The sequence below is a fragment of the Rhizobacter sp. P2_G4 genome (assembly GCF_056403575.1).
In genome coordinates, this window is sequence record NZ_JBFUFG010000004.1 from 508,523 (window position 1) to 566,017 (window position 57,495).

Here is a 57,495-nt window from a genome sequence, read left to right on the forward strand (position 1 = left end):
AAGAGCCGTCTCCACCTGCAGTACGAAACCGATCGCCGGAACCGTTTTGCACCGATGGTGCTGGCTCTCGCGGGCATGGGGCAGAACGCATTGCACGATCGCCTGCAGCCGAAAGACGGCGGCGTCAACGACGAAAGCCTGGCCTTCTTTGCAGGCGCCCTGCAGCAGCGGGCCTTATCGGCCCAGCAGTTGCGGCAGCTGTTGTCCCGCTATCTGCGGGTGCCGGTGCGAATCGAGCAATTCTGTGGCCGCTGGTACACCTTGCCCCCCGGTGCCCGCACTTCGCTTGGCATGGGCAACGGCATGCTTGGCCGCAACGCCTTGTCGGGCGAAAGGGTGTGGCAGCGCGATCTGCGTGTGAAGGTCACTCTGGGGCCGTTGACTCACAAGCTGTTCCAGCGCTTTTTGCCAGGCGCACCGGGTGCCACGGCGTTGCGCGAGCTGCTCACGCTGCTGAGCGGCGTCAGCCTCGAATACGAAATCAATCTCGTGCTGCGTGCAGAGGCCGTGCAGAGCAGTGCGCTCGACTCCACGCGCGCGCCCTTCGCGGGACGCCTCGGTTGGGACACCTATGTTCAAACGCTCCCGCAGCAGCAAGACCGCACCGATGTGCGCTACGACATCCATGCCGCCACGGCTGCTTAGATTCAACCAATAACTCATCGCTGTCATCACCGTCACGCTCATGTCCAACAACCTCAAGACACTCATCTCCAAGCTCAACGACACGACGCGCCGTGCCGCCGAGCGTGCGGCCAGCCTCTGCATGGCGCGAGGCAACTACGAAGTGGACCTGGAGCACGTTTTCCTGGCGCTGCTGGAGAGTGCGCAAAGCGACTTTGCGTTGCTGTGCAAGAAGTCAGGCATCTCTACCACCGAGCTGCAACGCGATCTCGAGAACGAGATTGGTCGCTTCAAGACGGGCAACACGCGCACACCGGTGTTCTCGCAGCATCTGCCGGTGCTGCTTGAACACGCGTGGCTGATTGCGTCGCTTGAGTCGCACACTACGCGCATCCGCAGCGCCCATCTGCTTCTGGCCCTGCTGACCGAACCGAGCCTGAGCCAGCTGGCCTACCGAGGCTCTAAGCTCTTCGTCAAGTTCAAGCTCGATGAGTTGAAGCACAAGCTGCCCGAACTCACGCAAGGGTCGCAGGAAGCTGCAGAAACCGTCAGCGCAGCGGATGCTCCCGCGCCGGGTACCGATGAAGAGGCCGCCGAACAAGCTGCCGCACCCGGCAAGACCCCGGCACTCGACCAGTTCACGACCAACCTCACCCAGCGTGCGCGTGACGGCAAGGTCGACCCGGTCATCGGCCGCGACCCGGAGATCCGGCAGTGCATCGACATCCTGATGCGCCGTCGCCAGAACAATCCCATCCTGACCGGTGAGGCCGGTGTGGGGAAGACGGCGGTTGTCGAAGGGCTGGCATTGCGCATCGCCCAGGGTGATGTGCCATCGCCGCTGCAAGGCGTGGAGTTGCACACGCTCGACATGGGCTTGCTGCAGGCGGGTGCTTCGGTGAAAGGCGAGTTCGAGAATCGCTTGAAGAACGTGATCGATGAGGTGAAGAAGAGCCCCCATCCGATCATCCTGTTCATCGACGAAGCGCACACGATGATTGGTGCCGGCGGGCAGGCCGGCCAGAACGACGCGGCCAACCTGCTCAAACCAGCCCTTGCGCGCGGTGAACTGCGCACCGTGGCGGCCACCACGTGGAGCGAGTACAAGAAGTACTTCGAGAAAGACGCGGCGCTGGCTCGCCGCTTCCAGGTGGTGAAGGTCGAAGAGCCGAGCGAGCCGCTGGCGGCGGCCATGCTGCGTGGCATGGCGCCGCTGATGGAAAAGCACTTCAACGTGCGCCTCTTCGATGAGGCGATCACTGAAGCCGTTCGTCTCTCGGCCCGCTACATCAGCGGCCGCCAACTGCCCGACAAGGCAATCAGCGTGCTCGACACTGCCTGCGCCAAGGTCGCGCTCGGTCAGAACGCCACGCCTTCGGCCATCGAAGACACGCAGCGCCATCTCGACCGCTTGGCGGCCGAGCGAAGTGCACTCGAGCGCGAAACCGCAGCCGGTGCGGACCACGCGGCACGACTTTCCGAACTGGCCGAGCAGCAGCAGCAACTGACCGGCAAGGCCACCGCACTGAAGACGCGCTGGGAGCAGGAGAAGGCGCTGGTCGGCGAGATCCGCGAGCTGCGTGCCGAACTGGAAGGCAAGCCTGCGTCACTCGCCGAACCAGATGCCAAACCCAAGGCAAGCAAGAACGGTAAGGCGAAGACTCTGCCTGCGTCACCCGAGCATGCGGCGCTTCAGGCCAAGCTGGCTGAACTCGCCGCCTTGCAAGGTGAAAGTCCGATGGTGCCGATGCAGGTCGATGGCACCGTGGTGGCCGAGATCGTTGCAGCGTGGACGGGCATTCCGCTCGGCAAGATGGTCAAGGACGAGATCAAGACCGTGCTCGGCCTCTTGCCCACGCTGCAGGAACGCATCATCGGCCAGGACCATGCGCTCGAAGCCGTGGCGCAGCGTGTGCGCACCGCGCGTGCCAACCTTGAAGATCCGAACAAGCCCAAGGGCGTGTTTATGTTCGTCGGCCCCTCGGGTGTAGGCAAGACCGAGACGGCACTGGCGCTGGCCGACGTGCTCTACGGCGGCGAACGCAACATGATCACCATCAACATGAGCGAGTACCAGGAGGCCCACACCGTAAGCGGCCTCAAGGGTTCGCCGCCCGGCTATGTGGGGTACGGCGAAGGCGGTGTGTTGACGGAGGCGGTGCGCCGCCGACCCTATAGCGTGGTGCTGCTCGACGAAGTAGAGAAGGCCCACCCTGATGTTCTGGAAATGTTCTTTCAGGTCTTCGACAAGGGCGTGATGGACGACGCTGAGGGCCGCGAGATCGATTTCCGCAACGCGCTCATCATCCTGACGAGCAACGTAGGCTCGCAGGCCATCATGCAGCTTTGCCTCAACAAGCCGGCGGAAGAACTGCCTGACGCTGACGCGCTCACCGAGCAGTTGAGACCGCAGCTCTACAAGGCCTTCAAGCCGGCCTTCCTCGGCCGCATGAAAGTCGTCCCTTACTACCCGATCTCTGATGACGTTCTCGAGCAGATCATTCGCCTGAAGCTTGGCCGCATTGCTGCGCGCGTGGCCACCAACCACAAAGCAGTTTTCGACTACGACGACGGCTTGGTCGATGCCGTGCTGGCGCGGTGTACTGAAGTCGATACCGGCGCGCGGGCGGTTGACCACATCCTCAACGGCACGCTTTTGCCCGAGATTGCCGAGAGCGTGTTGGCGCGCATGGCTGAAGGGCAGGCCATTGCACGCATCAAGGTCAGCGCAGGCAAGGACGGCAAGTTCAAGTACAGCGTCAAGTGAGGGTCATGGTTACCGAAGTTTCATCTGTAACTGTGGTGCTTCGTCCCAACGAGGGATTGAGGTGAACCCCTCTGACAGGGATGATTCAGTGTCGGCATCTCGCACGTCCATGCCTGCACTTTCCTCCTCCCCACCATGACTGTCTTGTCTGCCGCCCAGTCCCTTGTTCAAGCCGTTTTGGCCGCGCTCGGGCCCAGCCAGAACCAGCGCTTGCTGCGCCTTCATACGCCGCTTGGGTCCAACGTCTTGCTGGCCGAACGCATGCACGGAGTCGAAGGCATTGGCCCGCGGGGGCCAGGCAGCTCGGCTGCTGCGGGCTTCAAGTTCGAGGTGCTGGCGCTCAGCACCAACGCGCATCTGCAGCTCAAAGACCTGATCGGCCAGCCGGTGCGGCTCGACCTGCTCACCCAGCAAAGTGTTTCCGACCTGCGGCCCTTCCATGGCCACGTGACGGCCTTTACCCTCCTCGGCAGCGACGGAGGCCTGGCGCGCTACAAGCTCACCATCGAGCCGTGGTTGAGTTTCCTGGGCCACCGGCAAGACGCCTGGGTCTTCCAAGACAAGACCGTGATGCAGATCGTCGACGAGGTCTTCACCGACTATCAGGCACAAGGCAAGCTGGCTCCGGCATGGCGCTGGGAGCTGGCCGATGCGAGCGTCTACCCGCGGCGCAGCTTGTGCATCCAATACCACGAGAGCGATCTCGCATTCGTCCAGCGCCTGCTCGCTGAAGAAGGCTTGTTCTGCTGGTTCGAACACAGCGCGGCCGATGGCGAGAGCATGGGCCAGCACACCCTCGTGATCGCAGATCACAACGGCTGCTTCCAAGCCAATGTGCAGCCGCGCGTGCGTTACACGCAAAGTGCGTCGGCCAGCTTCAAGGAAGACAGCCTCAACCAGTTCCATGAGCACCGCCGCATCGCGTCCACTGCGCTGGCCGCTGCCAGCTGGGACCACCGCAGCGTGCAGCAAGTCAATGCGCAGGCGTTGGGTGATGCACGGCTCAGCCCCGCAGAGATGCAACTCGATCTGCGCGACCAGCCTGGTGTCTATGCGTATGAAGACGACGGTCAGGCCCAGCGCATCGTCCGACGTCAGCTCGAAGCCATTCAGGCTGCGGCATATCAATACCAAGGCCAGGGCTCGCTGCGCCAGGCCGCTTGCGCGACCACCTTCACGCTCAGCGAACATGCAAGCGTGAGCGCGGCTACACGCTGGGTGACGCTGGCCGTGCAGCACCGTGGCCGCAACAACATCACCGCCGATCTCGGCACCAGTCTCAAGTCCTTGCTGGGCAAAGTGCCGCAGACCTTTGCCACCCAAACTGACGAAGCTCCAGCCCAGCGCGCCCCCAAGCCCAGCCTCTTCAAAGGCACGGCCAACCAAACCGATGAACCCCTGTACCAGGTGCAACTGCTGGCCCAGGATGCGAACGTCCCGGTGCGCGCTGCCGGAGGCGTCAACGAGCAAGGCGACCTTCTCTTCTCCCGCCCTCAAGTGCCCGGCGCGCAGACCGCCATCGTTGTCGGCGTGGGTGAGCCCGTGCACACCGACCGCGACGGCCGCATCAAGGTGCAGTTTCACTGGCAACGCGGTGCGAGCAGCGCCCATCGTCTCGACCACACCGCCGGCAGCAATGCCCCCGGTGACGACAGCACTGGCACCTGGGTTCGTGTGAGCCAGGCATGGGCGGGTGCCAACTGGGGCGGGCACCATACGCCGCGCCTCGGCCAAGAGGTGCTCGTCAGCTTCATCGAGGGAGACATCGATCGTCCCGTCGTTGTCGGCAGCGTCTACAACGGCCAGGGCCAGCACGATGCGCAAGGCAACCAGGTGGCAGCGGGTGTCGCCACTGCCACAGGCAACGCGGGCGCCTGGTTCCCCGGCAACCAGAAGGCGGGGGAGCAAGAAGGCCACCAGCACGCGCAGGTGCTGGCCGGCTTCAAGAGCCAGAGCCTGGAAGGCAGCCAGAGCGGGAGCAGCGGCTACAACCAGTTAGTGCTCGATGACAGCCCCGCGCAAGCCCGTGCCACGCTGGGTAGCACGCAGGCACAAACCTGGTTGCAGCTCGGTCACCTGATCCAGCAGAACGACAACCAGCGCCTCGCCAAGCGCGGGCATGGGCTGGACCTCAGCACCACGGCGCATGGTGCTGTGCGCGCGGGCTCCGGCCTGCACCTGAGCGCCTACACCCGCATGCAAGGCACGCAGGCCAGTGCGCAACCCGTTGAAGCTCGCGCGGCCATTGCCCAACTCGAGCAGGCCGGCGAGCTGATGCAAACCCTGAGCGACACCGCGCAGAAGCACAACGCCAAGCTGAGCGCTGAGGTGCAGCCCAAGGACCTGCCTGCACGCACAGCGCAACAGGCCAGCGTCGACGGCCTCAGTGCCACCGACGGCCAAGGTGACGTTCAAGCGAGCAGCAGCGAAGACGTCATCGCCATCCAGGGCGGCACCGGTACGGTCAGCGCTTGGAGCCGCCCCGACCTGCTTGTCAGTGCCCCTGGAGGCGTGGGCGCCGCCACCCCGGCGCACAACGTGATGAGCGCGGGTAACACGGCCAGCCTGGCAGCCGGCCAAGACATCAACCTCGAGAGCCAGCGCCACACCGCCGTGGCAGTGAAGGCCGGCCTGAGCCTCTTCACCTACGGCAAGGCACAGAACGCGAACAAGCCCAACGCCGAAGTCGGCATGCAGCTCCACGCCGCCAGCGGCAACGTCTCATTGCAGGCCCAAGCCAACACGCTGAGTCTGACGGCCGACAAGGCCATCAGCGTGGCCAGCGTCACCGATGCCATCACGGTGGGCTCGCCTAAGCATGTGCTGCTGACTGCTGGAGGCAGCTCGCTTCGCATCACGACCGGGGACATCACGCTCACCACCAGTGGGCCGGCCAGCTTCAAGGCGGCGATGAAGGAGTTGGCGGGGCCGGGGAGTGCGAACACGAGCTTGGTGCTTGAGCGACCGGGAGAGCTGAAGCCCTGCCAGTTCAAAGTTGCTGCCGCTGCGCAGTCGCACGCTGCGGCAGTTCCGCTTTGAGCTTCGTGAACTTAGATATCCGATTCTTTCAAGATCATCGGTTCGCGGCTTTCGACCCGAGTTCCGGCTTGGAGACTCCTCTCGCGGGGATCAGTGCCGTATTGATTCGGCACCCGTCGTTGGCGCTTTCGGAAAACCTGTTGCCTAGACTCGTTGATGTCGGTTCACTAGGTTCTGAAAGCGTTGGAGCTGTCTTCGATGCGATCGATGGTTGCCTAGCCGCAAAGCGACCCGCGGGAGTAGACGCGGCTTTCAAGGCCGACGCCTCGTTGCAGCGGGTGGCGGAACACCTGGGCCATCAGTCTGTGCGTTCACTTGGGCGATTCGGCAAGTACTGGGTAAGAGTCTGGGACCCACACGTGCTCATGCATCTGCTGTGGATATGGCCCGCGGAAGAGTTGCGAAGGCTGTTCGGACCCATCTCAACGTGGTGCCTGTTCTTGCCGGGTGAAATCGTTCCGATTGAGCGCCACGCCTTGGCTGGCTGTGGCGTGGAAGGCGTTGAGCGGCGTCACCAGGCGGTGCTTGACATTTCGATCCTGAACACTGCTCTGGCGGGTCTGGTGTGGACCCACGACGAAATGGCGTGCCTTGGGCCTAGTCTATGGGCTCATGTTGCGCTCGCCAGGCTAGATCACCAACTTCATGACGAAGCCGATCTCGCACTTTTCGCCAGGCAAGCCCATCGCTGGAGCATCGACTTCGTGAAGCACCCGGAAATCAAGAACGCTTTGTCCATGTCGCAGGACGGTGAAACCTTGTATCGCGATGCGTTAGCTCAGATTGACGAGCAACGCATGCGGCGTATTGAGATTGAGCTGTCGGCCTAAGCCAGGAGAAACAATCAATGCCCACGACCTGTCCGTTTTGCGAGCGCGGAGGCATACCTTTGATGCCAGCGCGCTTAGCACTGTCCATGTCGGACAACCCGATGCCTGTTGTGACTGAGCCTTTTGTTTTTCACGCCCCGAAGGCTGGCATGGACAACGGCCGCTTCAAATACGTGTTGCGTACCCTTCGAACCGGATATCTCTACGTATACGACGAGGTTCGGCGGGAGTGGTCGGGGTATGTTGTTACTGCAGACGGCTATTACTACTACTTCAACCCTGAGAACGAGCCTCCCAAGAGCGAGACGGTGGCGTTCTCTTGTTCGCAGAGCCCGGTCGACAAGGCTCTGGCGTCGTGCATCACCATCAAGCACACGACGGCTTTGCCGGCTGGGAAGGTATTCCTCGGCTTCAGTGATGTGGCCTGGACGCCTGCGGTATTCGCACGCCACAAGGAAGCGTCCTTCCGTCAAAGGGCTATGCGATGGGTCGACATGGCTGCTTGGGTCGGGAATCACGCGCAGAATTTCTGCGCGCCCCTTGATCAGGCTGAAACAGTCCTGTCTGAGTTTCGCCTTGCGCAAACGCACGGCGCCGCTCAGTTCACATGGAGCCCGTTCGCCTTTTCGGCTAAAGGCATTGTCGGCACGGATGGAAAACCCGTTGCCTTCATGAAGGCTGTCAGCGACGCAGCGAAAGCCAAGAGTGCTGAGCGAGTCAAAGCAGGGCTCTCACCGATCGGCTTACAGGCGCACCACGGACTGATCGTGCGCATCAAAGATCCGACCGCTGTGACTCGTGAAACTACACGCCTGTTGCAACACCAGACAGCTCAGTTCATGAGTCATCCCAGCCGCATTCGCCAGGTGGCTCTTTCCAACGCCATCGCGGCAGTGAAGAGTGCGGTGGCTGACCAGTCGGTCAAGGATGAAATTGCCGCAGCAGAGAAGTTGGCAAACGACCAGATCTCGGGGAATCCGCTGGGCCATGCGCTGTTTGAATCAACGCGCAGAAGGACGGAAGAACTTCGGCACGTCTCTGCGCAAGAGGCGGCAAGGGCACGGAGTCAGAGCTGGGACAAGTACGCAGAGAAGCTAAAGCCTGGGCAGCTCGAGGCATTTGAAGCCAAGTTCAAGGAGGACTTGGCTGAGTTCGACCGTACCTGGGTTTTCACGCTGTCAGATTTCCATTCGAAATGGCTGCAAGACAGCTCTACGCAAGACTATTTTGATTTCAACTTTGACGCAGCCAACATTGCCAATGGCTTTGCGTATCAGGCTCTGGTGACTTTGTGCATCGAAGACATGGCCGACAAGAAGTCCTTCATGGATTTGGCTGCCAAGCTCTTGCCGGGTGACATGTTGGATCCGAAGAATCTCTTGCTGCGCGCGCTGGTTCTGAACAATGATGAATTGGCCCGCAAGGTCGTCAGCGCTGCGAACCCATCGCTGGATTGGCGAACGCCGGGCTGGGAGAATGTGGGCGGGTGGTTCAAAGAAGCCTTTGCGGCAGTGGACAAGGCTGCGTACGAGACCTGGATGTCTGGCAAAGGACCGGCGGATGCCACTGCGCGGTTCTTCGTGCACATGGCAGGCCCTTTGATCCGGTTCATTGCGCCGCAGCTCGACAACCCGAGCCTGAGTGCAAAGGCGGCTCTGTTGGCGATGGGCATTACCAGCAATGCGCACATCGTGCCAGTGGACGTGTTGGGCTCAAAAGACGCCTTCCGAAAGGCGCTGGTCAGGCAACTGATCAAGAGCACAGGGCAGACATTCACGGGTCGGCAACTCGATAAAGCTGTGGCCGATGAGATGAGGCGATTGGAAGTTGAAGGGGTCAAGATGGAAGGCCAAGCGAGGCAGCGTTGGCTGCTGGCCGTCAATGAGAAGAGTGCCAAGCAGCTGGTGAGCGACATGCCTGCGGGGCTGAGTCCGAGCGAGCGAGCGCGTCGCATTGTGGGTGCCATACAGACACCGGAGGCGCTTGAAGCCGCCACGTCGAAAGGTGTGCTGAACACAGTGCTGAACATGGAAGTTCGGCTGGGGGTCTTGACGGCCATCCTTCAGGGCATATCACTGTCCAAGGCCATGGCCGATGAGGACACTGCCATGGCTCATGAAAGTGAAGAGGTGCGCTGGAAGCTGCGTGCTGCTTGGATGGGCTTGGCGGGAACGATTACCGAGACAACGATGATTGCAGTCGGCAAGATGCCGGCTCTAAGTTTGAGGGCAGCTCAGGGCATGACCGCGGCGCGACTTGCTTTGTACGGGGCGAATGTCTTGAAGTGGGCAGGCAAACTCGCTGGAGCTGCGGCGGGCATTATTGTGGCGGTGACTGACTACATGCATGCCAAAGAAGAAGTCTCTCAAGGCAATTGGGGGTTAGCGGTCCTGTACGGTGCGTCGGCTTTGACCGGTGGTCTGCTTGCTATCGGACTATTGCTTGGCTTTATAACGGGGGGAGTTGCGATCGCTTTGTTGGTGGTCCTCGTGGCCCTTGCGATCGTCATCGAACTGTTCAAGGACAACAAAATTCAGGATTGGTTGGAAAGAACGCTGTGGGGCATTGAAGGGGATGAGTACCGTTCCATGGAAAACGAAATGAAGCAACTAGAAGTCGCCTTGGCCGGCTGAGAACTCATGGAATACGACGGTCTAGCTGTCAAGTACCCTGTAAATCGCTTACTGACCAACGAGGAACAACAGAGGCACGTCGAAACTGGATATCCAACATCCTTTTCGCCAAGGGAGTCTCTTACCTCCATTGATCAAAACGGGTGCTGCGTCGAATTTGTCGACAAATACTACGCTTGGAAAGGGATTGCGACAGGGCTGTGTCTCGGCCCTTTGTTGGCCTTCGTTTGGTTGACTGCCAGCTTTCCCGCAGCAGTAACCACAGGCCTCGCAAAAACAGCTGAGGCTGAGAAGTGGCAGGGTTGGCTAGCGGGCGGATTTGGTGTTGTCGTCGGATTGATGCTCATTGGGGTGCTTCTATGGGCCGTGCTGCGCGAAGCCTTCACCTTGACGCACTTCCCAATTCGATTCAATCGAAAGACCCGCATGGTTTATGCGTTTCGTCCAAAGCGCCGTCCCGACATCTTGCGCGTGAGGTGGGACGAAGTGTTCTGGCACATCCGCCACAACAAGAACAAGCAGTTCGGCAGCTACAACTGGTTTGTCGCCGGGCACGTGATGGCCAAAGACCGTAAAACCGTGCTGGAGACGTTTGCGTTTGGCCATGTCGGCAGCTCGCCAGAAGCGGTTTATCCCCAATGGGAATATGTGCGTCGTTTCATGGAAGATGGGCCCGACGCGGTGCCTAGGCCGGAGATCTACTTGCCGATCAACGGCAGGCGCGAGGGCTTCTGGTGGGGCGCGCAGACCTTGCTGTTCAACACGCCGACCGCCATAGTGGCTTCCATCGTGCTGTTGCCGTTTACCGCGCTTGGTGCGTTTGCCCGCTGGCTTTGCATGCTCACCAACCGTGTGCCTGTTTGGCCGGCAGATATTGACGCTGACTGCGGCGTTGCTAACGAGCAGCAGCGTCCGGCGAAAGTGCTGGCCACCCCTGAGTACAGCAAGATTGTCTTGTTCCTGCTGATTGGACTCTTGGCTGATGCCGCGCTTCTTGGGTGGATATTCAGCATCCCACCGTTTGCCAAGTAGGTTTTGCCGAGAAGTTCCATTTGGGCTGTTAATACGCTGGGAGCCGGGAGCGGATTCGGCGTTACGGACGAGCGGTTCGGACAGGGTGTTCGAGGCTGGGACGCGACATGGCTGCGGCTTCGAGTCAATGGGTCCGAAGAGGCAGAAGGGTTCCCCTTGCGCGTGATCGCCGACCTGCTTCGCACCACCGATCGGAAGGGGTCGGAAGCAAGGAAGTCATGACATGTACGCCGCGACCTCTCGAATCGTGTTGAACTTGCAGGCTCTTACCGTCCCTGCAGAGCCCGCCCGAGAGCCCACCATGATCCCCCGCATCGACATCGATCAAACCGATAACGAAACCTTTGACTACCGCGTCAGTTACGAATCCGAGCCGCTGTTCGACGACAGCGGATTCAGTTCGGTGATGCATTGCCTGGTCGCGGCGATCGAAGGGTTGTCGCCAGACGTGGTGGCGGTGGAGGTGGCCTATGGTGGCTTCGTGTCGGGCACTTATCCGCTCGCCGTGGTGGCGATGAACCACGAGCAGGTTGCTGCCCATGCGGTGAACACGGCGGCTGCGATTCGCGAGGCGATGAATGGTGGTTGATCAATCCGTCAGCGACGCCGTCGGCTTGCGTGCGCTGGTTCAGCAGTTTCCTCGGCCGGGACGTCTGGATCGAATCTGCCTGCGGTCAACGCGCCGCTTGCCTCTGGTCGAAGTGAAAGCCGCCATGGCGCTGACGCAGCGGGGGCTGGAAGGCGATCACACGGCAGAGCGTCTACCTCGCGCTGGCGTCGGCAGCAAACGCCAGGTGACCTTGATTCAGGCGGAGCACTTACCGGCCATCGCCGCGCTCGCCGGCCTGGCACAGATCGATCCGCTTCTACTGCGCCGCAATCTTGTGGTCTCGGGTCTGAACCTGCTGGCCACCAAGGCCCTGTTCAAGGACCAACCCCTGGTGCTGCGCATCGGCACCTCGGTGGTGTTGCGAATCACCGGCCCCTGCGAACCCTGCTCACGCATGGAGGAGGTGCTGGGCCACGGTGGCTACAACGCGATGCGGGGCCATGGCGGCGTGACGGCGCAGGTGCTGGTGGGCGGTGCGCTGGCGGTCGGTGATGAGGTCCGCTGCGAGCTGGCTCCCCATGATGCATAGCCGGCGAGCGCGCAGCAAGTCACAGCACTGAGCAAGGGCAGAAGCAGCAAATGCTCCATGCGGATCAGTGCCGCTGAGGGATCAGCCGAGTCATCGCTTCGTGGCGCTCCGAGGCTTGCCAATTTTGCAGCCGGCGTTTGAGGTCGGCGTGATCGACGGCTTGTTCGAGATAGCGGTCTAGCCGCCCGCCGGTGTTGCCGGACAAGAGGCGGCTCACGCCGCGCACGGAACGGCGCAGCAGTTTCACGATGAGAAGAAGCTTGTTGTTCATGAGAATGGCGAGTCGAGTCACGTCAGCATGGCGCCGAGGGCCGTCACGATGCGTGTGGTTGGCGGTTCGCTGATCGGGGTGCTCAGCAAATTCGAGGGGCGTGGGTGTTCGAGGCCTGACAAGATGTCGCGGTCGATGTCCCAGCAGACGCGTTTCGACACCTCAACGCAGCGCGCGTAGCGTCGCGGGTCGATGCGGTGCGCGGGGGCGGTCAGGCCCGCCGCTGCGTGCACCATCGCCACCCGCCCATCCAAAGCATGCCGCAGTGCGCTGAGTGACGGCGAGGCGTGCAGGGACGACACCTGGCTCGGCACGATGCCGGTCCAGTCGAAGATCTCGCGCGTCATGTGGGCCTGGTCGGCATAGCCCTGGTTGGCCGCGATGGATGCCAGCGGGATGCCCTGCGCGATGTGGCCCAGGCTGCGCTGCAGACGCACCACGCGGCGGTACCCGACTGGCGACACGCCGAGCCAGTGCGCGAAGTCTCGTCGCAGCTGGCGCGGCGTCACGCCCGAGGTGGTGGCCAGTCCGGCAAGGCCTTGCGCGTGGCTTGGCTGTTCAAGCAGGCGCATGGCCGCATCGGCGCTGCGCAGTGCGGCGGGCAGCGCGGCAGCGCCTTGCGCCATGCACTGTTCGAGCCAGAGCGCAAGCGCATTCAAGCGCATGGCCGGTGTCGCGTTGCGCACGCGCAGCAGGCGCCGGGCGAGTGCTGCGGATGACTTGCCCACGACAAGCGAGAGCGCTCCATGCTCCGCCTGCAGTTCGCTCAGCGGCGTGCCGAACGCGCGCATCGCGCCCAGTGGCGTGAGCAGCGCGATGGCGAGTTGCGCGCGGCCCCGAGTGCGGCACGTGATGGGCGCGTGCCGCAGCGGCGCCACCAGCGAGAGGTGGCGAGATCCGCCGGTCGACGGCGCGAACTCGATGCCGCTGTCGCACGAGATGCACACCGCCACCAGGTCCAGCGGCAGCAGGGCCAGCTCAACCCACTGGTGGTGGGTGTCGATCTCCAGCAAGGCCATCGCGGGATTCAGGCGTTGGTGCCCACGCAGGCTGTGCAGCACGCGGATTGGCGCGTGCGGGTGATGGAGATTGAAGGTCATGTGAGCGCGAGAGGTTCGAGATGAATTCTCGAAACTCGCGCGCCTTAGCGCATGAGGCGAAAGTCCCGCGCAGATGCTGTTTCAGCTCGCCGAGGCGGGACGCCTGTCCCGCGCCGAGCCGCTAGGCGCCGCGGCCGAACCCGGCCTGGCGCGCCATCACGATCATCTGGCCGCGGTTCTCGACTTCGAGCTTCGCGTAGATGTTCGTGATGTGGTTACGCACCGTCTTTTCGCTCAGGCCGGTGAAGGCAGCGATCTGGCTGTTGTCGCGGCCCTGTGCCATCAGTTCCACCAGCTCGCGTTCGCGCGCCGTCAGGTGGCTGAGGCTGCTCGTGTCCTGCACGAAGCGAGGCAGGAAGTCTTGCAGCTCCTGCATCCAGCGCTGCCAGGCCGGCTCGTCTTGCAACAGCAGGTGGTTGTTGCTCTCGAGCGGCACGTAACGCGCATCTGGAATGTGGCTTGCGAAGAGGCGCCCCTCGTCGAAGGGCACGCGCGCGTCGCCCGCGGCGTGCAGTATCAGCGTCGGGCAGGTCACGTGGTCGAGCATCGAGACGATGTCGATGTCGTTGAACACGCGCATCATGCGGGCCGCATTGGCAGGCGAGGTGGAGACGCGCTGCAGCTCGTTCAGCCACTCGTGCTGCGCCTGCGTGCCACCGGGAATGAACTGCGTGGTGAAGAACTGGCGGAAGGCCGGGTTCTCCTGGCCCCAGCCCAGCTCGGCCAGCTTGTTCATCGTCTCGGCTTCTTCACGTTGCTGCGGGCTCGGGTTGCGCTTGAGCCGCCCGCGTGCATAGCCACCGTGCAAGATGAGGTGGCTCACGCGCTCCGGGTGTCGGACCGCATAGGCCACTGCGATCGACGCACCTTGCGAGATGCCCAGCAGCGGAAAGCGCGCCAGGCCGGCCGCGTCGACCACGCGTTCCAGGTCGCTCACCCAGGCCTCGAACGAGATGTCGGCCACGTTCCAGTCGGACAAGCCACACCCCCGCTGGTCGTAGCGAATGAGCGTGTGTCGCTGCGAGAGCTCTTCGATCAGGTGGCCCCACACCGGGTTGCCGTTGTCGCATTCCAAGTGGCTGAGCCAGTTCGAGGCCTTGACCAGCGGCGTGCCGCGGCCCGAGGTGGCGTAGGCGATCTGCACGCCGTCGTGCGCGGTGCAGAAGCGGATCTGCTGCTTGAAGGTGCTGCTGTTCGCAGGGCGCGCTGCCGCAGGTTGGGCGCGGCGGCTGGGCGTGGCCGTGCTGAGGAGGGTGGGGTGCCGGCTCGTGAGAGGCATGGCAAGGTCACAGCAACTGTCGGTCATGGCCTGAATCCTGAACTATCTTGCGCGCATGGAGCGCGACCGGGCGGTCCAGTCTGGTCAGCATACGTATCGTCAGCGTTTCGGTCAGGCGGGCGTTCGTTTCATTTGTTGCGTGCCGCCGCGGTGTTCGTGCGCTCTGCTCAAGTGTGCCGCTCATGCGGCCTTGCGGGTCGAAAAGCTCACCGGTCGAAGGGGAACAGGGCGGAGCGGCGCAGGCATCGCGGTGCCCGATACCGGCTGCAAACGGGCGAGCACGGCAGCGGCCGAACCGAACGCCTCGAACATGCCATCGCGCAGCACCGCCACCTTGTCGAGCTCTTCCATCGAGGCCGGTCGGTGGCTCGCCATCACTACCGTCACGCGGCGCAGCTTCAGGGCCTTCAGCGCTTCGAGCAGGGCCTGCTCGCCTTCGGCGTCCAGGTGGGCGCTGGGCTCGTCGAGCACGACAACGCGTGGGTCGCCGTAGAGCGCGCGGGCGAGGGCGATGCGCTGGCGCTGCCCGCCCGAGAGCGCGGAGCCTGCCTCACCCACCGGGGTGTCGTAACCCTGCGGCAGGCGCAGGATCATTTCGTGCGCATGGGCCAGCTGCGCGGCCTCGGTGACCTGGTGCGCATCGACGGCGCCGAGCCGTGCGATGTTCTCGGCCACGGTGCCGGCGAAGAGCTGCACGTCCTGCGGCAGGTAGCCGACGAACGGTCCCCAGGCACTGCGTTCCCAGCGCGTGACGTCGGCCCCGTCCATCCGCACCGCGCCCGCCTGCGGCTTCAAGATGCCGAGCAGCAGGCGCAGCAAGGTCGTCTTGCCCGACGCGCTGGCGCCAACGATGCCCAGGCTCTCGCCAGAGCCGAGTTGAAAGCTCAGGCCGCGGATCAGCGCTGCGCGATCAGGCGCGGCGGAGAACACCAGACCGTCAGCCTTCAGTTCGCCATTCGGAACGGGCATCACCATGTTCGGGGCCGGCTCCGGTGCGCCGCGTTCCTGCAGACGTTGCCACGCACCCCGTGCGTCGACCAGTGCCTGCCAGCCGCCGACGAGTTGCTCCATCGGCTGCAGGGCGCGGCCGAGTAGGAGACTGGCCGCCACCACGACGCCGGTTGAGGCCTGCCCGTCCATCACCAGCCAGCCACCGAGGCCGAACATCAGCAACTGCAAGGCCAGGCGCGAGATGCGCGTGGCGGCGGAAAGGCGGCGCGAGACTGCAGCCAACCCGTCCTGCGCATCGAGCAGCGTGGACTGGCGCGACCGCCAGCTCGCGAGCGCCGCACCCATCATCCCCAGGCCCACGATCACCTCGGCACGCCGCGCGAGTGCTTGCGTCTGCCGGTCGACCTGGCGAGCCGCTTTCAAGGCGGCATCGGCGCGTTGGCGCGTCAGCCGCTCGGTGAGCAGGGTCGTGCCAGAGAGGCCCAGCGCACCGAGCGCAGCCGCCATGCCGAGCAGCGGATGCATCCAGCCGATCAGCAGCAGGGAGACCGGCAGCCAGGGGGCATCGAACATCGCGTGAGGCAGGGGCTCGACATGAAGCTCTGCAACTCGGCAATGTCGTGCAGCGCATCGTCATCGGCACCACCGCTTGCTGCGGCACGGCGCAGCCGGGTCGACAAGGCCGTCAGCGACAACTGTTCGTCGAGCAGGCGGCCGGCCGAGGCAAGCGCCCGCGCACGGGCCGTCTGCATGCCGTACGCCAGCAGCATGACCAGCAGCGAGGCCAGGCTCATCATCACCAGCGTGTCGATGCTGCTGCTTGCCAAGGCGCGGTCGAAGACGTGCAGCACATAGAGAGACGGCACGAGCAGGGCCAGGTTCAACACCAGGCTCGCTGCTGCGGCCCGCAGGACGAACGGCCGCAGCCGCTTCGCAAACAACCACTTCATGAGATTCCTTTCGAGAGCAGCCCGAACGGGGCCGCATCACTCAGACAAATTCTGGTGATGGCATCGAAAAGAAGAATGAGTCGGCTGTCCTGCTGCCCCCGTGAACGAGGGCCCTATTTTTCAGAACGGAGCGGGACGCGTGTCCTGCGTCCGTTTGCGAAGTCGGGACGTAGGTCCCGGCCGCTCCGATGTTCTCAGGGCTTGGGCAGCTTCTTCCACGCTTCCAGCAAGTCGCTCAGCGCTTGCGGTGCGTTCTGCGGTTCCGTGAGGCCGTTCTGCGTCTGGCTGTTGAGGCCGTGACAGCTTGCACAGGTGCGGATCTCGCCGGGCGCGAAGCTCACCCACACGCGCTCGCGCACGACAGGCGCGTTGGTCGGGCTCATCAGCTGCCAGGTGAGTGCGCGGCCGGCAGGCACGAAGGCGGCCATCGAGCCGTCCTTGCCGAGTTTCACGGTGCCGGCGGGCGCGCCGACGAGGGGCGGTACGACCGTTTCGACCAACGGGTGCTGTGCCGAGTTGTGCAGCGGCTTCACGTACACGCGCCGACCCGGTGAGAGTTCGCCGCGTCCTGCTCCGTAGCCGCGGGTCAAGTCGGCTTGCAGGATCTGGAAACGGTCGATGTCGTAGACCTTGCCGCCCTTGGGCGTGTTCTTCACACCTCCGGGCACGTTCAGGTTGAAGGGCTGCGACACGTCCGCCCGGTCGCGCAGCGTGACGTTGCGTGACACGATCAGCGCCATGTTGTTGGTGATGAGCCATTGCCGCAAGGCGGTCTCGTCGACGCCGGCGCTGGCGATCACCTGCTTCTCGATCGGCGCGGTCTGCATGCCCTTGGTGCCCGGCCGCGTGCGCGGGCGTACCTCCACCACGTCTGTCTCGTTCAGCGGGCCGTTGTAGCGGTTGAGGGTGGCGTTGCCTTCCCACCATTGCACGTCCTTGTTCAGGCCACCGGTGAGCAGCGTGCTGGCGACGAGGTCGTTGCCCGCCGGGTTCTTGACCAGCGCCTTGAGCTGGAACACATAGCGCGGTTGCGGCCGGGTCGCGTCGCTCGACTCATCCTTGTTCAGCCGGTACTCGTTGGTGTGGCTGGCGATGAAGCGACCGTCACCGAGCTTGAGCGGGTTGCGGAAGTGGCCGCTCATGCTGGGCGTGCGCGGCTTCGTACCTTCGGGATCGTCGTCGAGCGTGGCATTGGTGTGGTCGGTCATCGCCACCGTCTCGGGGTTGGTGCCCGGCGGCATGTTGAATTCGATCAGCCGGCCGGCGGCCTGGCGGCCGAACTCCTGTGCGTAGATCGCGACGTAGCGGCCTGGCTGTGCCGGATCTTCCCGCAGCTGGAACAAGCCCGAGTCGGCGCGGAAGGTCTGGCGCATCGCTGCGTTGGCGTCGAAGCTCGGGAAGGCGTCGCTCAGGTTCTTGTCGTCGTTGAACACGCCTTCCATGTAGGTGCCGCCGAACTCCTGCCGGCCCACGTGGTTGAGCGTCTCCTCTTCCGAGCCGTCTTCATTGATCTGCCAGATGAAGAACTGGTTGAAGTCGTGCAGTGACTCGTTGGCCAGGCGGGTCGGGTCTTCCTTGCGGCGCGCCTCGGGGAACACGTCGTACAGCACGCCCTTGCCGTCGGCGATGCGCTTGCCGTTGGCATCGAAGGCCGGGTACGCAGTCGGCTTGGCGGCGGCCGACTCGTCGGTCACGTCGTACGGGCCATAGGTGCCACCGTCGTAGCGGTCGATGTCGGCCTGCTGGTCGCGTTTCAGGTGGTCCCACTTGGTGAAGAGCAGTCGACCGAAGCTGTCGAGGTAGAGGTCGAACACGCCGCTGGGCGAGTGTTCGATCATCGCCACCTTGCCGGTGGCCGGGTTGAGCTTCCAGATGCCGGTGTTGGTGGGCGCGTTCTCGTACTCGTCGAGCTGCGGGTAGGTGTGTGCCATGCCGAACAGCGGCGCATCCGAGGCGAACAGCACCTGGTCGTCGCTGCCGTAGATCGGCGAGATGTTGTTGTAGGCAGGCTGATTCGCAAGCTTGGTGATGACGGCTTTCTCGCCCGGCTTCAGGCCCGTCACTTCGTACATCTGCCAGGTGCGCTTGGGGTTGTCGTAGCGCGAGGTCGGGCCGCCGGTCAGCATCGAGAACAGGGCCTTGTCGCCGCTCCAGTGCACCGAGGGCTGGCGCACGGCGATGGCCTTGGCACCGCCTTGCACGCCGCCGTTTGCCACGCCCCAGCCGGCTTCCTGCGTCAGGTTGCGCAGCGTGCCCTCCGGGTAGCGCAGGTAGAGATCGCCGCCGGGTATCGAGTCGGTGATGCTGGTGCCGTGGTTCGAGAAGGTGTTGAGCTGGTGGTTGAAGCCGGTGCCCGGCACGCTGGTCACGAACATCAGCGGGTAGCCGGTGCTGGTGTCGCCCGCAGGGATGGGTGGTGGAGAAGGCGGTGGCGGGGAAGGAGGCGAGGGCGTGCCCGGTGCGGGTGGTGGAGCAGGGCTGCCGACGTCGGCTGTAGAAGACGAGCCGCCGCCGCTGCAGGACACGCAGGCGACCGCGACGAACAAGGCAAGCACACGAAACAGGTTTGCGGGCATGGACGATTCCGGTTTGAAGTGCCCGGAATATTCATGGCCTCACCCGCGCGATCTTGAACAAAACGGACATGGCGGCGAGCGCGCTGCGGCCCTGCGCAATCGGTCACGCAAATCATCAAGCGATTCGTCGCCGACCCTGCAACGACTCGTCGGAGAACCAGCAAGCGGCCTGTTGTCCTACAGCGCCTTGGCGCCGCGCGACGACAGACAGTGCTCGCTCATCGCCTACGATGGTCGGTAAACCACCTCACTGAGCACACACCATGGCGCACACTCAAACCGCTCGCCCCGCCCCGCGGCATTTCTCCATGATCCGCGGCTTTCACCTGGCCGATTTCGTCACGCTGGCCAACGCGGCCTGCGGCGTGCTGGCGGTGTTCCTGACCATGGCGTACATGGCCAACCAGTCGCTCACCACTTTCTACGCGGCCGCCGCCATGGCGCCTGCCGCGCTGATCTTCGACGTGCTCGACGGCCGCGTGGCGCGCTGGCGGCAGACGCATTCGTCACTCGGCCGCGAGCTCGATTCGCTGGCCGACATCGTGTCCTTCGGCGTGGCGCCTGCCGCGCTCGGTTTCGCCGCCGGCCTGGCGGGCGGCTGGGACGTGATGGCGCTGGTCTACTTCGTCTGCTGCGGCGTGTCGCGCCTGGCGCGCTTCAACGTCACTGCCGAATCGCTCTCGGGCGCCGAAGGCAAGGTCGCCTACTTCGAGGGCACGCCGATACCCACCAGCGTGTTGCTGAGCGGCGTGCTTGCGCTGGCCGCCTGGCAGGGCGCACTCGGTGATGCGCTGTGGGGCGGCGCGATGCAGTTGGGCCCGTGGACGCTGCACCCGCTGTCGCTGATGTTCGTGCTGTCGGGCACGCTGATGATCAGCAAGACGCTGCACATCCCCAAGCTCTGACCGCGCCGCTCGCTGGCTTCACAAGCCTCACATCCGCTCTAACACCGCGGCGATACCTTGACCGCCGCCAATGCACATGGTCACCAGCGCATAGCGGCCCTTGATGCGCTGCAGCTCGTAGAGCGCCTTCACGGTGATGATGGCGCCGGTGGCACCCACCGGGTGGCCGAGCGAGATGCCGGAGCCGTTGGGGTTGACCTTGGCCGGGTCGAGGCCGAGGTCTTTTGTGACGGCACAGGCTTGCGCGGCGAAGGCTTCGTTGGCCTCGATCACGTCGATGTCAGACACCTTGAGGCCTGCCTTTTCCAGCGCCTTGCGTGACGCAGGCACCGGGCCGATGCCCATGTACAGCGGGTCGACGCCGGCGTGGCCGTACGACACCAGCCGCGCCAGAGGCTTGAGGCCGCGGCGCTCGGCTTCCGCGTGCTCCATCAGCACCAGCGCCGCTGCAGCGTCGTTCAGGCCCGAGGCGTTGCCGGCGGTCACCGTGCCGCCATCCTTCTTGAACGCTGGCTTGAGCTTGGCCATGTCTTCGAGCTTGGCGTCGTTGCGCACGTGCTCGTCGGTGTCGAACATCACCGTGCCCTTGCGGCTTTCGAGCGGCACCGGAACGATCTGCTCCTTGAAGTAGCCGGCGGCGGTTGCCTGCTGCGCGCGGCGGTGGCTCTCGAGTGCGGCTTCATCTTGCTGCGCACGGCTGATCTCCCACTTGGCAGCCACGTTTTCGGCGGTGATGCCCATGTGCACGTTGTGGAACGGGTCGTGCAGGGCGCCCAGCATCATGTCGACCATCGTCGCGTTGCCCATGCGCGCGCCCCAGCGTGCCTGCGGCAGCGAGTAGGGCCCGCGGCTCATGCTCTCGGCGCCACCTGCAACGGCCACCTCAGCGTCGCCCAACAAGATGCTCTGCGCCGCACTGACGACGGCCTGCAGCCCCGAGCCGCACAGCCGGTTGACGGTGAGTGCCGGTGTGTCGTGGCCGATGCCGCCGTCGACCGCGGCCACGCGCGCCAGGTACATGTCGCGCGGCTCGGTGTTGATGACGTGACCGAAAACCACGTGGCCCACGTCCTTGCCGTCGACCTGCGCGCGGGCCAGCGCCTCGCGGACGGCGATGGCGCCCAGCTTGGTGGGCGGCACGTCTTTCAGGCTGCCACCGAAGGTGCCGATGGCGGTGCGGACTCCACTGACGATGACGACTTCTCTGCTCATGATGGCCTCTGCAAAGCGGTGGTTTGACGTGCCATCATGCCAGGGCCTGTTAACGCTATGGGAGCGCTCGCGTGACTCACGAAGCGGCCGCCAACGAGGCGCAAAGCGCAGCTGTAGCACTTGCTACAGCGAGCATTTGCAACGCTGTGGGCGGCCGTTTCGTGAGATCACCCTTCGGGCCCGGGGTTTGCGAGGCGCAGGGCGGCGTTGCAGACTCGTTGTGTGCCAGAGGCACACGGCCTCGCCCGCGTCTTGCCCTGCACCTCGCAGACCCCGGGCGCGAGTGCTCCCATAGCGTTAACAGGCCCTACCCTTTGATTGATCTGATAGGGTTGCCCTCATGACACAGAACTCCCGCATCACCGTCGTCACCGGCGCCGCCGGTGCCCTGGGCCAGGCCGTCGTGCGCCTGCTGACCGCACAAGGCCACCGCGTCGCCTGCCTCGACCGCGATGAAGCGCGTTTGCAAACGCTGTTCGGCGCCAGCGGCCAGCTGCTCGCGGCCTGCGACGTCACCTCCGACCAGAGCATGGGTGACACGCTGACGGCGCTCACGCGTGGCGGCGAACACGTCGACGTGCTGGTGCACGTGGCCGGCGGCTTCGAGATGGGCGAGGCCGCGCACGCGCTGACGCGCGAGTCGTGGGACCGCATGATGAATCTCAACGCCTGGGCCTTCGTCGCGGTGACGCGTGCGGTGATCCCGAACATGCTGCGCCACGGCAGTGGCAAGGTGATCGCGGTGAGCGCCGCGGCGGCCGCCAAGGGCGCGGCGCAGAAGGCCGCCTACATCGCCTCGAAGAGCGCGCTGCAGCGGCTGGTGGAATCGCTCTCGGCCGAGGTGCGCGCGCAGGGCATCTCCGTCAACAGCGTGGCGCCGACCACCATGGACACGCCGGCCAACCGGCAGTCGATGCCCGATGCCGACCGCTCGGCCTGGGTCACGCTCGACAGTGCCGCCCAGACCATTGCGGCGTTGGCGTCGCCGGCCGGTGACGTGGTGCACGGCCAGCACGTCCAACTCGGCGCTTGAGCGGAACGGAACCGTCATTTTCGAGGGCCTCGGAGGCTCGTTTTATCGGCCCGCTGGATGGCTCCCATTCGGCATTCCGATGTCCCGCATCACCTGGATACCCGGGCCAACATGTCGACACCAAGTTGTCGGATGACTAGGCGTAAACCCTTTAATACCAGTCTAGACCGAGTGCTTCAATCCGCCTCGGAAGCGGTTCCAGTTGCGACAAAAGTCGCAGTTCATCGGCTCCGGTACGGTGCCTTCTGGTGACGAGTCATTTCGATCGCCGCTGAAGCACCTCACCGCGAAGCAAGGTCTGAACCCCATGAGAACCGCTCCATTCGGCTCGCTCGCCGACCTGTCTGGAGGGAAAACTCATGACCAAGAAATTCAAGTTGAATGCGCTGGCGCTCGCCGTCGGCATGGGCGCCAGTTCGCTGGCTTGCGCGGGCACCATCGTCGCGCCGTACTTCTTCACCTGGGGCTTCGGTAGCGGCGCCTACAAATTCAAGAATTTGAGCGAAGCCAAGTCGCGTGCCGGCATGGCCGCGATGACGCTGGCCTTCGCGGTCTCGGGCGGCGGCTGCTCCATCGGCGGCGGCATGGAAGCCACGCTCAACGACGCGTCTGTGAAGGCCGACGTCAAGGCCTACATCAACGGCGGCGGGCGCTTGATCCTTTCGTTCGGCGGGGCAGCCGGCACCTACCTCGAATCGGTGTGCTCCGCCAACGACCTGGTGGCGCTGATCCGCCGGTTGATGGACACGCACGGCACGCACATGATCGACTGGGACATCGAAGGCGGCCAGCTCGGTGACACACGGCTCAACGGCGTGCGCAACGCCGCCATCAAGCAGCTGCAAGGCATCTACCCCGATCTCTACACGTCGTTCACGCTGCCGGTGAACCCATTCCGCGCGTCGTCGGAGCCGGGCGGCTTACCCGACTCGGCCGTGGCCCTGGTGCGCGGCGCGGCGCAGGCCGGCGTCAACGTCTCGATGGTCAACATCATGGCCATGGACTACGGCAGCTACTACAGCGGCGGCAAGAAGATGGGCGACCTCGCGGTGTCGGCTGCGCAGTCGACCTTCAACCAGTTGAAGGGCATCTACCCGAGCAAGACCGACGCACAGCTGTGGGCCATGATCGGCATCACGCCGATGATCGGGCAGAACGACGAAGCGTCCGAGATCTTCACGCCGGCCGACGCGTTGACCGTGACCAACTTCGTGAAGCAGAAGGGCGTCGGCCTGATCGCCTACTGGGCGGCGCAGCGCGACCGCGTGGGCTCGGGCAGCCTGAACGAGTACAGCCGCGCCAACACGCGCGACTACGAGTACTACCAGACCTTCGCCGCCGCCAAGAGCAGCACGCCGGCACCTCCGCCCCCGCCGCCTGCACCGCCGCCGCCCACCGAGACCAAGACCTACCAGGTGCGCTCGGCCTTCTCGGCCCTGTGCCTGGACGTCGAAGGCGCGAGCACGGCCAACGGCGCGAAGACGCGCCAGTCGGTGTGCAGCACGGCCGCGTCGCAGCAGTTCTCGTTCGTGCCGGACGCGAGCGGCACCTTCCGCATCGTCAACGTCAACAGCGGTAAGTCGCTCGATGTGACCGATGTGTCCACCGCCAACGGCGCGCTGATCCAGCAGTGGACGAGCGCAGGCACCGACAACCAGCGATTCGCCGTCACCGCAGACGGCAACGTGGTCGCGATCCAGGCGAAGAACAGCAACAAGTGCCTCGACGTGAAAGACTGGAACAGCGCCGCCGGCGCACGCATCCAGCAGTGGGATTGCGCCGGTAGTGCCAACCAGCGCTGGGTACTGGTGCCGGTGACGGCCGCGCCTGCTCCCGCACCGTCGCCAGCACCAGCTCCTGCCCCGGCGCCATCACCGGCCCCCGCACCCGCGCCAAGCTGTGCGGTGTGGACCGAGGGCAAGACCTACCAGGTCGGCACGGTGGTCATCGACCAGGGCAAGCCATACAAGGCCCTGGTCACGCACACCGCCTATGCGGGTGCCGGCTGGCATCCGGCCGCCACGGCCAGCCTGTGGCAAGCCGTTGCGTCCTGCAACTGACGCTACCGAACTCTCAGCCAGCTTTTCACGAGCCCGTGTGCGGGCCTGCGCAGATCGTTCTGCCGCAGGTCCGCCACGGCGCACCCACCGTATCCGTTTCTGGAGTGATTCATGCGCCCTTCAATCGCCAACCCATCCCGTCTTCCCTTCAAACCACTGCCGCTGGTGCTGGCCATCGGTGCCGCCTTTCTCGCAGGTTGCGGCGGCAGCGAGGACCCTGCGGCTGGTTCACAGCAAGCCACCGAGACGCCGCAAGCCGTCCAAGCTGCCGTTCTCGGCGGCTCGTATGCCATGTCGACTGGAAGTTATGCGTTGGTGAATGCATTGAGCGGCAAGTGCGTCGACGTGGCTGGCGGCAGCACTGCGGATGGCGCTCGGCTGCAGCAGGCCAACTGCAACAAGAACCTCGCGCAGGCCTTCGAACTGAGCGAGGTGTCGCCTGGCATCTACAAGTTGCTCAACACCGGCAGTGGCAAGGCAGTCGACGTGGCCTCCGCTTCGACCAGCGATGGCGCGGCCATCCAGCAGTGGGTCGACAACGGCACCAACGCACAGCGCTTTCGCGTCGAGCATGTGGGTGGCAACCGCTTTTCGCTCGTCAACGTGGGCAGCGGAAAGTGTGTCGACGTGGTCGGCGCGTCGTTGACCGACGGCGCGCTGCTGCAGCAGGCGAGCTGCAATACCGGCGGCGGCCAGCAGTTCCGTTTCTACCCGCGCGTGGGCACCAGCCGCAGCGCGCTGCCGGTCGGCGTGTACCAGGTGAAAGCGGTGTCATCGGGCCTGTGCCTCGACGTCGAAGGCGGCAGCAACGCGAATGGCGCCAAGACCGCACAGAACGCCTGCGTCGCCACGGCCTCGCAACGTTTCGAGCTGCGGCCCGAGGCCAGCGGCAGCTACCGCCTGGTCAACGCGAGCAGCGGCAAGTCGCTCGATGTCACCGACGTGTCGACCGCCAATGGCGCGCTGATCCAGCAGTGGGCCAGCGCGGGCAGCGACAACCAGCGCTTTGCCATCACCGCCTCCGGCGACGGCTTTGCCATCAAGGCACGCCACAGCGGCAAGTGTGTCGACGTGAAGGACCGCAGCTTGCAAGCCGGCGCGCGCATCCAGCAATGGGACTGCGGCGGCGGCACGAATAAACAGTGGCAGTTCACGGCCGTCGGTTCGCCGGCGCCGGCACCCGCTCCGGCCCCAGCGCCTGCACCGGCTCCCGCGCCAGCACCGAGTCCCGCGCCGGCTCCCGCCCCAGCACCCAGCCCGGCTCCGGCGCCCGCACCCGCCCCAGCACCTGCACCTGCACCTGCACCGGCTCCCGCGTCAGCCGACCTCACCGATGTGCGCAAGAAGGACATCGCGATGCAGATCGTCTCCAGTGCCGAGAACTCGTCGCTGAACTGGAAGGCGCAGTACGCCTACATCCAGGACATCAACGACGGCCGCGGCTACACCGCCGGCATCATCGGCTTCTGCTCGGGCACGGGCGACATGCTCGAGGTGGTGCAGGAGTACACCAATCTCAAGCCGGGCAACGTGCTGGCCAAGTACCTGCCGGCGCTCAAGAAGGTCAACGGCAGCGAGTCGCACAGCGGGCTCGACCCGAACTTCACCGGCGACTGGAAGACGGCGGCCGCCGACACCGTGTTCCAGCAGTCGCAGGACTTCGAGCGCGACGGCGTCTACTTCAACCCCGCGGTGCAACAGGCCAAGGCCGACGGCCTGCATGCCCTCGGTCAGTTCGCGTACTACGACGCGATCGTGATGCACGGCCCGGGCAACGACGGCGTGAGCTTCGGCGGCATCCGCAAGGCTGCGATGGCCAAGGCCAAGACACCCGCCCAGGGCGGCAATGAGACCACCTACCTCAACGCCTTCCTCGATGCCCGTGTGGCTGCCATGAAGACCGAAGAGGCACACAGCGACGTGAGCCGCGTCGAGACCGCGCAGCGCGTGTGGCTGAAGGCAGCCAACCTCGACCTGAACACGCCGCTCACCTGGAAGGTGTACGGCGACAGCTACACGATCAAGTAGCACGCCCTCGCCAGCCGCAACCCGCCACGCCTTCACCAGGAGACTCCATGCGCAAGAAGAATCCATCCACCCGGCTCCATGCCGCGCCTTTGCCGCTGGCGCTTGCCCTCGGCGTGCTCGCCGGTTGCGGCGGCGCCGACAAGACAGATGCATCTGCGGCCAGCGCCGAGACCCAGCGCGAGAAGGCGGCGGCCATCGCAATGCCCGTGCTGTCGAGTCGCTTCGTGCTCGTCAATGCTTCGAGCGGCAAGTGCATCGACGTGGCCGGCGCGAGCAAGGCAGACGGCGGCAACATCCAGCAGGTTGCCTGCAACAACAACCTCGCGCAGGCCTTCGACCTGACGGCGGTGTCGGCCGGCATCTACAAGCTCACCAACGCCGGCAGCGGCAAGGTGATGGACGTGGCGAGCGCGTCGCTGGCCGACGGCGCCAACGTGCAGCAGTGGGCCGACAACGGCAGCAACGCGCAACGCTTCGCGCTGCAGCGTGTCTCCGGTAACCGCTACACGCTGGTGAACGTGGGCAGCGGCAAGTGCGTGGACGTGGCCGCTGCGTCGCTCGCCGATGGCGCGAACATCCAGCAGTACGCCTGCAACGGCACCGGCGCGCAGCAGTTTCAGCTCGTCCCGTTCGCGACCGCCCGCGGCGCCTTGCCGGTGGGCCGCTACAACGTGAGCGCCGAGAGCTCGGGCCTGTGCCTCGACATCACCGGTGCCAGCGTGGCCGATGGCGCCAAGCTGCAGCAATCGAGTTGCAGCAGCACCGACTCGCAGCGTTTCGAGCTGACGGCCGAAGCGGCTGGTGCCTACCGGCTGGTCAACGTGAACAGCGGCAAGTCGCTCGACGTGACCGATGTGTCCGCCGCCAACGGCGCGCTGATCCAGCAGTGGGCTTCGTCTACCGGCGCGAACCAGCGTTTCCTGGTCACGGCAGATGCGGCGGGCTTCCGCGTGCAGGCGCAGAACAGCGGCAAGTGCCTGGACGTGAAGGACCTCAGCACCACACCGGGCGGCAGCATCCAGCAATGGGACTGTGCTGGTAGCAGCAATCAGCGCTGGCGCTTCAAGCCGGTGTCGGATGCGCCGGCACCCGCTCCTGCGCCATCGCCCGCACCGGCGCCTGCACCGAGTCCCGCACCTGCGCCGGCACCGAGTCCAGCGCCAGCTCCCGCACCCAGCCCGGCACCTGCTCCGGCGCCAGCCCCTGCACCTGCACCTGCACCTGCGCCATCTCCCGCGCCATCCCTCGGCGCGAACGTTCTGGTGTTCGACCCCTCGATGTCCGCCGCGTCCATCCAGTCGCAGGTCGACCGTGTGTTCAGCGAGCAGGAGTCCAACCAGTTCGGCAACGCGCGCTACGCGCTGGTGTTCAAGCCCGGCTCGTACAAGGTCAACGTGAAGGTCGGCTTCTACACCCAGGTGCTGGGCCTCGGCAATTCGCCCGACGACGTTGGCATCACCGGCACGGTGCAGGCCGATGCGCGCTGGTTCGACGGCAACGCGACGCAGAACTTCTGGCGCGGCATCGAGAACCTCGCCATCACGCCGAATGGCGGCGTGTCGAAATGGGCCGTCTCACAGGCCTCGGCATTCCGCCGCGTGCATGTGCGCGGCGGCATGGTGCTCGACGACGGCGGCTGGTCGAGCGGTGGCTTCATTGCCGACTCGAAGATCGATGGCTCCATCAACTCCGGTGGCCAGCAGCAATGGCTCACGCGCAACTCGCAGCTCAACGGTTGGGACAGTGGTGGCTGGAACATGGTGTTCGTCGGCGTGAACGGCGCACCGGCCGCCAACAGCTGGCCCAACCCGGCCTACACCACCATCGGCCAGACGCCGGTGGTGCGCGAAAAACCCTTCCTCACCTTCACGAACGGGCAGTACGGCGTGTTCGTGCCGGCGCTGCGCAGCAACAGCCAGGGGCCGACCTGGACCAACGGGGCCGCGGCTGGCGAGACGCTGCCCATCAGCAGCTTCTACGTCGCGCAGTCGGGCAAGGACTCAGCGGTGACGATCAATGCAGCGCTGGCGCAGGGCAAGAACATCCTGTTCACGCCGGGCGTCTACAAGCTCACCGACACGCTGCGCGTCACCCGCGCCAACACGGTGCTGCTGGGTCTCGGGTTGGCGACACTGCAGGCCGAGGGAGGCGTGACGGCAATGTCGGTCGCCGACGTCGACGGCGTCAAGATTGCCGGCCTGCTGTTCGACGCCGGCGCCACCAACTCGCCGGTGCTGCTGGAGCTGGGGCCGAACGGCAGCTCGGCCGACCACGCTGCCAACCCGACCTCGCTCCACGATGCGTTCTTTCGCGTCGGCGGCGCGGCCGTGGGGCGTGCCGCGGTGAGCCTGAAGATCAACAGCCATGACGTGATCGGCGACCACTTCTGGGTCTGGCGCGGCGACCACAGCAACGGTGTCGGCTGGAACATCAACACCACCACGAACGGCCTGGTGGTCAATGGCGACGACGTGACGGTCTACGGCCTTTTCGTCGAGCACTACCACCAGTACCAGACGCTGTGGAACGGCAACCGCGGGCGCACCTACTTCTATCAAAGCGAAGCACCGTACGACGTGCCCGACCAGGCGGGCTGGAAGAACAACGGCGCCAATGGCTTCGCCTCGTACAAGGTGGGCAGCAGCGTCACCCAGCACGAAGCCTGGGGACTCGGCGTGTACTGCTTCTTCTCGGCGAACAACGGCGTGAAGCTCGGCAGCGCGATCGAAGCGCCCACCGGCTCGGGCATCAAGTTCCACAACATGACCACGCTGTCGCTCGGCGGCGTGGGCGAGATCACGCATGTGCTGAACAACCGCGGCGACACGGCGAACAGCGCTTCGAACACCGGCCGCCTGGCGCAATGACGATTGAAGAAAGGAACGACACCATGAACTTCATCACCACCCAGACTCGCCGCCTGCGCTGGGCGCTGGCTCCGATCACGGTCGCGCTTCTGGTTGCCTGCGGCGGCAGCAACACAGACGAAGACACCGGCGCAGCGCAGTCTGCGGACGACGACACGCAACAGGTGGCCGACGCGCCCACCGACGACGCGGCCGTCGCGCGCGAAACCGCGCAGGTCGTAACGCCGACGAGTTTTCGCCACCCCGGCATCTTTCTCACGCAGGCCCGGCTCGATGCCTTCAAGGCCGCACAGAACTCGGCCAACCCGAGTGTGTTGAAGACGGGCTACCAAGTCGTGCTCAACGACCCGCGGAGCGCGTACACCTACTCGCACAAGGCGTTGTCCAACGTGCAGGTGGTGGGCAGCGCCATCGGCGACCAGGAGGCGCGCTTCAAGAATGACGCACAGGCCGCCTACCTGAACGCGCTGCGCTGGGTGAAGACCGGCGACGCGCGCCACCGCGACAAGGCCATCGCCATCCTCAACGACTGGGCCAGGACCTTCCGCACCTTCTCGGTCGCTTCGGGCACGAATGCCGCGCAGGTGCAACTCGAGGCGGCGTGGATGCTACCGGTCTGGGTGAGCGCAGCCGAGGTCATGCGCCACCACAACAACGGCGAGGCGGGCTGGTCGGCGAGCGACATCGCCACGTTCAGCGGCTTTGTGGACCGCCAGTACACCGAAGCCGCGAAGGCGCGCACCCGCGTCAACAACTGGGCCGTGTCAGCGGGCTTGGCGATGATGGCGGCCGGCGCGTATCAGGACAACCCGACGCGTTACGCGGCCGGTTTGCAGCGCATCACCGAGATGATCCCGCTGTCGGTGTTCGCGAGCGGCGAAGTGAATGAACTGAAGGCGCGCGACTGCACCCACCCGCAGTACAACCTCGAGGGCCTCGCCCAGGCCGCCGAGATCGCCGTGATCCAGGCTGGCGACACCTCGGTCTGGATGTGGAAGGGCGCCGGCGAGACCACGCCGCGCCTGGCCAAGGGCCTGGAGTACATGGCGAAGTCGCTCCAGAGCGGCAGCGGCGTGCGCAACTGCAAGGGTCAGCACCTGGAGGCCGGCTACATGGACATCGCGGTCAACGGCTACATGAACCGGGGCGTGCCCATTCCCGCCTTCCAGGCGCTGGCAAAGGCGCGCCGCCCGGACGGGGCTTCGATGCAGTTCCTCGGCTTTACCACTGCCACCCACGGCCGCGACGATTACTGACTTGGCCCCGGCCCGCCGGCCGGTCGACGGCTGGCAAGGCGGGTAAGTGCAAGCTCACGTACGGCTCGCTGGGAAGCGATCCGTACGAAGTGAATTCCCCCGGCTGAGACAGCATGCTGGCAGGCACGCCGATTGCCCAAAGCGGCCTCGTCCTACAGACGGATTTTTGCCGCCTCAGCATCATGGGAGCATCACAAACGCTTTCAATAAATCATGACGAGCGACCCTCTTGTCCGTTCGCCGACTGGTGTGGCCGGGCTGGACGAAATACTTCACGGTGGGCTCATTGCCGGCCGCCTCTACCTGATCGACGGCAATCCCGGCGCCGGCAAGACCACGCTGGCGATGCAGTACCTGCTCGATGGTGTGCGGATGGGTGAGCGGTGCCTGTACGTCACCTTGTCTGAGACGCGGGGCGAGCTGGTCTCCAACGCCAGGTCGCACGGCTGGTCGCTCGATGGCATCGACATCCTGGAGCTCTTCGCCGACGAGTTGCAGGTCGACGGCGAAAGCGACCTGACGATGTACCACCCCTCCGAGGTGGAGCTGAGCAACACCACGCGCAAGGCACTGAGCGCCGTGGAGCGGCTCAAGCCGACGCGCATGGTGTTCGACTCCCTTTCGGAGCTGCGCCTCTTGGCGCAAAGCTCGCTGCGCTATCGCCGGCAAATACTCGCCATCAAGCAATTTCTCGTGGGGCAGAACTGCACCGTCCTCATGCTCGACGACCGCACCGCCGAAGGGCCCGACATGCAGCTGCAAAGCATTGCGCACGGGGTCATTTCGCTCGACTCCAGCACGCCGCCGTACGGGCGCACGCTGCGCCAGCTGCGGGTGGTGAAGTTCCGCGGGAGCGACTTCCACAGCGGGCTGCACGATTTCGCCATCCACCGCGGTGGGCTGACGGTGTTCCCGCGGCTGTCAGGCGCACGGCACGGCACTCAATACAAGCGCGAGACAGTGCCCAGCGGCATCGCGTCGCTCGACGCCTTGCTAGGCGGCGGCATCGATCGCGGCACCTCGACGCTGCTGGTGGGGCCACCGGGCTCGGGCAAGTCGACCATTGCGCTGCAGTACGCCTGTGCCGCCGCGTCGCGCGGCGACCATGCGGCGATCTTCGGGTTCGAGGAGTCGAAGGCCACGCTGTTCGAGCGGGCTGCGGGGCTCGGCATGGTGCTGAACGAGGGCAACGGCCCCGGCCAGGTGATGGTGCGCCAGATCGACCCGGCCGAGATCGCCCCGGGCGAGTTTGCCTACATGGTGCGCCGCTCCGTCGAGCAAGACGGTGCGCGCGTGGTCGTGATCGACAGCCTGAACGGCTACCTCAACGCGATGCCGGAAGACAAGTTCCTCACGGCCCAGTTGCACGAGCTGCTGGCGTATCTCAGCAACCACGGGGTGGCGACCTTCCTGATCGCAGCGCAGAGCGGCATGCTGGGCCCCTCGATGCGTTCGCCGGTGGACGCGAGTTACCTGGCCGATGCCGTGGTGATGCTGCGCATGTTCGAGCATGGCGGCAAGGTGAAGAAGGCGATCTCTGCGTTGAAGAAGCGCAGCGGGTTGCACGAGGAATCGATCCGCCAGGTGTGGTTCGACGACAAGGGCGTTCACCTCAGCGAACCGCTTACCCATCTTCGTGGCGTGTTGACCGGTGTGCCCGTCGAGCTGCAGGCTACGATCGATGGCCGACCCATGTCACGCCCCCAAGATGCTCTCTGACGCCGCGCTCACCGACGAGCGGGTTCTGGTCCTGCCGGTCACGCGCCGGGACGGAGAAGTCACCTGCTCGCTGCTCGAACAGGCGGGAGTGAAATGCATCGTCTGCCCCGACCTCGAGAACATGGCCGCCGAGATACCGCTCGGTGTGGGCGCGCTGATGCTGACCGAGGCAGTGCTCGCCCGGCCGCAGATGCACACCTTGCTGGCGGTGCTGCGAAGCCAGCCGGCGTGGTCCGACGTGCCGGTGGTGGCGCTGATCCGCGATCACCAGGCCCCGGTGGCGGGGCTTCGGGTGCTCGAGTTGCTGGGCAACGTGACGGTGCTCGACCGGCCGGTCTCCACGCGCTCGATGATCAGCGCGATCCAGTCGGCGCTGCGCGACCGGCGCAAGCAATACCGCATCCGCGACCAGCTGATGGAGCAGGCGCGCGCCGAGCAGGCGCTGGTGAAGGCCGACCAGCGCAAAGACGAGTTCCTTGCCACGCTGGCGCACGAGCTGCGCAACCCGCTGGCGCCCATCCGCGCCGGGCTGCACCTGTTGTCCAAGACACAGGGAGACCCGCTGAAGGCGCAACGGCTGCACGAGATCATGGACCGGCAGATGGGCCAGATGGTCAAGCTGATCGACGAGCTGCTCGAGGTGTCGCGCATCTCCACCGGCAAGCTGGTGCTGCTGAAGGAGCGCGTCGACATGCGCGAGGTGGTCAGCATGGCGCTCGAAGGCAGCCAGCCCTTCATCGACGCCGCACAGCACCGGCTCGAAGTGCGGCTGCTGGACGAGCCGGCGTGGGTCTACGGCGATCCTTCGCGGCTGGCGCAAGTCGTGAGCAACCTCGTCAACAACGCCAGCAAGTACACGCCGAATGGCGGCCGCATCGACGTGGTGCTGGCCAAGGAGGGCGAGGAGGTGGTGGTCAGCGTCGAAGACAGCGGCGTGGGCATTCCGGCCAACATGCTGGCGCATGTGTTCGACATGTTTGCGCAGGTCAACCGCACGCTCGACCGCGCGCAGGGCGGCCTGGGCATCGGCCTTGCGCTGGTGCGGCGCCTGATGGAGCTGCACGGCGGCTCCGTACAGGCCGAGAGCCCCGGCCAGGACCGCGGGAGCCGCTTCACCATCCGCATGCCGATGCTCTCGGCCGATGCGCGCGACGAGGCGGCTGCGCCGCCCGAGGCGCCCGAGCTGTCGATCAGGAAGAACGTGCGCGTGCTCATCGTCGACGACAACGCCGATGCCGCCGAGACGCTTGCGATGCTGCTCGAAGCGCATGGCCACCAGACGCGCCGCGAGTTCAGCGCGCCCGCTGGCTTGCGTGCTGCCGATGAGTTCCACCCCGAAGCCGTGTTCTGCGACATCGAGATGGCCGGCATGAACGGCTACGAGGTCGCCACGCGCCTGCGCCGCGACCCGCAGCATGCCGCCGCCGTGCTGGTCGCGGTGACCGGGCGCGGCACCGAAGAAGACCGCCGCCGCTCGCTGGGCGCCGGCTTCGACCTGCACCTCACCAAGCCGGTGAGCTACGAGGCAGTGGAGCAGGCGCTGGTGCGGCTCTGAGATTCCGCGAGCCGCGGGGCCGAATCAGCGCGCTGCCGTGGCCGTGCCCACCAGCACCGGCTTCACCTGGTACGCATCCGGGAAGAGGCGCTTCAGGTTGTCGATCTTCGGCAGGTCGTTGACCACGATGTACGGGTAGTTCGGGTTCAGCGTCAGGAAGTCCTGGTGGTAGGCCTCGGCCGGGTAGAAGGCCTTCAGCGGCTCGACGGTGGTCGCGAGCGGCTTGCCGAAGGTCTTGGCCTTGTTCAATTGCTCGATGTAGGCCTTGGCCACGCGCTCCTGCTCGGCATTGGCCGGGAAGATGGTGGAACGGTATTGCGTGCCGCGGTCCGGCCCTTGACGGTTCAGTTCGGTGGGGTCGTGCGCAACCGAGAAATAGATCTGCAGCAGCTTGCCGTAGCTGACCTTCTTCGGGTCGTAGGTCACGCGCACCGCCTCGGCATGGCCGGTCGAGCCCGAGCCCACGGCCTCGTACTTGGCGGTGTTGGCTGCGCCGCCGGAGTAGCCCGACACCGCGCTGCTCACGCCTTGCACATGCTGGAACACGCCCTGCACGCCCCAGAAGCAGCCACCGGCCAGCACGGCCGTTTCCGTGCCGGCGGCGTTGCTTGCGTCGGTGACGGGGGCCGGCACCACCACGGCCGATTCGGCCTTGGCGTTCGGCGAGAACCAGAACACTGCGGCAGCGGCCAGCGCAGTGGCCGAGAGCATCGTCAGCAGGCGCCGTTTGGAAGCGACAGCTGAGGAGGCGACGCGTGAGGAGGTGGATGTGTTTTGCATGATGAACTTCATTCCTTGGCGGTGAAGAGGCGGTCAGTGCGATCCGGGTTGCACGATCGAGTGCATTGAATCACCTTGGGTTGCCCCGGGTGCGCTGCGGTTCCCAAAGACCCTGCGCTGGCCCATTGGTCGCGCCGCCGTGCCGATGCTTACAGGCGCCGCGAGAAAACGGCCGTGGTGGAAGGGGTGGGGCATCCTGTCGTCTAATCGCCCGAAAACCTCACCGGAGTTGCGATGGCCGACGACGCCCCCAGCGAGCTTTTGTCTCGCCGCCACCAGATGTTCCCCGTGCTCACCGAAGCCGAGATCGCGCGCGTCAGCCGCTTCGGCGAGGTGAAGACCTACGCGAAGGGAACCCGCATCATCACCGCCGGCGAATCCGGGCCGGGCATGTTCGTCGTGCTGAAAGGCGTGCTGGCTGTGAGCCAGCGTGACGGCCTCGGCAACGTGGTGCCCATCGTCCACCACGTGCGTGGCCACTTCATGGGCGAGGTGGGCACGCTGTCGGGCAAGCCCTCGCTGGTCGACGGCATCGCACACGAAGACCTGCAGGCGCTGCTGGTGCTGCCGGGGCAGTTGCGTGCGCTCATCGTGGCCGAAGCCGACCTGGGCGAGCGCCTGGTGCGTGCGCTGATCCTGCGGCGTGTGGCGCTCATCGAGGCCGGTGCGAGCGGCCCGGTGCTGATGGGCCAGCCCCAGTCGGCCGATTTGCTGCGGCTGCAGAACTTCTTGCGCCGCAATGGCGAGCCCTACCACGTGGTCGACGCCAGCCAGGACGCGAGCGCCGCGGCGCTGATGGAGCAGTACGGCGCGGCCGTCGGAGAGCCACTGGTGGTGTGCCCCGACGGCTCGGTGCTCGTCAATCCGAGCGAGAACGCGCTCGCCCGCTGCATCGGCATGGTCGACACACTGGAGCACGACGAGCTGTTCGACGTGGCCGTGGTCGGTGCTGGCCCGGCCGGGCTGGCCACTGCCGTGTACGCCGCCTCCGAAGGCCTGCGCGTGGTGGTGCTCGACTGCCGCTCTTACGGCGGCCAGGCGGGCGCCAGTGCGCGCATCGAAAACTACCTCGGTTTCCCCACCGGCATCTCCGGCCAGGCGCTTGCCGGGCGGGCCTATGTGCAGGCGCAGAAGTTCGGTGCCGAGATCCTGATCCCGGCCGAGGTGCAGTCGCTCGAATGCGCACGCATCGGGCCGGACCGTGAGCTGGTGGTCCGGCTGGCCGACGGGCGGCGCCTGCGCGCGCGCACCGTCGTCGTCGCCAGCGGGGCCCGCTATCGCCGCCCGGGCGTGCCGCGCCTGAGCGAGTTCGAGGGCCGTGGCATCTGGTACTGGGCCTCGGCGCTCGAAGCCACGATGTGCGCGCAGACCGAGGTGGCCCTCGTGGGCGGCGGCAACTCGGCCGGGCAGGCGGCGGTGTTTCTCTCGCAGCACGCGGCCAAGGTCCACGTCCTGGTGCGCGGGCCCAGCCTCGCGGCCAGCATGTCGCGCTACCTGATCGACCGCATCGAGGCCACGCCCAACATCGAGCTTCGGCCGCACACCGAGATCACGCAGCTGCATGGCGACGCGCCGGGCGGCCTGGCCGGTGTGTCGTGGCGAGACCACCGTGCCGGTGTCGAAGAACGGAAGGACCTGCGCAACGTGTTCCTCTTCGTCGGTGCCGACCCCGAGACGCGCTGGCTCGACGGCTGCAAGATCGCCGTCGACGCGCACGGCTTCGTCGTGACCGGCAACGCGCTCGGTGCGCCGGCCGATGGGCCGCAACCGGCGCCGCTGGAGTCGAGCATTCCCGGTGTGTTTGCCGTGGGTGATGTGCGCTCCGGCTCGGTCAAGCGTGTGGGCGGGGCCATCGGCGAGGGCGCTGCCGCGGTGGCGCAGATCCACCAGTACCTGGCTGCGGCGAGCGCCGCCGCCTGAACCTATCGGAGCAGAGATCGATGTCCATCAAACCTTGCGACCACGTCCCCGCGTCACTGCACGCGCCTACCTCCAAGGGCTGCGAAGAATGCCTCGCAATGGGTGACCGCTGGGTGCACCTTCGGCTGTGCGTTCACTGCGGACACGTGGGCTGCTGCGATTCGTCGAAGAACAAGCACGCCACGAAGCACAGCATGGCCACGGGGCATGCCGTCATCCGCTCGCTGGAGCCGGGCGAAGACTGGATGTGGTGCAACCAGCACCAACGGCAGGTGGGGTGAGCCGGCCTGAGCCCAGCGTGCGATCCGGTGCCGCCTTGCCGCGTGGCGGGCTCGCGTCATGGCGCCTCGCCTTGCTGGCCTGCCTGCTCGGCAGCGGCGCGGCGCACGGCCAGGAGATCGATGGGTCAATCGGCGTGAGCTCGGGCGTCATCGTGCGCGGATTCGCGCTCGATGGCGGGCGGCCGGCGGTGCAGGGCGCCGTCAACTACTACGGCGCCGGATCATGGCTGGCGAGCCTGAGCGGTGCGGCGTTTCGCTTGTCGTCCAACGGCGAATGGAGCCTGCAACTCCTCGGCAAGCTCGGCTACGCCTGGCAGCTGGCGAACGACTGGGGCGCACAGTTGAGTTACGTGCACTACGCGTACCCGCTGAACTCCGAACTGCGCATCTATGAACGTGACGAGTTCATCGCCACGGCGGCGTATCGGGACCGGCTCGTCCTCTCGGTCGCCGGCCTGCGCAACAACCGGGCCTCGGCCCGCGGCAGCCGCAGCAGCGTGGCCTACGACCTGGTGGGGCGCTACCCCGTGCAGGCCGGCGTGGCCTTGTCCGCCGGCCTGGGCTACCAGGACATGCACCACCGCTCGGGCTTCGGCTACGCCTACGGCAACGTGGGGGCGGGCGCCGACCTCGGGCGGCGCACCGGCGATGCGCACCTGGAGGTGTCGTACATCGTGACCGATGCCACGGCCAAGAAGCGCCTCGGCGACGAGGCTTCGAACCGCTGGACGGCGAGCCTGGCCTGGGCCTTCTGAGCGCCTTCTGAGCGCTTCCAGAGCGTTCGCTTCGCCAAGTAATTCCTCAGAAGCAGGTGCCGTCGGCACATTGCGGAAAGAATTTGCAACCTTTCTCCGCCGCAGCGGCACCCAAGGGCAGACGAACACGAAAAACCGCTTACAACACGCATGCCATGGCGCACCTTTCGCTGACACCCCGCCCGACCGGCACCGCGCTGCGCGAGGATGAAACCGACGCCGAACTGATCCAGCTCGTGGCGGCGGGCGACCGCCCCGCGCTCGAGACGCTCTATCGCTCGTATCACCGCCGGCTCGACCGCTTCTTGGCCCGCGTGACGAGGCGCGCCGACGTGGTCGAGGAAGTCATCAACGACACCTTCTGGATCGTCTGGCAGAAGGCCGACCAGTTCCGCGGCGATTCGCGCGTCTCGACCTGGATCGTGGGCATTGCGTACCGCTGCGCACTCAAGTCGCTGCGCGAGCATGGCAGCGACCCGGTCGACCCGGCAGAGCAAGGCGAGGGCAGCCACTCGCTGGTCGACCCGCAAGGCGCGCGTGAGCTGAACGACTGGGTTTCCAAGGGCATGAGCCGTTTGACGACCGACCAGCGGTTGACGCTGGAGCTGGCCTACGGCGCCGGCCATTCGCTCGAAGAGATTGCGGCCATCATGGGGTGCCAGGTCAGCACCGTGAAGGCGCGCATGTTCCACGCCCGGGTGAGGCTGCGCAATCTGCTGCCCACACTGGCCGGTGGCCTGGCCGAAGGGCGCGGTACAGCGCCGAAGCCGCAAGAGGACATTCAAGATGACGAACACCACTGACACCACCGCCGAACACCGCCGCACCTGGGACGCGATCCCCTGGGTCGTCAACGGAAGCGCGACTGAAGACCAGCGCCGCGTGGTCGAAGCGCATGTGCCCGACTGCGCTGACTGCCGTGACGAGCTGGCGCGCCAGCGCGAATTGCAGGCCGCGATGACATCGGAACAAGCGACCACGCTGACGAATGCCGACGCGGGATTGAAGCGGCTGTTCCAGCGCATCGATGACGCCGAAGCCGACGCAGCCGTGGCTGGTGCCTCGGCTCCCGGTCCACGCCACGAGCGCCGCGGGTCGGCGCGTTGGCTGGTCTATGGGCTGACGATGGCAGTGGTCGTCGAAGCCATCGGCATCTCGGTGCTCGGCATGGGCTTGCTGTATCGCGCGCCCGATTACCAGACGCTCAGCCTGCCCGCTGTGGTGACCGGTGCGCAGGCGACGATCCGCATCGTGCCCACGCCCGGCCTGCGCGCCGATGAACTGCAGCGTTTGCTGCAAGGCCTGAACCTGCAGGTGGTCAGCGGGCCCAACGCGGTCGGTGCGTACGGCCTGGCATCGCTGGCGCCGGGCGCTGCGCTCGACAAGCAGCTCGACGCATTGCGCGCGGCACCCGGCCTGCAACTGGTCGAGCCCATCGTTCAACCCGACGCGCGGCCGTGAAACCCATCTCGCAGCTCTGGCTGCGATGCTCGTTGATCCTGGCGCTGCTGCTGTGCGGCTGCGCCAGCCCGCCCGCGGCTTTGCCGGTCAATGTGGCCGACGAGCTGTTGATGCGCGAGCATCCCGAGCGCCTGATCGTCCTCGCCGTGGCCAACAAGAAAGAGACCCTGCCATCGCAAGCCGGGTCGACGCTGACGGGCTACTCGGTGACGCAGCGCTACGCCGTCGGCACCAGCGCGCGCGAGACCGTGGAGGCGTTGAAGAAGGCCTATGACCTGAAGGAAATCGCTGCCTGGCCGATCACCGCCTTGCGCTTGCATTGCGTGGTGCTCGAACTACCCCCCGGCGCGGTGCGCGACGAACTGCTCGCGGCGCTGGGCCGAGACACCCGCGTCGAACTCGCGCAGCCGCTGCAGAACTTCAGCGGGTTGACGAGCAGCGAGGCGGACAGCAAGACGAACATCAAGAGCGGCTACAACGACCCCTACGCCGCGCTGCAGCACGGCTTCGTCGACGTCAAGGCGGAGCAGGCGCACCAGGTGTCGCGTGGGCAGGGCGTCGGCATCGCCATCATCGACACCGGAGTAGACACCGCGCACCCTGACCTGCAGGGCCGCATCGCCACCGTGCGCAACTTCGTCGACCGTGACGACGCGCAGTTCGGCCGCGACCGCCATGGCACCGAAGTGGCCGGCATCATCGCGGCGGTGGCCAACAACCGGCAGGGCATCGTCGGCATCGCGCCCGAAGCAAAGCTATCGCTCTACAAGGCCTGCTGGACACGCAGCGCGGCCGAAGGAGGCGGGGCGCGGTGCAACTCGTTCACGCTGGCGCAGGCGCTCGCCGCGAGCCTCGACGACGGGGCACGCATCATCAACCTGAGCCTGGGCGGGCCACCCGATGAGCTGCTGGGCCGGCTCGTCGGCCATGCGGTGAAGAAGGGGCGCATCGTGATCGGCGCCGTCCCGCCAAATGGCGACCTCGCGGGCTTCCCGGTCGGTGTTCAAGGCGTGATCGCGGTCGACGCGCCGGGTCACGCCGCCGGCCGCAGCGGTGTGCTGCAGGCACCGGGCCGCGACATCCTGACGCTCGAGCCCGGTGGGCACTATGACTTCAGCTCGGGTTCGTCTCTCGCCACGGCGCATGTGAGCGCAGTGGCCGCGCTGCTGCTGTACGCGCAGCCGGAGCTGGACGCGAGTGCGCTGCGCGCCTTGCTCGAGCGCAGCCAGACCGCCCTGGCCGATGGCGGCTCGATCGACGCCTGCGCTGCGCTCGCCGGCCTGCACAAGCGGCTCAGCTGCCCGGTGGTCGCCGAGACACCGGTTACCTCGCTTTCACCCGGGGCTCGTGTGCCGTAAGCGTGTAGTGAGTTGAAGCAACTGCGGAAATATCTTCACGCGGCAGCAACTCTTTGCGACGCCACTCGCACTCACTGACAGAAGCGCACGAGCCGTCGCAATGAGCGGCCGCCGTCGCGACTCATGGTCAAGGAGCGATCGACATGACAGACATCACGCGCAAGGGATTCCTGGGTGCAGCCGCCGGCGGCACGGTGCTGCTTTTCTTGCAGGCCTGCGGCGGAGGAGGTGGCGACTACGGCTCTGCGCCGGCGCCCGCGCCGGCTCCACCTCCCCCCGCGCCTCCACCCCCGCCGCCACCATCGGGCCAATGCACACCGGCCAGCGCCGTGATTGCCAGCAACCACGGCCACGTGCTCGCGATCCCGGCCGCCGACCTCGACTCGACCACCGACAAGAGCTACAGCATCCGAGGCTCGGGGACACACGATCACGTCGTGACCTTCACCGCGGGCCTGCTGCAGATGCTGAAGAACGGGCAGACGGTGATGGCCACGTCGACGGAGACGAGTTCACACACGCACAGCGTCACCGTGAGCTGCATGTGACCAGGCGCTAGAGTGCGTCCTGGGTCAACACCGGGAGCAGCACTCATGGCCACACGTGGTTTCATCGGCCGACAACAGCCCGCCGGCTTGGCGGCGCGCACGCCGCCCGGGCAGCACCTGGTGGATGACTTCCCGGTGCTGTCTGCAGGGCCTGCGCCGCGCATCGAACTCGATCGCTGGTTCTTCGAACTCAAGGTCGGCCCGAAGCCCATCGTTCGGTGGAGCTGGGACGAGTTCAATCAGCTGCCGCAGACGCGGCTGACCTGCGACATCCACTGCGTGACCACCTGGTCCAAGCTGGACACGCCGTGGGAAGGCGTTCTCGTCGACGACATCATTGCCGCCGCCGGCCTCACTGCGCCGACACCCTTCGTGCTGGCCCACTCGCACGACGACTACTCGACCAACGTGCCGCTGGCCGATCTGGTGGGCGGCAAGGCGATGGTGGCGCTTCGCTACGAAGGCCACCCGCTCGAAAGAGACCACGGCGGGCCTGCGCGGCTGCTGGTGCCGCATCTGTACTTCTGGAAGTCGGCGAAGTGGCTGAAGGGCCTGCAGTTCACACAGCGCGACGAGGCCGGGTTCTGGGAGCTGCGCGGCTATCACATGTATGGCGATCCTTGGCGTGAGCAGCGCTACACGGATGACTGAAACAGCCGCGGCCGGCGTCGGTTGGCAATCGGCCACCGTCGTCGACGCTCGCCCGCTCACGGCGCGCATCAAGAGCTTCTGGGTCAAGCCCACGGTGCCCTTCGACTTCGTCGCGGGCCAGCACCTGGACTTGCGGCTGACGGCAGAGAACGGCTACAGCGCCGTTCGAAGCTACTCGATCGCCTCGCCGCCCGCGACGCACGCCGATACGATCGAGCTCGCAATCGAGCGGCTGGGTGATGGCGAGGTGTCGCCGTTCTTCCACGACGTGGTCGAGGTTGGCGACGAGATCGAGCTGAGGGCCCCGCTGGGTGGCCACTTCATCTGGCGCCACACCGACGGCGGGCCGCTGCTCCTGATCGGCGCAGGCTCGGGTGTGGTGCCGCTGATGTCGATGATCCGGCACCGCAGCGCCGCGCAGTCCGGTGTGCCGACGGTGCTGCTGCTGTCTTCTCGCAGCTGGAGCGACGTGCCGTTTCGCGATGAGCTGCTGAGCCTGCACCACGCGCAAACCGGCTTCTCGCTTGCGCTGGCGCTGACGCGCGAACCGGCGCGAAGTGCATCCGACTACGGCCGCCGCATCGACCACGAGATGCTGGTCGATGTGATGCGCCGTCTGCCCGCTCCGCCGAAGCACGTGTTCGTCTGCGGCTCCAACGGCTTCGTCAACGTGGCCACCGATGCGGCGATGGCCGCGCAGATTCCGGTGGCTGCGATTCGCACCGAGCGCTACGGCACGTAGCCCTTGCGCTGATTTGACGAAGAATCCCGCGCGCACAATCGATCGCATGGAAAAACCGTTCTCTCCCGCCTGCGAGCGCAACCAGCATGTCATTCTCGAGGTGCTGCAGCAGCACTTTGCCGATCGAACCCGCGTGCTCGAGATCGGCAGCGGAACCGGGCAGCATGCAGTGCACTTCGCGCGAGCCTTGCCGCACTTGCTGTGGCAGACGTCGGACGTTCCGGCCCATCTGGACGGCATTCGGCAATGGCTGTCCGAAGCCGCGCTCGCGAATACACCGCCACCGCTGAGCTTCGACATCAACGGCGACGCGCCTGCAAGCGAGTTCGACGCGGTCTTCAGCGCCAACACGCTGCACATCATGGGCTGGAGCGAAGTGCAGCGCCTCTTCGCGCTGCTGCCGCAATTGATGAGCGATGGGGCCGTGCTCGTGGTCTACGGCCCGTTCAATTACGGCGGCGAGTTCACCAGCCCGAGCAATGCGGCTTTCGATGCGTCGCTGCGCGAGGGCGATCCGCGGCGTGGCATTCGCGACTTCGAAGACGTCGATGCGATCGCGCGAGGGGCAGGACTGGCCCTCGTCGAAGACCGCGCCATGCCGGCGAACAACCGCTGCATCACCTGGAAGTTGAAGCGGCCCTGACGCGTAGCGCAACGCTCAGCGCTGTGCGGCGCCGTTGAAGAACATATCCAGGGCACGGCCGACCATCAGACGAATTTCTTCGAGCGTCAGCGGCAGCGGGTCTCGTTGATACAGCCTCGCGTCGATCTCCGCCGTGACCAATGCGGTGAAGTGCGCGGCCGCCACCTTCGGGTCTGAGCGGCGGAGTTCGCCGCGCTCTATGGCCGCCGACAGCAGCCCCGCAATCGCCTCCATGGCTTCGGCCGGGCCCGAGTCGTAGAACAGCTGCCCCACGTTCGAACGGCCTGCTTCGGCCACGACCATGCGGTAGACCGCGAGCGCGCTCTCGTCATGCGTCAGCACATTGAGCATGCGCTCGCCGAATTGCGCGAGCCGCGCCTCCAGCGCGGCGCGCCCCACGGTCACTTCGGCAGCCAGTTCTTGTGTCGCTTCGACAAGGTGGCCAGTGGCCACCGCCTCGACGACCGCGATGAACAGCTCCTCTTTGGAAGGGAAGTACCCGTACAGGGTGGCCTTCGAACCGCCGAAGCGCTTGGCCAGCTCGTTCATCGACGCCCGCTCGTAGCCCATTTCCTTGAACAGCTCGGCGGCCGTTTCAACGATGGCGCTGCGCCGTGCTTCCGTTCGCACTTTCATCGTGTCTCCCAAAAATGAACCCAACTGTACATTTTTCTTGACACCGTTCCACTGCCCATCCAATAATGAACTGTACAGATCGGTATCGATTTGACGCCCGAGGAGCAGCTCCTTGTAGTGACCACCGCATACGTGTTGCTGCCTATCCCATGGCTCTGTCGCCTCTCAATCCTCCACCCATCGGAAGACCTCACATGCATACCTTCAACCTGTCTCGACTGGCCAGTTTGGCTGCCCTTTGTGCCGCCCTGGCAGCGTGCTCTACCACGCAGCCTGTGCCGTACTCCGGCCTGGCGTCGTCGTCGAAGTTGCAAGCCAACGAGCGGGACAGTGACGGCCGGGTGCCATACGAATACAAGTCCGACACCGACTGGAGCCGGTATGCCGCCTTCATCGTCGACCCCGTGGTCATCTACCGCGGCACGGACAACCAGTTCGAAGACATCTCCGACCAGGACAAGAAGTACCTCGCCCGGTACATGCAAACCCAGTTCACTGAGAAGCTGTCGACCCGGCTTAAAACTTCGCGCGCACCGGCCGATGACACGCTGCGCATCAAGCTCACGCTGACCGGTGCCAAGGCCAACACGGCGTTCATGAGCACCTTCACCCGATTCGATCTGGTCGGTGGCCCGTACAACGCGGTGCAAGCCGCACGCGGCAAGGAAGGCGCCATGACGGGCTCTGTGAGCTTTGCCGTCGAGATCTACGACTCTTCGACGAATGCATTGCTCGGGGCTTACGTGTCCAAGCAGTACCCCAATGCATGGAACCTCAAGGCTGGCCTGGGCGCCATGAGCGCGTCGGAGGTGGGTATTCAGAAAGGCGCCGACCAGTTGATCACGTACCTGCGCTGAGGGGCGCTGGCCATGAGCGGGGGCGACTCTTCAGGAGCTGCTGTGCACGCGCGGCAGCTGCCTCGCGCATGGGGCGCGGCCCTCGGCGTGCTGGCCGCTTCGGCTGCGCTGGCGCTGCTCTACCTGGGGCGCCAGATCCTCGTGCCGGTGACCTTGGCGGTGCTGCTGTGTTTTGCGATCAGCCCGCTGGTTCGCAAGCTGCGTCACATTGGCATGGGCCACGTGTCATCGGTGCTAGGCGCCGTGGCCTGCACCGTGGTCGTGTTGTCGATGCTGGCCGGCTTGATCGGCGCCCACGCGCTGCGGATGGCCGCGAGCCTCCCGGCCTATCAGGCCACGCTCGAGAAGAACTTGCGGTCCCTGCGAATCCTGGCCTTGTCGCCGATGGAGAAGACGTGGGACGCCGCCGAGAAGCTGCTCGACCCCGTTGGCTCCAGCAGCGCTGATGCGGATGCGGCAAAGCTCGAACCGAAGTCAGCTGTGCGGTCGGCTCAGGCGATCCCGGTCGAAGTGCGCCCTCCGAAGCCTGCATCCATGGAGCGGCTTCAGCGGCTGGTGGGCTGGCTGTGGGGGCCGATCGGTGGTGCGGGCATCGTGGTCGTCGTGCTCATCTTCCTGCTGCTGGAGAGAGAGTCGCTTCGGGACCGGTTCATTCGCCTGGTTGGCGGCAGCGATGTGCGCGCGACCACGTCGGCCCTTAACGACGCCGGCGAACGGCTCTCGCGTTACCTGGCACGCCAGATCGCCGTCAACATTGGCTTCGGGCTGGTCATCTGGGCAGCGCTTGTTTGCATCGGTTTGCCGGAAGCGGCTCTCGTCGCAGCGCTCACCGCCTTGTTGCGCTTCGTGCCGTATGTGGGCGTGCTGGTTGCCGGCGTGTTCGCGATGCTGCTGGCACTGGCCGCCACCGATGGCTGGACGCTCATGTCGCTGACGGGCATCGTCTTCCTGACGGTCGACCTGATCACCTCGCATGTGATCGAACCGCGCGTCTATGGGCAGGCGACCGGGCTGTCCCCGCTTTCCATCGTGTTGGCCACGCTGTTCTGGGGCTGGCTGTGGGGGCCGGTGGGCGTCATCATCGCGACGCCGTTGACGCTGTGCCTGGCGGTCGCGGGGCGCCACGCCGAATCTCTCGGGTTCCTCGACATCGTTCTGGGCGACGGCCCGGCGCTGACGATGGCCCAGAAGTTCTACCAACGCGCCTTGTCAGGGGACGCAGACGAGATCATTGCGGGCGCACGCCAGTACCTGCGGCGCTGGTCGTTCGCGGCCTACTGCGACACCGTGCTGATGCCCGCATTGCGGCTCAGCCGCGCCGACTACGCGAAAGGCCAGATCACGCTGCGGCAGCAGGCCGAGTTGCGCGACGCCATCGTGCAGGTGGTCGAAGCGCTCAACGGAGCAGAGCGTGACCCTCTCTTCAACCCGAAGCGAAAGACGGTGCTGGAAGAGGTGGGCTCTGGGCGCCTGCTGCTTCAGCAGCGGATGCTGCGCCAGCGCACCGAAGCGCAGGTATCGCCCGATGCGGATTCGATCGTTGTGTGCGTCGGCATGGGCTTGCCCGGTGATGACCTCGCCACGGAGATTCTGGTGCGCATCCTGCGGGCTTTGCACATGGATGCGCTGCATCTCACGGCCGAAGACCTGCACGCGTCTCGGTACCCACGCACGCACGCGTCGGCGATCAGCACGGTCTGCCTCGTCACGATGATGGGAGGCGACCCGTCGGACACCGGCGTTCAGTTGAGTCGCCAGGTCCGATCGGAGGCGCCTGACGCGTACGTCATGGCGCTGCTGATTCCGGGGCTGTCAGAGAACCCTGCGCAGGCAGAACTGCGCGCGACCATCGACCAGATGGTCAGCTCGTATGAGCAGGTGGTGCACGAACTGCAGTCTCGGGTGGCCGGTGCTCGTACGCCTTCGATCTCAACCTGAGCGGGAAAGTCAGACCTTGGCCTGAGCCTCGGTCGCGTCCACCGGGTCGCTCAGGTGGGATCCCACCAGAAGACCGCATCGGCGAAGAGGGCAAAGGCTTCAAGTACATCCTGCACGGCGTGAACCTGGAGCGCATTCGCTGAACAGGAGCCATAGATGACCGCTCGAAGAAGCACAGGCCCGCATCGCCGCCCCGAACGCCAGGCGTGGCTCAAGTGCCTGATCATGGTGTCGTCCCTGGCCCTTGCAACGGGCCTCGCGCAAGCGCAGGTCTGGCCCGCCAAGCCGGTGCGCATCATCGTGCCAGCAGCGCCCGGCGGCAGTGCGGACCCGCTAGCTCGTCTCGTCTCCGAAGAGCTGGGCCGAACCTTCGGCCAGACCTTTCTGGTGGAGAACCGGCCTGGCGCCAACGGCAATGTGGGTGCCGTGGCCGCCGTTAAGTCCCCGCCCGACGGCTACACACTGATGCTGGGTTGGGCCGGCACGCTGGTGTCGGCCGTCACGCTGTACCACGCCAAGCCCTACCACCCACAGAAGGACCTCGATCCGCTGGTGTTGATCGGCTCACTGCCCAACATCGTCGTCGTCCATCCGAGTCTGCCAGTGTCGACGCTCAAGGAGTTGACGGCCTACGCCAAGACCCGCCCGGGGACAGCTCAACTTCGGCTCCACCGGCAGCGGAAGTTCGTACCACCTGTCCGGCGAGCTGTACAAGAAGACGGTCGGCGTGTTCATGGTGCACGTGCCTTATGCGTCACCGGGCGCAGTGTTCAACGACCTGCTCGGCGATCGGTTGCAGCTGGCCTTTCCGGGCGTTGCCGCTGCAGCGCCTTTCGTGAAGGAAGGGCGTCTGCGTGCCTTGGCGCTGATGGCCGACAAGCGGTCCGACGTGCTGCCCGACGTACCCACCACCAGGGAGCTCGGCCTGCCCAAGCTGGTGTCCGAGACGTGGTTCGGGCTGGTCGCACCCAAAGGCACGCCGCCCGACATCGCCATGAAAGTGAACCAGGCCGTCAACGCGGCGCTGAACACGTCGGCCCTCCGCGATCGGCTGGTGGCCATGGGCTACACGCCGCTGGGTGGTACGCCGGAGCGTTTTGCCGCGCTGCTCGACGAGGACATCAAGAAGTGGGCAGATGTCGTTAAGTTCTCCGGCGCGACGGTCGACTGATCACCTTCGCCTACATGGCATCGGCTGGGCGGCGCAGAGGGGTGAAGCGGCGGGGTGAGAACCACGTGCAGTGGTGTGCACCGGTTCGTGGCATGCGTCACACGCGGAACCTGCCGACGCGGAAATCAAGAAGCGGACCCGGCGCGTTGCGCTTTCGGTGCGGTCCTGTCTCGTCACATGAGAACCAATGTGGTCGGTTCGTGTGCCGCTGATCGCAGCGTCTGAGCTCACATTCTGGCCACTTGCAACAAAGTCTTCACACCTCGCCGGAATGGCGATCGGATCACCCTTTTCGGCACATGGCTTGCGTGCGGTGAGCGATTGATCACGACCACCGGAAGATCCATGTCATCGAACGACGCCCCTGTTGCACTGAAACGCCGCGCCCTCCTTCAGGCGTTCGGTGCCGCACCGCTGCTGGCTGCCCTGCCGGGCTGCGGTGATTCCGAAAATAGTGGCGATGGCAATGGTGAGTCGGTTTCGGTGGCACCGGCACCGGCGCCCGCTCCAGGCTCCGGTACCGGTGGCGCACCCGCACCTGGCCCCGCTCCTGCACCCGCGCCCGCGCCCGCGCCGGCGCCCGCATCGGCTCGCACCTTTGTTCACCCCGGGCTGCTGCACACCGACGCTGACTTCAAGCGCATGCGCGAGAAGGTGGCCGCGCAAGCGCAGCCCTGGCTCGATGGATGGACGGCACTGATCTCCAACAGCCGCAGCCAGCTCGGCGGAACGCCGCGTCCGCTCGCCACGGTGGTGCGTGGCGGAGACGGCTCGAACTTCGCGCAGCTCTACATCGACGTCGCCCGCAGCTACCAGCTGGCACTACGCTGGAAGGTCTCGGGCGACACCGCCTACGCCGAGCGGGCTGTGCTGTTCCTCAATGCCTGGTCGTCGACGCTGACCGAGATCACCGGCAATGCCGACCGCTACCTGGCGGCCGGCATCTACGGTTGGCAGTTCGCCAACGCCGCCGAGATCATGCGCACCTATTCGGGCTGGGCAGCGGCCGACTTCGCGCGCTTCCAGAAGATGATGCTCGAGGTGTTCTATCCGCTCAGCAGCCGCTTCCTGCGCGAGCACAACGGCGCCGTCATCACGAACTACTGGGCCAACTGGGACCAGTGCAACATCGCCTGCGTGCTGGCCGTCGGTGTGTTGTGCGATCGCGAAGACATCTACAACGAGGCCATCAACTACTACCGCAACGGCCAGGGCAATGGCGCCGGCCTGCAGGCCGTCTACCACGTGCACCCGGGCTACCTCGGCCAGGCACAGGAAAGCGGCCGCGACCAGGGCCACGCCACGCTCGGCGTGGGCCTTGCCGGCGCGTTCATGGAGATGGCGTGGAACCAGGGAGACGACTTCTACAGCTATGACAACAACCGGTTCCTCACCGGCGTGGAGTACGTGGCCAAGTCCAACTTGAAGGATGCGAACGACGCGTTCAACGTGGTCCCCTATCTCACGTATGCCAACAAGCAGGGCGTGTCCACGGGCGTGTCTCCGGCAGCCCTTGGGGCCAAGCGGCCGGTCTGGGAGTCGGCGCTGCATCACTACGAAGGCCGCCTGGGTGTGGCTGCCAGGTACGTCAAGCAGCAGGCCCTGCAAATGCGCCCCGAGTACGACGGTGGCAATGGCGACCAGTTGGGCTTCGGCACGCTCACGTTCGCACGCGACCCGGTGGCCGGTGGCCGCCCGAGCGGGCTAACCGCGCGGCGCCAAGCCAGCCAGGTCGAGCTGTCGTGGTGGGGCGCACCGGACGCCATCTCATACAACGTCAAGCGCGCCACCAGCTCCGGCGGGCCCTACACGGTCATGGCCACTGGCGTGAACGACCTGCTGACCTGGACCGACCCATCGCCTCCCGCTTCCGTCTGGTATGTCGTGACTGCGGTCAGCGCCTCTGGCGAAAGCGCGGTCTCCAACGAGGTGGCGGTCGCCATGCTTCCGCAGTTGTCGCTGCACCTCAAGTTCGATGAAAGTACCGGCCTGTCTGCTGCCGACGCAACCGGGCACTGGCCTGCCAGCAAGCTCACGCGCGCCGCAGGGTGGACCGCCGGCCGCCAGCAGGGCGGCGCCTGGACGCTGGACGGCACCAGCGATTTCGTCACGCTGCCTGCCAACGTCACCAGGGACTTGAGCGACTTCACCATCGCCGCGTGGGTCTACCTCGATGCATCCACGGCGTGGGCGCGCGTCTTCGACATTGGCTCCGGCCCGCGCCGCTGCATGTTCCTCACGCCGCGCAACGGTGGAGGCGTCGTTCAGTTCACGATCGACACCGAGCACGGCTACGTGGCAGAGCACATCGTGGGCGGCGCCGCGCTGCCCACAGGGGTGTGGACCCACGTGGCGGTCACCCTCGCAGGAAACCTGGGCACCCTCCACGTCAACGGCGTGGCCGTCGGCAGCAACGCGGCCATGCACTTCGCCCCGTTCCGTCTGGGCGTGGGCATGGACGGCTGGATCGGGCGTTCGCAGTATGCGAGCGACCCGCTGCTGAAGGGCAAGGTCGACGACTTCCGCATCTACCAGGGTGCACTCGAGGCCGCCGCGATGGCGACCCTGGCCGCCGCCTGATCGCTGTTCTGCCAGCAGCTGTCTTCAGCTGGCCAGCAGTCCTTTCAGCGCGTCGTCCAGCACCTTGATGTCGGCCGGGCTGGTGCCCGGGCCGCCGGCGAAGTGGCCCCAGTCGGTGTCGATCACCTGCAGCCTGGCGTTGGGCATGTGCTTCACTTCGAACTCGTTGTCGGCCGGAGGGAAGTAGAGGTCGGTCGAGGCGGGCATCACGATCGCCTTGGCCTTGATCGCGCCGAGTGCCTTCACGAAGTCGCCCTTGAAGACCTCGTTGTTGCTGATGTCGCCGTTCTGCCAGGTCCACAGCATGGTCAGCAGGTTGTTCGCATCGCGGTTGAGGAACAGGCCTTCCCAGAAGCCCACCAGAAAGTCCTCGAGCGAGGCATGGCCCATGGCTTCCAGATCGAGCTGGTGGCGGTAGAAGGCCTGTGAGAAGCCCCAACCCGCGTACACACGGCCGAAGGCGCGCAAGCCCTTCTCGGGCGGCGTGTCGTACCAGCCGTCCTTGAACGCCGCATCAGCGAGCAGAGCCGCCTTCGCGCCTTCGAGGAAGACGAAGTTGTGGCGCGAGCATTTCGCTGAGCCCATGAATGGCAGGATGCGCTCGACCATGTCGGGGTACAGCGCGCCCCAGTGGTAGGTCTGCAGCGCGCCCATCGACCAACCCGTCACCAGCTTCACCTTCGTGATGCCGAAGAGCTCGGTCACGAGGCGGTGCTGCTGCCGCACGTTGTCGTAGGCGGTGATGTTCGGGAAGCGAGACTTGTTGTACGGCGCCGGGTGGTTGCTGGCCGATGTCGACAAGCCATTGCCCAGCATGTTCGGAATGATGATGAAGTACTTGTCGGGGTCGAGCGCCTTGCCGTTGCCGATCAGCCATTCGTTCTCGTAGTGCTGGCCCGAGTACCAGGTCGGATAGATGATCACGTTGTCCTTGGCGGCGTTCAGCGTGCCATAGGTCTTGTAGGCCAGCTTGACGTCGCGCAGCGTCTTCTTGCATTGCAGCACCACGTCGCCGAGGTCGAACAGTTGGTAGTCTTTCATGGGGGTTCCTGCATCGTTGGTTGAGGAGGGATGGAGCGGTGGTCAGGCCATGGGAGCGAGGCTGTGCGCCTCGGCCGCGTCCCAGTGGCAGCGCACGTGCTGGCCCACGCTCACCGGGTCGTTGAAGAAGGTGTTCTCTTCGACATAGACGACGCAGCCCGGCACGCCCGGGTCGTCGGTCACCAGGCTCACCTTCATGTAGATGCCCTGGTACTCGAGCTCGCGCACGCGGCCGCGCAGCGTGTTGGGGGCAGGCACCAGCGCCTCATGTTCGCCGGTCACGCGCATGCGGTCGCGGCGCACCGCGAACGACAGGCTCTGGCCGGTGGTGACTGCGGTGCCGCCTGCGGTGGTGTCGTGCGGCAGCAGGTAGCAATCTCCCTGTGCGCCCTGCAGCGTGATGCTCGATTCGGTGACGGCGGCAACGCGCCCGTGCAGCACGTTCTGCCCACCGATGAAGGCGGCCACGTACTCGGTGCGCGGCTGTGCGTAGATCTCGCGCGGAGAGGCCGATTGGGCGATGCGGCCCTTGTCCATCACCACCACCTGGTCCGCCACCGCGATCGCTTCGAGCTGCGTGTGCGTCACGTGGACAAAAGTGATGCCGAGCTCGCGCTGCATGCTGCGCAGCTCGCCGCGCATCTGCAACCGCAAGAATTCGTCGAGTGCCGACAGCGGCTCGTCGAGCAGCAGCACCGTGGGCCGCATGATGATCGCGCGGGCCAGCGCGACACGTTGCTGCTGGCCGCCCGAGAGCTGGCCCGGCAGGCGATTCGCCAGTGCGCTCAGCTGCACCTGCTCGATCACGCGGTCGGCCTCGCGCAGCCGCTCGTGCTTGTCGATACCGCGTACCCGCAGTGCGAATGCGACGTTGTCGCGCACCGAGAGGTGCGGGAACAGCGCGTAGTTCTGGAACATCATCGCGGTGCCGCGCTCGCGCGGCGAGCGGCCGACGACGTTCTGCCCGTCGATCAAGATCGCACCCTCGCTGGCGGTCTCGTGGCCGGCGATCATGCGCAGCATCGTCGTCTTGCCGCAGCCGCTGGGCCCGAGCAGGCAGCAGTAGCTGCCGGGCTCGATGCGCAGGTCGATGCTGTCGACCGCGGGCGGGCCGTCTCCGAATCGTTTCGTCAGGCCGGCCAGCACGACACCGCCACGCGTCTCTTGGGGTGTTGGCGCCTCGGCGGCAGGAGAAAGGGATTGGGCGTTGTCCATGAACATGATGGCTGCGCGTTGCCGCGTTATCGAGAGGGGCGAGGCGCGATCCGGCGCCGCTGGATCACGACGACGGCGAGGATCGCCGCGCCGATGAAGAAGAACGAGATCGCCGTCGTCACGGTGCCGAGCGCGTAGATCGTGGGCGAGGTCACGTTCTGCGTCATGCTCCAGATCTCGATCGGCACGGTGTTGTTCGGGCCGGTGGTCTGCAGCGTGCGGGCGAACTCGTCGTACGACAGCGTGAAGCCGAACAGCGCAATCGCGATGATTCCGGGCGCAAGGATCGGCAGCACCACCAGGCGCAGCGTTTGCGCCGGGCTCGCGCCGAGGTCGCGTGCGGCCTCTTCGAAGGCAGCATCGAACCGGCCGAAGACGGCAAAGGTGATCAGCACGCCGAAGGGCAGGGTCCACGACAGGTGCGAGCCGAGTGCCGAGGTGTACCAGCTCGTCTGCCAGCCGAAGAGGCTGAACATCAAGCCGATGCCGATGCCGAGGATGTAGCCCGGCGCGGTCAGGCTCACGATCACCGCGTAGAAGATCGCGTTGCTGCCGCGCACCCGGCGGCGAAAGCCCAGGCCTGCGGCAACCGAGAACATGACGGTGATGGCCATCACGATCAACGCGAGGGGGATCGAGCGCGACACGGCACCGCTGATGTCGGCGCTGCGGCCTTCCCAGAGTTGATGGAACCAGTGCAGGCTCGCGCCGCGCATCGGGAATGACAGGGCGCCCTGTTCACCCTGGAACGACAGCACGTACATGCACAGCATCGGCCCGTAGAGGAAGAGCACGTAGGTCGCGAAGAAGACCGTGAGAACGTAGAAGGTCCACGGCCGCGCGAGCGCTTCGGCGGCGTGGCGCGATGCCGGCGCCATCGATGGAGCGGAGACAGGTGCAGGGATGACGGCAGACATGGCGCTCACCTCTGCTGCACGAGTTCTTGCCGCACGTCGACGAAGCGCGTCAGCACCGCGATGAGTACCGTCAAGACCAGCAGCAGGATCACCGCCGACGCCGCAGCCGGCGGGAAGAGCAGCGTCGAGACGTTGTCGTACATGGCCGAGACCACCGAGGCCGAGCCGCCGCCGCTCATCACCTTGACGACGTAGAAGTCGCCCATCACCAGCGTGACGACGAAGATCGAACCCATCACGATGCCCGACTTGGTGAGCGGCAGCACGACCAGCAGCAGCGTCTTGAAGCGGCCCGCGCCGGCGTCGCGCGCGGCCTCGAACAGGTTGCGGTCGATGCGGCTCATCGAGTTGAAGATGGGCACGATCATGAAGATGGTGAACAGGTGCACATAGGCCAGCACCACCGAGAAATCCGAGAACAGCAGGATGCGCAGCGGCGAATCGATCACGCCCAGCTTGAGCAGTGCTCCGTTGATCACGCCCTGTTCGGCCAGCACAGGCATCCACGAGATCATGCGGATCACGTTGGACGTCCAGAACGGCACGGTGCACACCAGGAAGAGGCTGATCGCCACGGTGCGGTTGCGCACATGGAAGACCAGGAAGTACGCCACGAAGAAGCCCAGCACCAGCGATGCGGCCCAGGTCATCGACGCGTACTTGATCATGTTCAGGTACAGCGAGACCGTGAGGCCTGAGCTCAGCACCGCGGCGTAGTTGTCGAAGGTGAACGCCGGAATCGTGTCGAAGCCGTCGGTGCGGAAGAAGCTGACTGCGACCACGAAACACAGCGGTGCGGCGACGAACAGCAGCAGCAGCAGCGTCAACGGAGCGAGTTGCAGGTAGGGCTTGTAGCGGGCAAGCATGAGGTGGTTCCTGACACGGCCGGGGTGGCCTGCGGCGCGCCTGTGCGCACGCCGCGGCCATCCAAGCGGGAAGGGGAAGGGCAGAGAAGAGGACGGGCGGGCGATGTGCCCGCCGCCTCACATCACGCGGCCTTGAACTCGTTCCAGCGCTGGACCATGTACTGGTTCTCGTCCATCACCGTGTTCCAGCAGGCGATGTTGGAGAAGCGCTGTGCCAGCGAGCCGCCGTCTCGCACGGCGCCCACGGCGGCGATCGGCTGACCGTGGTCGCTCTTGATGACGTCGGCGGCCGGCTTGCCGAGGTACCAGTAGTCGAACTCGGCCGGCGTCATCTGGGATTTGGCCGTGCGCGGCACCGGGCTGTAGTAGCCGTGGCGCGCCACGTAGGCGCCTTGCCAGCCGGAGTAGTACCAGTTGAGGTACTCGTAGGCCGCCTCGAGCTTCTTGCCGCTCAGGTGCTTCATCAGGCTCATGCCGTTGCACCAGCCGCGGTAGCCTTCCTTGCCGGTGGTCTTGATCGCCACCGGCGCGTAGATGCACGGGATGCCCTTCTCGAGCACCGCGGTCACCGCCGGCGACCACATCGACTGGATGAACACCTCGCCGCTGGCCATCAGTTCGACCGACTGTTCGAAGGTGCTCCACGACGCGCGGAAGTGACCCTTCTTCTTCAGGTCGATGAGCGCGTTGATCGTGATGTCGATCTCCTTGCGCGTCATGTTGCCCTTGTTGCCGTAGACCAGGTCACCGCGCGACTCGAGCGCTTGCGCGGCGTCCATGATGCCGATGTTCGGGATGTCGAGGATCGCGGCTCGGCCGGCGAACTTCGGGTCGATCAGGTCCTTCCACTCGGTGACTTCGCGGCCCACCTTGTCGGGGCGATAACCCAGCGAATCGGCGTTGAAGACCTGCGGCAGGAAGGTCAGCCACTGCTGCTGGCCTTCGAGGATCTTCTTGGCCTCGGGGCCGTCGGTGTACATCACCTCATAGGGCGAGATGCCCTGGCGCGAGATCTTGCGGCCCTCGTACACGCCGGTGGTGAAGATCGGCAGGATGCCGCCGAACTCCTTGATCTTCTTCGAGTCGATGCCCTGCAGCAGGCCGCGCGCCATCGCGACCTTGACCTGCCAGCCCTCCATGTCGGCGATGTCGACGCTGTTCGGCTGCGTCACGAAGCGCGTGATCGAGGCCGAGGTGTCGAGGTTCTGCATCTCGATCTTGAAGCCGAGGTCTTTCGATGCCTGCTCGCCGATCTCGCGCTGCACCGCGTACGACACGCCGATGTGGCGCAGCGTGATTCCCTGGAAGTCGCGCTTCATGATCTGCGGAAAGCCGCTGATCGGCGCACCGGCGAGGGCGCTGCCGGCAACGGCTGCCGCGGCCTTCAACACGCCTCGGCGGCTGGTGCCGCCCGCAGTCGTGTGAGCGTCGAGAGAGGGGGTGTTCGCGGGGGTATCGGTCTCGTGGTTCATCGGTTTCCTCCAGGTGTTGAAGCAGTGTCGCGAGTACACCGGGCCGATGAAATACGCGAGATCGCGAAGAGCGCGATCAAGAGCTCGAGGGCGTGTGGTTGAGCGCCATCGACGCCGCCGCCGTGCGGGTCTCGACACTCAGCTTCTCGAAGACATGCTGCAGGTGCTTGTCGACCGTGCGCGGGCTCATGCCGAGGATCTCGCCGACGTCGCGGTTGATCTTGCCGCACGCCACCCAATAGAGAACTTCCGCTTCGCGGGTCGTCAGCCCGAAGGCTGCTGCGAGCGCCTGTGGCTCGGGCGCACTGGCGCGCTTGCGCACCAGCAGCGTGGTGCCGGTGAGGTCGCCCGCCAGCCGGGACAGGCTCAGGCGCCGGCCCTCGACGACGATCGCCAAGGCCTCCGGTTCGCGTTGCGCGAGCCACGTGGTCGCCACACGCGGCAGCTGCCCCTCATCCGTCAGCCAGGCGCGAAGCCATTCGCGTGCTGCCGGCGATTGCCAGCGCACGTGTCCGCTGGCATCGATCGACAGCATCGCGTGGCCGGTGGCATCGACGGCCTGGCGCGCGCTGGCCATCTGCTGCGCATTGCGCAGGTGCGCCGCGATGCGTGCCAGCACCTCGGGTGGCTTGATCGGCTTGGTGAGGTAGTCGACGCCACCCGCCTGGAAGCCCGCGAGGATGTGGCCCGTCTCGCACAGTCCGGTCATGAAGATCACCGGCACGTGCGCGCTCAGCGGATCGGCCTTCAGCCGGCGGCAGGTCTCGAAGCCGTCGAGCCCCGGCATGATGGCGTCGAGCAGGATCACATCGGGCAGCAGCCGCGCGATGCGTTCGAGCGCGATGTAGCCGTCGGTTGCGACCAGCACGCGGTAGCCCGCCGCGTCGAGCGCCTCGTGCAGCATCGCGAGGTTCTCGGGCGCGTCGTCGACGATCAGCACGATGCCGGGGCTGCCATCGCGGTCGGTGCTTGCAACGCTAGTTGTCATGCCTTCACCTCTTCGAGCGCACGCGCAAAGCCTTGGAGGTCGAAGCGCTGCACGCAGCTGCGCAGCGTGTGCGTCACCGCCGCGTAGGCCGGGTCGAGCTGATCCAGCTCGTCGAGCTTTTCGAGGATGCCGCGCACATAGCCCATCTCTCCGAGTTCCTGCAGCACCGACAGGCTCGCGCCGGGCAGGCGGCGCGCCGTGGCGTCGGGGTCAACGGGCACTGCATCCGCATTCGTCGTCCACACCAGGCCGAGCTTGTGGCGCATGCGTTCCAGAAGATCGTCGATGCGCAGCGGCTTGACGAGAAAGTCTTCGCGGCCCACGCCGACTTCGTTGCGCAGGTCGCTGTCGAAGGCGTTGGCCGACACGATCAGGATCGGCGCGTCGGAGATGCGGTTGGCACGCAGCAGCCGTGCCGTCTCCCAGCCGTCGAGCTCGGGCATGTCGATGTCGAGCAGGACCAGGTCGGGCATGAACTGGCCGGCCACGCGCAGGGCCTCGATGCCCGACGCCGCGTGCATCACCGCGAAGCCCAGCGGCTCCAGCACGTCACTCAGCAGTTGGCGGTCGACGGCGGCGTCGTCCACCACCAGCACCTTGCGCGGCGCGCCCTCATAGCCGGCGACGTGGCGCGGAGCCGGTGTGTCCACGCGCCCCTGCGGGTTCGCGACCGACGGCAGGAACAGGCGCACGGTGAAGCACGAGCCCACGCCGAGCTCGCTGCGCACCGAGAGATCGCCGCCCATCAGGCCGGTCAGCATGTGCGAGATCGTGAGGCCCAGGCCGACGCCACCGGCAGTAGGGTTCGCAACATCGGCCGCGCGCTCGAACGGCAGGAAGATGCGATCA

At 65.7% G+C, this 57,495-nt stretch carries 46 protein-coding genes and 2 pseudogenes (2 of these 48 only partly in view); 31 read left to right on the forward strand and 17 right to left on the reverse strand.

Annotated features, from left to right (window positions below):
- The 8 genes from tssG to AC1DYS_RS18375 all read left to right on the forward strand — a co-directional run.
- Positions 1-645, forward strand: the 3' portion of a protein-coding gene (gene tssG / locus AC1DYS_RS18340; protein WP_477901697.1) for a type VI secretion system baseplate subunit TssG. It extends 426 nt beyond the left edge of the window; 645 of the gene's 1,071 nt are visible here — the last part of the coding sequence; the start codon falls outside the window, past its left edge; the stop codon is at positions 643-645.
- Between the two features lie 40 nt (positions 646-685).
- Positions 686-3,391, forward strand: coding sequence for a type VI secretion system ATPase TssH (gene tssH, locus AC1DYS_RS18345; protein ID WP_477901699.1), 2,706 nt, complete (start codon positions 686-688; stop codon positions 3,389-3,391).
- Positions 3,392-3,526: 135 nt separating this feature from the next.
- Positions 3,527-6,430, forward strand: a complete 2,904-nt coding sequence (locus AC1DYS_RS18350; RefSeq protein ID WP_477901701.1) for a type VI secretion system Vgr family protein — start codon at positions 3,527-3,529, stop codon at positions 6,428-6,430.
- 365 nt (positions 6,431-6,795) lie between these two features.
- Positions 6,796-7,260 carry a hypothetical protein gene (locus AC1DYS_RS18355; protein ID WP_477901703.1) on the forward strand — a complete coding sequence of 155 codons (465 nt, stop codon included), beginning with the start codon at positions 6,796-6,798 and terminating at the stop codon, positions 7,258-7,260.
- 17 nt (positions 7,261-7,277) lie between these two features.
- Entirely contained in the window at positions 7,278-9,893 is a 2,616-nt protein-coding gene (locus tag AC1DYS_RS18360) for a T6SS effector BTH_I2691 family protein (RefSeq protein ID WP_477901705.1), read from the forward strand.
- A gap of 6 nt (positions 9,894-9,899) precedes the next feature.
- Positions 9,900-10,925, forward strand: coding sequence for a DUF6708 domain-containing protein (locus tag AC1DYS_RS18365; RefSeq protein WP_477901707.1), 1,026 nt, complete (start codon positions 9,900-9,902; stop codon positions 10,923-10,925).
- A gap of 223 nt (positions 10,926-11,148) precedes the next feature.
- Complete coding sequence (locus AC1DYS_RS18370) at positions 11,149-11,514, forward strand: hypothetical protein (protein ID WP_477901709.1); 366 nt, start codon at positions 11,149-11,151, stop codon at positions 11,512-11,514.
- 124 nt (positions 11,515-11,638) lie between these two features.
- Entirely contained in the window at positions 11,639-12,064 is a 426-nt protein-coding gene (locus tag AC1DYS_RS18375) for an MOSC domain-containing protein (protein ID WP_477901711.1), read from the forward strand.
- 64 nt (positions 12,065-12,128) lie between these two features.
- Here AC1DYS_RS18375 and AC1DYS_RS18380 read toward each other — a convergent pair whose 3' ends face one another.
- From AC1DYS_RS18380 to AC1DYS_RS18410, 7 genes are all read right to left on the reverse strand, one after another.
- Entirely contained in the window at positions 12,129-12,335 is a 207-nt protein-coding gene (locus tag AC1DYS_RS18380) for a hypothetical protein (protein WP_477901712.1), read from the reverse strand.
- Between the two features lie 17 nt (positions 12,336-12,352).
- Entirely contained in the window at positions 12,353-13,435 is a 1,083-nt protein-coding gene (locus tag AC1DYS_RS18385; RefSeq protein ID WP_477901713.1) for an AraC family transcriptional regulator, read from the reverse strand.
- Positions 13,436-13,556: 121 nt separating this feature from the next.
- Positions 13,557-14,714 (reverse strand): alpha/beta fold hydrolase, encoded by a 1,158-nt coding sequence (locus tag AC1DYS_RS18390; RefSeq protein ID WP_477901714.1) that lies wholly within the window; start codon positions 14,712-14,714, stop codon positions 13,557-13,559.
- 7 nt (positions 14,715-14,721) lie between these two features.
- Positions 14,722-14,898 carry a hypothetical protein gene (locus tag AC1DYS_RS18395; RefSeq protein ID WP_477901716.1) on the reverse strand — a complete coding sequence of 59 codons (177 nt, stop codon included), beginning with the start codon at positions 14,896-14,898 and terminating at the stop codon, positions 14,722-14,724.
- On the reverse strand, positions 14,895-16,238 hold the full coding sequence (locus tag AC1DYS_RS18400; protein ID WP_477901718.1) for a type I secretion system permease/ATPase: 1,344 nt from the start codon (positions 16,236-16,238) through the stop codon (positions 14,895-14,897). The genes AC1DYS_RS18395 and AC1DYS_RS18400 overlap by 4 nt, the downstream gene beginning before the upstream one ends.
- A complete protein-coding gene (locus AC1DYS_RS18405) occupies positions 16,199-16,615 on the reverse strand; it encodes a 6TM ABC transporter family protein (RefSeq protein ID WP_477901720.1) in 417 nt (138 codons plus the stop codon). The genes AC1DYS_RS18400 and AC1DYS_RS18405 overlap by 40 nt, the downstream gene beginning before the upstream one ends.
- 194 nt (positions 16,616-16,809) lie before the next feature.
- Positions 16,810-19,191 (reverse strand): HzsA-related protein, encoded by a 2,382-nt coding sequence (locus AC1DYS_RS18410; RefSeq protein ID WP_477901722.1) that lies wholly within the window; start codon positions 19,189-19,191, stop codon positions 16,810-16,812.
- A gap of 263 nt (positions 19,192-19,454) precedes the next feature.
- On the opposite strand from AC1DYS_RS18410, the gene pssA reads away from it, so the two are divergent.
- Positions 19,455-20,096 (forward strand): CDP-diacylglycerol--serine O-phosphatidyltransferase, encoded by a 642-nt coding sequence (gene pssA / locus AC1DYS_RS18415; protein ID WP_477901724.1) that lies wholly within the window; start codon positions 19,455-19,457, stop codon positions 20,094-20,096.
- Positions 20,097-20,123: 27 nt separating this feature from the next.
- Here pssA and bktB read toward each other — a convergent pair whose 3' ends face one another.
- Positions 20,124-21,308, reverse strand: a complete 1,185-nt coding sequence (bktB, locus tag AC1DYS_RS18420) for a beta-ketothiolase BktB (RefSeq protein WP_477901726.1) — start codon at positions 21,306-21,308, stop codon at positions 20,124-20,126.
- 340 nt (positions 21,309-21,648) lie between these two features.
- Between bktB and AC1DYS_RS18425 the strand changes: the two genes are divergently transcribed.
- The 7 genes from AC1DYS_RS18425 to AC1DYS_RS18455 all read left to right on the forward strand — a co-directional run bounded on the left by AC1DYS_RS18425 (position 21,649) and on the right by AC1DYS_RS18455 (position 33,826).
- On the forward strand, positions 21,649-22,341 hold the full coding sequence (locus tag AC1DYS_RS18425; protein WP_477901728.1) for an SDR family oxidoreductase: 693 nt from the start codon (positions 21,649-21,651) through the stop codon (positions 22,339-22,341).
- 359 nt (positions 22,342-22,700) lie between these two features.
- On the forward strand, positions 22,701-24,401 hold the full coding sequence (locus tag AC1DYS_RS18430) for an RICIN domain-containing protein (RefSeq protein WP_477901730.1): 1,701 nt from the start codon (positions 22,701-22,703) through the stop codon (positions 24,399-24,401).
- A gap of 111 nt (positions 24,402-24,512) precedes the next feature.
- Positions 24,513-26,429 carry a chitosanase gene (locus AC1DYS_RS18435; RefSeq protein ID WP_477901732.1) on the forward strand — a complete coding sequence of 639 codons (1,917 nt, stop codon included), beginning with the start codon at positions 24,513-24,515 and terminating at the stop codon, positions 26,427-26,429.
- A gap of 47 nt (positions 26,430-26,476) precedes the next feature.
- Entirely contained in the window at positions 26,477-29,296 is a 2,820-nt protein-coding gene (locus AC1DYS_RS18440) for a pectate lyase-like domain-containing protein (protein WP_477901734.1), read from the forward strand.
- Between the two features lie 23 nt (positions 29,297-29,319).
- Complete coding sequence (locus AC1DYS_RS18445) at positions 29,320-30,552, forward strand: alginate lyase family protein (protein WP_477901736.1); 1,233 nt, start codon at positions 29,320-29,322, stop codon at positions 30,550-30,552.
- Positions 30,553-30,765: 213 nt separating this feature from the next.
- Entirely contained in the window at positions 30,766-32,271 is a 1,506-nt protein-coding gene (locus tag AC1DYS_RS18450; RefSeq protein WP_477901738.1) for an ATPase domain-containing protein, read from the forward strand.
- Positions 32,261-33,826 carry a hybrid sensor histidine kinase/response regulator gene (locus AC1DYS_RS18455; protein ID WP_477901740.1) on the forward strand — a complete coding sequence of 522 codons (1,566 nt, stop codon included), beginning with the start codon at positions 32,261-32,263 and terminating at the stop codon, positions 33,824-33,826. The genes AC1DYS_RS18450 and AC1DYS_RS18455 overlap by 11 nt, the downstream gene beginning before the upstream one ends.
- A 24-nt stretch (positions 33,827-33,850) precedes the next feature.
- Here the strand turns inward: AC1DYS_RS18455 and msrA are convergent, their stop codons facing one another.
- Positions 33,851-34,537: a peptide-methionine (S)-S-oxide reductase MsrA gene (msrA, locus tag AC1DYS_RS18460; protein WP_477901926.1), complete on the reverse strand. Its 687-nt coding sequence runs from the start codon at positions 34,535-34,537 to the stop codon at positions 33,851-33,853.
- A gap of 303 nt (positions 34,538-34,840) precedes the next feature.
- Here msrA and AC1DYS_RS18465 point away from each other — a divergent pair, with 303 nt between their 5' ends.
- From AC1DYS_RS18465 to AC1DYS_RS18510, 10 genes are all read left to right on the forward strand, one after another.
- Positions 34,841-36,526, forward strand: a complete 1,686-nt coding sequence (locus AC1DYS_RS18465; RefSeq protein WP_477901742.1) for an FAD-dependent oxidoreductase — start codon at positions 34,841-34,843, stop codon at positions 36,524-36,526.
- Positions 36,527-36,546: 20 nt separating this feature from the next.
- Entirely contained in the window at positions 36,547-36,807 is a 261-nt protein-coding gene (locus tag AC1DYS_RS18470) for a UBP-type zinc finger domain-containing protein (RefSeq protein WP_477901744.1), read from the forward strand.
- Between the two features lie 17 nt (positions 36,808-36,824).
- Complete coding sequence (locus AC1DYS_RS18475; protein ID WP_477901746.1) at positions 36,825-37,562, forward strand: TorF family putative porin; 738 nt, start codon at positions 36,825-36,827, stop codon at positions 37,560-37,562.
- 155 nt (positions 37,563-37,717) lie between these two features.
- Positions 37,718-38,365, forward strand: coding sequence for an RNA polymerase sigma factor (locus tag AC1DYS_RS18480; protein WP_477901748.1), 648 nt, complete (start codon positions 37,718-37,720; stop codon positions 38,363-38,365).
- Complete coding sequence (locus AC1DYS_RS18485) at positions 38,349-39,023, forward strand: anti-sigma factor (RefSeq protein ID WP_477901750.1); 675 nt, start codon at positions 38,349-38,351, stop codon at positions 39,021-39,023. Before AC1DYS_RS18480 ends, AC1DYS_RS18485 begins: the two co-directional genes overlap by 17 nt.
- Positions 39,020-40,381 carry a S8 family serine peptidase gene (locus AC1DYS_RS18490; protein WP_477901752.1) on the forward strand — a complete coding sequence of 454 codons (1,362 nt, stop codon included), beginning with the start codon at positions 39,020-39,022 and terminating at the stop codon, positions 40,379-40,381. Before AC1DYS_RS18485 ends, AC1DYS_RS18490 begins: the two co-directional genes overlap by 4 nt.
- A 143-nt stretch (positions 40,382-40,524) precedes the next feature.
- Entirely contained in the window at positions 40,525-40,929 is a 405-nt protein-coding gene (locus tag AC1DYS_RS18495; RefSeq protein ID WP_477901754.1) for a hypothetical protein, read from the forward strand.
- A gap of 45 nt (positions 40,930-40,974) precedes the next feature.
- On the forward strand, positions 40,975-41,580 hold the full coding sequence (locus AC1DYS_RS18500; protein WP_477901756.1) for a sulfite oxidase-like oxidoreductase: 606 nt from the start codon (positions 40,975-40,977) through the stop codon (positions 41,578-41,580).
- On the forward strand, positions 41,573-42,322 hold the full coding sequence (locus tag AC1DYS_RS18505) for an FAD-binding oxidoreductase (RefSeq protein ID WP_477901758.1): 750 nt from the start codon (positions 41,573-41,575) through the stop codon (positions 42,320-42,322). The genes AC1DYS_RS18500 and AC1DYS_RS18505 overlap by 8 nt, the downstream gene beginning before the upstream one ends.
- Positions 42,323-42,368: 46 nt before the next feature.
- Complete coding sequence (locus AC1DYS_RS18510) at positions 42,369-42,965, forward strand: DUF938 domain-containing protein (RefSeq protein ID WP_477901760.1); 597 nt, start codon at positions 42,369-42,371, stop codon at positions 42,963-42,965.
- A gap of 15 nt (positions 42,966-42,980) precedes the next feature.
- On the opposite strand, the gene AC1DYS_RS18515 is transcribed toward AC1DYS_RS18510, so the two are convergent.
- Positions 42,981-43,664, reverse strand: a complete 684-nt coding sequence (locus tag AC1DYS_RS18515) for a TetR/AcrR family transcriptional regulator C-terminal domain-containing protein (protein ID WP_477901762.1) — start codon at positions 43,662-43,664, stop codon at positions 42,981-42,983.
- A 131-nt stretch (positions 43,665-43,795) separates the two neighbouring features.
- Between AC1DYS_RS18515 and AC1DYS_RS18520 the strand changes: the two genes are divergently transcribed.
- From AC1DYS_RS18520 to AC1DYS_RS18540, 5 genes and pseudogenes are all read left to right on the forward strand, one after another.
- Positions 43,796-44,458, forward strand: a complete 663-nt coding sequence (locus AC1DYS_RS18520; RefSeq protein ID WP_477901764.1) for a DUF3313 domain-containing protein — start codon at positions 43,796-43,798, stop codon at positions 44,456-44,458.
- 42 nt (positions 44,459-44,500) lie between these two features.
- Complete coding sequence (locus tag AC1DYS_RS18525; protein ID WP_477901766.1) at positions 44,501-46,396, forward strand: AI-2E family transporter; 1,896 nt, start codon at positions 44,501-44,503, stop codon at positions 46,394-46,396.
- A gap of 225 nt (positions 46,397-46,621) precedes the next feature.
- Positions 46,622-47,032: pseudogene (locus AC1DYS_RS18530) on the forward strand (Bug family tripartite tricarboxylate transporter substrate binding protein); the annotation flags it as partial.
- A gap of 25 nt (positions 47,033-47,057) precedes the next feature.
- Positions 47,058-47,567: pseudogene (locus AC1DYS_RS18535) on the forward strand (Bug family tripartite tricarboxylate transporter substrate binding protein); the annotation flags it as partial.
- A gap of 345 nt (positions 47,568-47,912) precedes the next feature.
- On the forward strand, positions 47,913-50,147 hold the full coding sequence (locus tag AC1DYS_RS18540; protein ID WP_477901768.1) for a LamG-like jellyroll fold domain-containing protein: 2,235 nt from the start codon (positions 47,913-47,915) through the stop codon (positions 50,145-50,147).
- 24 nt (positions 50,148-50,171) lie between these two features.
- Here AC1DYS_RS18540 and AC1DYS_RS18545 read toward each other — a convergent pair whose 3' ends face one another.
- The 7 genes from AC1DYS_RS18545 to AC1DYS_RS18575 all read right to left on the reverse strand — a co-directional run.
- Complete coding sequence (locus tag AC1DYS_RS18545) at positions 50,172-51,188, reverse strand: alpha/beta fold hydrolase (protein WP_477901770.1); 1,017 nt, start codon at positions 51,186-51,188, stop codon at positions 50,172-50,174.
- Between the two features lie 42 nt (positions 51,189-51,230).
- Positions 51,231-52,403 (reverse strand): ABC transporter ATP-binding protein, encoded by a 1,173-nt coding sequence (locus AC1DYS_RS18550; protein ID WP_477901772.1) that lies wholly within the window; start codon positions 52,401-52,403, stop codon positions 51,231-51,233.
- 26 nt (positions 52,404-52,429) lie between these two features.
- The gene (locus tag AC1DYS_RS18555) at positions 52,430-53,281 is read right to left on the reverse strand and encodes an ABC transporter permease (RefSeq protein ID WP_477901928.1); all 852 of its coding nucleotides are present in this window, start codon (positions 53,279-53,281) and stop codon (positions 52,430-52,432) included.
- Positions 53,282-53,325: 44 nt separating this feature from the next.
- A complete protein-coding gene (locus tag AC1DYS_RS18560) occupies positions 53,326-54,186 on the reverse strand; it encodes an ABC transporter permease (protein WP_477901774.1) in 861 nt (286 codons plus the stop codon).
- A 122-nt stretch (positions 54,187-54,308) separates the two neighbouring features.
- Positions 54,309-55,658, reverse strand: coding sequence for an ABC transporter substrate-binding protein (locus AC1DYS_RS18565; protein WP_477901776.1), 1,350 nt, complete (start codon positions 55,656-55,658; stop codon positions 54,309-54,311).
- Between the two features lie 76 nt (positions 55,659-55,734).
- The gene (locus AC1DYS_RS18570) at positions 55,735-56,646 is read right to left on the reverse strand and encodes a response regulator (RefSeq protein WP_477901778.1); all 912 of its coding nucleotides are present in this window, start codon (positions 56,644-56,646) and stop codon (positions 55,735-55,737) included.
- Positions 56,643-57,495: the 3' portion of an ATP-binding protein gene (locus tag AC1DYS_RS18575; RefSeq protein WP_477901780.1), read on the reverse strand. It continues 2,519 nt past the right edge of the window; only the last 853 of its 3,372 coding nucleotides appear in the window; its start codon lies beyond the right edge, outside the window; its stop codon occupies positions 56,643-56,645. The genes AC1DYS_RS18570 and AC1DYS_RS18575 overlap by 4 nt, the downstream gene beginning before the upstream one ends.

What these genes read in the sequence shown, in the direction of transcription:
- AC1DYS_RS18545 (WP_477901770.1), bottom strand. Translation starts at nt 51,188, where the DNA reads ATGAAAGACTACCAACTGTTCGACCTCGGCGACGTGGTGCTGCAATGC.
- AC1DYS_RS18390 (WP_477901714.1), bottom strand. Translation starts at nt 14,714, where the DNA reads ATGCCTCTCACGAGCCGGCACCCCACCCTCCTCAGCACGGCCACGCCC.
- AC1DYS_RS18350 (WP_477901701.1), top strand. Translation starts at nt 3,527, where the DNA reads ATGACTGTCTTGTCTGCCGCCCAGTCCCTTGTTCAAGCCGTTTTGGCC.
- AC1DYS_RS18470 (WP_477901744.1), top strand. Translation starts at nt 36,547, where the DNA reads ATGTCCATCAAACCTTGCGACCACGTCCCCGCGTCACTGCACGCGCCT.
- AC1DYS_RS18485 (WP_477901750.1), top strand. Translation starts at nt 38,349, where the DNA reads ATGACGAACACCACTGACACCACCGCCGAACACCGCCGCACCTGGGAC.
- AC1DYS_RS18455 (WP_477901740.1), top strand. Translation starts at nt 32,261, where the DNA reads ATGCTCTCTGACGCCGCGCTCACCGACGAGCGGGTTCTGGTCCTGCCG.
- AC1DYS_RS18505 (WP_477901758.1), top strand. Translation starts at nt 41,573, where the DNA reads ATGACTGAAACAGCCGCGGCCGGCGTCGGTTGGCAATCGGCCACCGTC.
- tssH (WP_477901699.1), top strand. Translation starts at nt 686, where the DNA reads ATGTCCAACAACCTCAAGACACTCATCTCCAAGCTCAACGACACGACG.
- msrA (WP_477901926.1), bottom strand. Translation starts at nt 34,537, where the DNA reads ATGCTCTCGGCCACTGCGCTGGCCGCTGCCGCAGTGTTCTGGTTCTCG.
- AC1DYS_RS18550 (WP_477901772.1), bottom strand. Translation starts at nt 52,403, where the DNA reads ATGGACAACGCCCAATCCCTTTCTCCTGCCGCCGAGGCGCCAACACCC.
- AC1DYS_RS18440 (WP_477901734.1), top strand. Translation starts at nt 26,477, where the DNA reads ATGCGCAAGAAGAATCCATCCACCCGGCTCCATGCCGCGCCTTTGCCG.
- AC1DYS_RS18570 (WP_477901778.1), bottom strand. Translation starts at nt 56,646, where the DNA reads ATGACAACTAGCGTTGCAAGCACCGACCGCGATGGCAGCCCCGGCATC.
- AC1DYS_RS18495 (WP_477901754.1), top strand. Translation starts at nt 40,525, where the DNA reads ATGACAGACATCACGCGCAAGGGATTCCTGGGTGCAGCCGCCGGCGGC.
- AC1DYS_RS18400 (WP_477901718.1), bottom strand. Translation starts at nt 16,238, where the DNA reads ATGTTCGATGCCCCCTGGCTGCCGGTCTCCCTGCTGCTGATCGGCTGG.
- AC1DYS_RS18555 (WP_477901928.1), bottom strand. Translation starts at nt 53,281, where the DNA reads ATGGCGCCGGCATCGCGCCACGCCGCCGAAGCGCTCGCGCGGCCGTGG.
- AC1DYS_RS18365 (WP_477901707.1), top strand. Translation starts at nt 9,900, where the DNA reads ATGGAATACGACGGTCTAGCTGTCAAGTACCCTGTAAATCGCTTACTG.
- AC1DYS_RS18430 (WP_477901730.1), top strand. Translation starts at nt 22,701, where the DNA reads ATGACCAAGAAATTCAAGTTGAATGCGCTGGCGCTCGCCGTCGGCATG.
- AC1DYS_RS18360 (WP_477901705.1), top strand. Translation starts at nt 7,278, where the DNA reads ATGCCCACGACCTGTCCGTTTTGCGAGCGCGGAGGCATACCTTTGATG.
- AC1DYS_RS18375 (WP_477901711.1), top strand. Translation starts at nt 11,639, where the DNA reads ATGGCGCTGACGCAGCGGGGGCTGGAAGGCGATCACACGGCAGAGCGT.
- AC1DYS_RS18480 (WP_477901748.1), top strand. Translation starts at nt 37,718, where the DNA reads ATGGCGCACCTTTCGCTGACACCCCGCCCGACCGGCACCGCGCTGCGC.
- AC1DYS_RS18380 (WP_477901712.1), bottom strand. Translation starts at nt 12,335, where the DNA reads ATGAACAACAAGCTTCTTCTCATCGTGAAACTGCTGCGCCGTTCCGTG.
- AC1DYS_RS18355 (WP_477901703.1), top strand. Translation starts at nt 6,796, where the DNA reads ATGCATCTGCTGTGGATATGGCCCGCGGAAGAGTTGCGAAGGCTGTTC.
- AC1DYS_RS18560 (WP_477901774.1), bottom strand. Translation starts at nt 54,186, where the DNA reads ATGCTTGCCCGCTACAAGCCCTACCTGCAACTCGCTCCGTTGACGCTG.
- bktB (WP_477901726.1), bottom strand. Translation starts at nt 21,308, where the DNA reads ATGAGCAGAGAAGTCGTCATCGTCAGTGGAGTCCGCACCGCCATCGGC.
- AC1DYS_RS18425 (WP_477901728.1), top strand. Translation starts at nt 21,649, where the DNA reads ATGACACAGAACTCCCGCATCACCGTCGTCACCGGCGCCGCCGGTGCC.
- AC1DYS_RS18500 (WP_477901756.1), top strand. Translation starts at nt 40,975, where the DNA reads ATGGCCACACGTGGTTTCATCGGCCGACAACAGCCCGCCGGCTTGGCG.
- pssA (WP_477901724.1), top strand. Translation starts at nt 19,455, where the DNA reads ATGGCGCACACTCAAACCGCTCGCCCCGCCCCGCGGCATTTCTCCATG.
- AC1DYS_RS18395 (WP_477901716.1), bottom strand. Translation starts at nt 14,898, where the DNA reads ATGAGCGGCACACTTGAGCAGAGCGCACGAACACCGCGGCGGCACGCA.
- AC1DYS_RS18410 (WP_477901722.1), bottom strand. Translation starts at nt 19,191, where the DNA reads ATGCCCGCAAACCTGTTTCGTGTGCTTGCCTTGTTCGTCGCGGTCGCC.
- AC1DYS_RS18540 (WP_477901768.1), top strand. Translation starts at nt 47,913, where the DNA reads ATGTCATCGAACGACGCCCCTGTTGCACTGAAACGCCGCGCCCTCCTT.
- AC1DYS_RS18370 (WP_477901709.1), top strand. Translation starts at nt 11,149, where the DNA reads ATGTACGCCGCGACCTCTCGAATCGTGTTGAACTTGCAGGCTCTTACC.
- AC1DYS_RS18435 (WP_477901732.1), top strand. Translation starts at nt 24,513, where the DNA reads ATGCGCCCTTCAATCGCCAACCCATCCCGTCTTCCCTTCAAACCACTG.
- AC1DYS_RS18445 (WP_477901736.1), top strand. Translation starts at nt 29,320, where the DNA reads ATGAACTTCATCACCACCCAGACTCGCCGCCTGCGCTGGGCGCTGGCT.
- AC1DYS_RS18465 (WP_477901742.1), top strand. Translation starts at nt 34,841, where the DNA reads ATGGCCGACGACGCCCCCAGCGAGCTTTTGTCTCGCCGCCACCAGATG.
- AC1DYS_RS18565 (WP_477901776.1), bottom strand. Translation starts at nt 55,658, where the DNA reads ATGAACCACGAGACCGATACCCCCGCGAACACCCCCTCTCTCGACGCT.
- AC1DYS_RS18385 (WP_477901713.1), bottom strand. Translation starts at nt 13,435, where the DNA reads ATGACCTTCAATCTCCATCACCCGCACGCGCCAATCCGCGTGCTGCAC.
- AC1DYS_RS18405 (WP_477901720.1), bottom strand. Translation starts at nt 16,615, where the DNA reads ATGAAGTGGTTGTTTGCGAAGCGGCTGCGGCCGTTCGTCCTGCGGGCC.
- AC1DYS_RS18450 (WP_477901738.1), top strand. Translation starts at nt 30,766, where the DNA reads ATGACGAGCGACCCTCTTGTCCGTTCGCCGACTGGTGTGGCCGGGCTG.
- AC1DYS_RS18520 (WP_477901764.1), top strand. Translation starts at nt 43,796, where the DNA reads ATGCATACCTTCAACCTGTCTCGACTGGCCAGTTTGGCTGCCCTTTGT.
- AC1DYS_RS18510 (WP_477901760.1), top strand. Translation starts at nt 42,369, where the DNA reads ATGGAAAAACCGTTCTCTCCCGCCTGCGAGCGCAACCAGCATGTCATT.